Raw genomic sequence first — 57671 nt, forward strand, 5'->3', positions numbered from 1 at the left:
GTCGTCGCCCTAGTCAGAGTCACATCGCCGGCGACAGGTCGCGCGAGAACCTACACCACGAGCGGGAAACCTCCGAGTCTGGGGAGAGGTGGTCGATGTCGACGAGGTCAGCACCCTGACTCTGCGACTGCCGGGGGGCCATATCCTGCTGCTCGAGACGATCGGAGAAGTGCCTCTCCATAGTGTTGGAGTGTTCGTATCGGTCCACCTGCAGCATGTGACGGCATATCCGACGAATATCTAGGTCAGGTCGTCGACGAGATCGACATCTGGCCCGATCGAGATCGGAATCTGATCGGAGTGACACCACGGTGACGACGAGCTACGACCAGTCAGCGCTGCGGAGCAGGCTGGAGGCACTGTCCCGGCGGCAGCGGGCGGCTTTCGCCGCCGCTTGTGCTGAGCTGCTCGCACCCGCCTGGGCTCACTACGGGCAACTCAGCGGGCTGGACGACGCGACCCTGGTGGCGGATGCGCTGGGTGAGTTGTGGTCGAGCTTGCAGGCGGGGGACAGAGACCTGGCCGCCCCGCTGGCCCTTCTCGAGGCTGGTATGCCTGACGAGGACGACGATCCTTGGTTCCTCGAGTCTGGGTACGCACAGAACGCCGCGTCGAGCACGGCCTACGCGATCCAGGCCTGGCTCGGAGGCGGCGTGCAGCAGGCGGAGTGGGCCGCGCGGCAAGTGTGGGAGGCAGCCGATCTGAGCGCTGAGAACCTGGGCCGGCTGCAGGCCTTTCGATCTCCGGCAGTCGGCGGCTCGGTTGCTGCGTCTGGCGATGTCGTGGCTACTGCTGTCCTGCTCATCGAGGAGCAGCTGGAAGCGGTCGCGGCCGCGGATCTTGACCCGCAGACGGTTCGACGTGCGGCCCGAGCGGCGGCAACGGCCTGGTGGCAGGGGACGTCCGGGTGACAGGCTGTGCCGAGGCCATGGCTGAGATCCAGGCGAACGCGACGAGGATGGCCCCAGTGACCTACTACCCCGACCCGACGCCCTACGCCTACAGCCAGAGTCCTGATGAGGACATGATCAACGTCGGTTGGCTCGGTCGCGGTCACGACCTGATGCGCGGATACCACGAGTGCGAGTTCTGCCCGCAGTCCGACGATCCGCCGATCCGCCGATCGAGCTTGCCTCCCCGGTCGAGGGAGGTCGGGTCTACCTGGGGATGTCCGAGATTCATCTGCAGGGTCTGGACGGACGCTTGTACAGCGCCCCGACGCTGGTCGTCCACTACATCCAGGCACACCAGTACCTTCCTCCGGACGAGTTCCTCGAAGCCCTACGTCGTTCCGCTCAGGTCGAGGGGTGAAGCCGGTCAGGTCGATGTGGCGCCGGTGACGGCGGCGAGAGCGGCAGTCAGCGGGTAGGGCCGTTCGACGGGCAGGGCCGTCCGCTCGGCCGGCGCGAGGGCGGCCAGCCGTCGCACTTCGGTGGTGATGTCCCGCAGGTCGACGACCCAGTCGTCGACGTACCGGGCGACGGTGCGGCCGCCGATGCCGATCTGCAGCGACCGCCAGGGCAACGGGTTGAGGGCGACGTCGCGCTCGCGATCCCACTGGATCCTCACCGGCGAGGTCTCCTTGCGTCGTTGCCAGGTCTCGTGGTCGGGGTAGACGGCTGGGTCGAAGTGGCTGAGGCAGGCGGCCGCAAGCGCTTCCTCGAAGCCCGAGCGGCTGATCCGGACGGCGAGGACGCGTTCCTGGCCGGGCTTGGTGGCCCAGCCCGAGCGGTACATCATCCACAGGAACGACGGCTTGATCCACGTCATCCGATCGCGGCTGAAGGGCGGGACGAAGCGCCGGCGGCGAGCGCCGCGTCAGCGATCGGGGCCGCGTAGGCCTGGTAGACCGTGATCGTGTCATCGTCGAAGTCGGCGCGGATCTGGCGTAGCGGAACGAACATGGTGACCCTCAGCCTAAGTCCGGCCGGCCGAGACCCGGCTCAGCTCAGCTCAGCTCAGCTCATTGCACCGGCACCGGCACCGGCGCCGGCGACCGCCACCTCGGGCGACGGGCTCATCGCCTGCAGGAACTCACATGTGCCGCCGGAGATGAGGTAGCCGCGGCCGGGCGTGACGGCCACGGGTGCCCGGCGGGGCAGGGTGACCCCGAGGAGGTCACCGTCGAAGTCGACGTTCGGTTGCAGGAGCACCCCGCAGCGGGACTTGCGGATCGTCTTGGTCCAGTGCGAGTAGAGGCTGCGCAGATCGTCCGACCGCCCGCCGGCGATCACCAGCAGGTCCGAGGTGCGGGACGACAGCAGGCCCGCGATGGCCTGGTCGGCGTCGTCGAACTGCTCGGCGTCGTCGATCAGCAGCACGAGCGGTCCGCGGTGGACCCGGGCCAACGCCAGCACGGCGGCCACCTGCTCCGCGCCGACTGCGCACTGGTCCAGCCCTGCCTCCGGCAACGGGGAGCGCCGGCCGCAGGCTCCCCAGACCGTGACGCCGGCGGCCCGCAACGACTCGGCCAGGGCCAGCAGCAACGTCGACTTGCCCGACCGGGCCGGACCCGAGACCAGCAGGTGCTCGCCCTCGTACACCTCGAGCACGCCGGGGCCGAGGTCGGACTCCCGGATCCCGACGGCTAGTCGCCACGGCTCGGCGCCGACCTCGGCGGACTGCCCCAGCTCGGCGACGGTGACCTCGGTCGGCAGCTGGCCGACTACCGGGGGCTTGCGGGCCACGTCGCCCCAGCGCCCGGTGACGTGCGCGACGGCCTCGACCAGGGTTCCGGATGGCGTGGCCACGTGGGCCTGCAGCTTGGTCTCGGCGAGCACGCAACGGCCAGGGATCGGCGGCGGTGCGAGCCGGCTCGGCACCCCGGCGGCGCTGTAGTCGTAGGCGTCGGCCAGCCGGAAGAGCCAGCGCTGGGTGGTGACCTCTTCCATGGCGGTGGGCACCACCTTGGACCGCGAGGTCGCGACGGCGACCCACATCGAGGCCTCGGGGCCGTCGGCGTAGACCCGGTAGAGGCCCTCCAGCAGCTTCAGGCCCTCGAAGTCGTCGTACTCGTCCCTGAGCACCCCGAGCCCGTCGACCAGGATGACGGTGCGGCGGTGCGGTCCGGCGGCCGAGCGTCGACGATCCAGCTCGGCACGGATGTGCTTGAGGAAACGCACCTGCTGCTCACGGGCGCCCGAACCCGAGCCGACGTAGGCCGCGGTGTGCGGCAGGTCGGCCAGCGGGGCGAGGTCGCGGGTACCGAGGTCCAGGATCAGCAGGTCCAGCTCGTCGGGGCCGAACTTCTCGGCGAGGGTCAGGGCCACGGTGGCCAACGTGGTGCTGGTGCCGCTGCCGGGGATGCCCAGCAGCATCAGGTTGCCCCGGTCGAGGTCCCAGCCCACCGGGATCTGGCGCTGCCGGACCGGCTCGTCGGCCAGCGCGAACTGCAGCACCGACCCGTGCAGCCCACCCACGGTCGGCAGGCCTTCGTCCTCGGCTTCGGAGGCGGTCGCCGCCAGCGCGACCCGGGTGCCCAACGGCTCCGGCCACACCGGCCGGGGCGGCGCGTAGCCCAGCTCGGCGTTCGCCTCGACGACGGCGTCGATTAGCATGTCCAGGTCGCTCGGCGCGTCCTCGTCTGGTTCGCCGTCCCCGCCGCCGGGCTGCTCGTCGCTGGCGAACCGGGTCGGGTGCACGTCGACGAGGTTGGACGTCTCGGCCTCGGCGCGGCCGGTGACCAGCGCGGTCTGGATCGGGGTGATGTCGTCCTGTCCGAGCTTGACGTAGGCGCGACCCCACTGGGTGCGGCCGATGGAGGCGGCCGCCGGCACCCCGATCACGTTCACCGAGTCGTCCCGGCTCTGCACCCGCAGGGCCACCCGCAGGTTGGTGTTGGCCAGGATGTCGTCGTTCACCACACCCGCCGGGCGCTGGGTGGCCAGGATCATGTGCACCCCGAGGGTACGGCCGACCGCGGCCACGCTGACCAGCGACTTGAGGACGTCGGGGTAGTCCTTGGCCAGCATCGCGAACTCGTCGACCACCAGCAGCAGCCGGGGCATCGGCTCGGCGGGGTTGGTGGCCAGGTAGGTGTCCAGGTTGTCGATGCCGTCGCCCGCCCGGGCGAAGACCTCCTGCCGGTACCGGAGCTCAGCCTCCAGCGCCGTCAGAGCCCGGTCGGCCAGCTGCTCGTCCAGGTTGCTCACCGTGCCGATGGTGTGCGGCAGCCGCTCGCAGGTCTTGAAGGCCGCGCCGCCCTTGAAGTCGATCAGGATGAAGGTGAGCCGGGTGGGGTCGCTGCGGGCGGCGAGCCCCGCGACCATCGAGCGGAGGAACTCGCTCTTGCCCGAGCCGGTCGTGCCGCCGACCAGGCCGTGCGGGCCGTCGCGGACCAGGTCGATCTCGAACACCCCGGTCTCGGTCATCCCCAGCGGCGTGGAAATCCGCGACGACGAGGACCAGCTCTGCCGGACCGAAGCCGCGCTGACCTCGTCGATCTCGAGCAGCGGGGGCAGTCTGACCAGGCTCGGCAGCGAACCGCCGGGCACCGACAGCTCGGGGTCGTCGAACCGGGCGAGGTCCGCGGCACACTGCTGCGCCGTCTCCACGCTGATCCCCGCCAGCACCACGTCGGGCACCTTGGCCCGCTCACCGGGCCGGGTCACCGTGCCGGCGGCGTCCCGGTCGACGTGGATCACCGTGGTGCAGGCGGCGGGCAGCTGTTCCTCCGTCGCCGCGATGACGATGCCCGAGACCTGGGTGGTGGGTCGTTCGGCCAGAGAGCTCCCGAGAGGCCGGCCGTGACCCAGCAGGCTGCGGGCCGGGGCGTCTCGTCCCTCGGTGAGCACGTCGGAGTCCAGCAGCAGCAGCACGGCCGGCGTCGGGTTGGCGTCGAGCCCGTCGCGCAGGGCACGCAGCATGGCCTCACTCCGGCCACGCTGGGTCGAGACCCACTGCCCGCCGGAGCCGTCGCCGAGCCGGCGGACGTGCGGCAGCCAACCAGTCCAGGACCAGTCGTCCTCTCGCCCCGGGTCGCAGCAGACGCCGACGGTCAGGTCCGCGGGTCCGCAGTGGGTGACGGCCTGGCAGAGCAGGTCGCGGGCGACGGCCAGGGCACCCTCCCGGTCCCCGACCACCCCGACGACCCCGGCACCGGTCAGCTCGACCTCGACCGGGGCGGCCGGCAGCACGGAGGAGTCGAGGACCTCCTGCACCGCGTCGTCCTGCCGCCGACCGACGGAGGAGTCCAGCTCCGGCCGCCAGGGCACGTTGCCCACGCCGGCGTGCAGGGTCAAGAAGTCGCGGGCGGCGGCGCGGCGCTGCCAGAGCCGGGTGGTGGGCAGCGCGGCCCGGCGGAGCGTGGCCGCCGGGTCGGGTGCCAGGTCCCGGCGCCGCTCCCGCTCGACCGCGGCAGCCTCGGCCACCTGGACCTGGAACTCCTCGAGCTCGGTGGCGAAGGTCGCGTCCGCCTCCCGCATGTCCTTGGTCCGGCGGCGCTTCTGCTCGAGCGTGGAGCCGATGCCCAGGACGGGGCTGAGCGCGGCCAGCAGGGCGAAGCGGGCATCCCCCATCACCAGCACCAGGACGCCGGCCATCAGCAGCGGGGCGATGATCGTGGCCAACCCGAAGCGGGTCGGCGGCGGCGGGGGTTTGCGCACCGGGGGGATGAGGGGCGTGGGTCCGGTCAGCTCACCGGGCCGGGGCGGCCGGTTGAACGGGGCGGTGGCAGCCCGGGTGAGGTTCTGCAGCGCTCCAGGGGCGGGCGCCAGCGCCTCGTCCGAGCCGCGCCACAAGGTGATGGCCGAGCCGCCGACGATCACGACGCTGGTGCCCTCCACGAGGACGCCGTCCTCACCGACCTCGAGCCCGTCGACCAGCGTGCCGTTCGTCGACCCGGCGTCGCGTACCCGCAGTCCGTCCTCGTCGTGCTCCACGGTCGCATGGCTCCAGGACACGCTGCCCGAATCGATCGCCAGGTCCGCCTGGGGCGAGCGTCCGATCACCAGCGGGCGTCCGTTGGGCACGGCGACGGTGTACCCGACGTCCAGCCCGGCCGAGATGGACGCCGCCCAGCCGTTGATGGGCTGCGGACGTTCGTGCGGGGACCGCGCCAACCGGCTGCCCTCGAGCAGACCGGCGCTGCTCACCAGGTCTCCCGCCTCGTGCCGCCGGCCGTCGACCCACAGGGTCTCCCCGGCGGGGACCGCGATGCCGCAGGCGTGCTCGACCAGGTCCGCCAGCGTGGCGTGGCCCGCCGCCTGGGCCAGCTCGACCTCGTGCCGCGGGCCGTCGACCTCGATCACCAGGCGCACGGGTGTCTCCTCGTCCCCGACGAGGAGACAGCGGCCGCGTCGGGCTGCATCACGTCGGTGCTCATCACGTCGGTGCTCATCACGTCGGCACTCATCACATCGGCACTCATCACGTCGGCACTGGGAACCAGTAGAGCGTCGGCTTGTCGGCTGCTGTGGTCGGCCGCAGCCCAGGGGACTGGTCGGTGGAGCCGAGGGCGACCACCGCGTCGTCGGCCACCGCCACCGGGGTACCGAAGGCCAGCGTAGGGCCAGCGATCCCGTCGGCTGCCCCGAGGGTCAGACCCGAAAGCGCTGCCGCCACGGCCGCGGGATCGGTGCTGTGCGCGGCGGCGGCGGCGCGCACCAGCGCGACCACCGCGTCGTGGCTCCGGACGTCGGCCACGCCCGCTACCGCAGTGAACGGCCGCTCACCGGAGAAGTCCTTCGTGGTCGGGTCGGCTGCGGTCAGCTGCAGAGCCGAGAAGTACGCCGCCAGGGAACGGCCGCGGGCCGAGGGCTGCAGGGCGGTGGAGTCACCCTCGTCGAGGCCGGTCGAGAGCAGCGGGTCCGACAGCGAGCCGTCGGCCTCGTGGAGGGTCGCCGGGAACGTCGGGCTCAGGGCCTCGGGAGTGAGCGCGAGCGGGACGTCGAGCCGAGCTCCCCGCAGCGCCCGGACCATGATGGCCTGCAGCTCGGCCGGTCCGGAGACGACGACGGAGTCGAACGCCTTGGGTTGGGCGGCCAGCCGACGCCGCAGGGCGTCGGCGATCGCGGTGGGGTCCGACCCCGCCCGGAAGATGCGGGTGCCGATCGGGTCCAGCCCGGTTACCGACCCGCCGCCGGCGTTGACCAGGAACGGCTTCGTCGCCCCGCGCTTGGCCAGGACCTGGACCAGCCGGGCGTCCGTGGTCTTGGCGTCGGGTCCGGTGAGCCAGCTGTGGTCGGGCAGAGTGGCGGCGGAGTCGGCGTAGGGCAGCAGCACCGGCACGCCGCGTGCGCTTGCCTCGGCCAGCCCGGCCGCCTGATGTTTCCCGGTACTGGCCAGCACGATGCCGGCGACGCCGCGGTCGAGCAGGGTCTGTACGGCCGTGGTCGCGCCCTGGGCCGTCCCCTTGTCGTTGAGCACGGTGAGGTCGACCTGGCTGCCGCCCAGGACGAAGCGGCGGACGGCGACCTCGGCTCCCTCGGCGGCGTCCCGCCACTCCGCACCCTCGCCCGGCGGCGCGGACAGGCTGACCACCACCCCGATCGTGAGCGGGGCCGGGAGGTCGGCGCTGAGGGCGACCGTGTCGGCCGGCGCGGGGGACGGCGGCGGGGCGGCCTGGTCGTCGTTGTCGCGGCAGCCCGGCAGCCCGACCAGGAGCAGCCCCGCCGCGAGGACGGTCAGGCTCCGCCGCCATCCCCTCATCGGGTGCCGGTGAGGTGGAACACGTAGACCGTGCGGTGCTGGACCGTCGTCGGCAGCGGGAGCTCGAAGGCCGGCAGGTCGGCCTGACGCTGCAGCGCCGCCTGGGCCTGGGCCTGGCGCAGCTGGACCGCTGCGACGTCGCGGGAGCGGACACTGGCGTAGGCGCTGGTCTTGTCCGAGGCGAGGCCCAGCTGGGAGTCCGCCGAGCCGGCCGCCTTCGCGCTGGTGGCCAGCGTGCCGAGCACGCCGGAGCCCTTCACCTTCGGGTTGCCGAGGTCGAGCAGGACGTTGCTGAGGTCGTTCGTCAGCAGGGTGCGGGTCGCGTCGAGGTCCCGGGTGGCTCCGCTGACGTCGGCGGACACCTGGGTGAGCGCCGACTTCGTGCTCTCGGTCAGGCTGCTCTCGGCCTCGGCCTGTGTCGTGGCCAGCGCGCGCCGCTGCTTGTCGACGGTGCTCTTGCCGTCGGTCCGGGCGGAGTCGGCTGCCGTCGACAGCCCGGCGGCCGAGCGGTCGAACATCTCGCCGACCTGGGCGCTGTCGTCCTCGCTCTTCTTGACGACCTGCGGGATCTCGGCCTCGAGGCTCGCCTTCGTCCCGGCCTTCGCGTCCTCCCCCGCCTTCGTCAGCGCCGCGTCGACCGAGGCCTTGACGTCGTCGTAGTTCGTCTGCACGCCACCGACGCCGGTCGCGACCTTCTCCAGGCCCTGCTGGGCGTCGTCGATGCTGGTCTGCAGCGTCGCAACCTTGGTCCGCAGCGACCTGTCACCGGTGGTGAGGGCGTCGACGACCGTGCCGAGCTCTCTGCTCACCGTCTCCAGCTCGGTCCCCAGGTCGGCCAGCGACTTGCCGGCGCCGTGCTCGTCGTCCGCGGTGTCGGTCGCCGCGGCGATCTGGTCCAGCGTGCTGGCCTGGTCGGCCAGCCGCGCGTCCATGGCCGCGCCGTACTGCACCGGCGGCACCAGCGGGACCGTCACGCCGTCCTCGTCAGGACAGGAGCGGGAGGCCAGGTAGGAACGGAGCTGCTCGACCTTGACCGCGCTCAGCGTCCCGGGCTGGATCCCGTCACCCACGAGGGCGCACAGCTGGGTGGCGAGGTCGGTGTTCTGGGTGCTCATCGAGCTGACCTTGGCCCGGCTGGCCACCGCCTTGGTGTGCACGTCGTCGACGGCCTCGACCAGGGTGGACAACGCGGTGCGCGAGGCGTCCAGGTGGTCGTCGACCCGTCCCAGGGTCTCCAGGCTGGTCGGGACGGGGTCGTCGCTGAGCAGGGCGTCAGTGTTGTCGGCCACGGTCTTCAGCTGGGTCGCGAGGTCCTGGACCGACGTGCTGACCGGGTCGAGCTGGTCGCCGCCCAAGACGTCGAGCGCCTTCCTGCTGTCGTCCACGAACGTGTCGGCGATGCCGGCGAAGGTCGTCTCGGCCCCGTACAGCGCGCAGGTGACCGAGGACTCGGCCGGGTCCGCACAGATCTCCGTCGTGGGTTCCGCCGGGCCGATGCTGGCCCGGATGGTCCGCTGCAGCTCGACCTTGCAGGCCTTGGTGGCGCCCGCGTACCCGTCCAGCTGGCTCGAGACCTGGAGCAGGCTGGCGTACACGCTGGCACTGGCGGCCGGCTTCGCCACCTCCTGCGCGCAGCCGGTCCCCTTGACCTTCGCCGGGGTCGGCCTGGCTGAGGTGTCACCGAGCAGCTGGTCCAGCTGGGCGACGGTGTCAGACATCCGGGACAGGGTGGTCGAGTTGGCGGCCGTGACCGAGGACTTCAGCTCCGAGTCCAGCGACTTCAGGTTCTCCCGCGAGGTCTTGACCGACGTGGTCACGTTCTCGGTGCTGGTCTTCAGGGAGCTGAGCGTCTTGGTGCCCAACGTCTTCGACGTGGTGTCGAGGGTCTTGCGCACCGTGGCGATGGTATCGCCGGCCTCGTCCAGGACGCCGTTGACGTCCCCGACCAGCTTCAGCGTGCGGGCCTGGAGCGCGACCTCGTCGGCGCTGGCGGGGTCGAACGCCGCGTCGACCAGCGCGCCCACGGACGGGTCGGTGACCAGCCCGGGCTGGACGGTGAGGTCGAGCCGGGGGAGCGAGAAGTTCTTGGCGTCCACCACCAGGCGCAGGTCGGCGCTGGCGGCCAGCTGCGGCGGGGCGAGGATGGTGGCCCACTGCACCTGGGTGGTGTCGTCGGCGGACCGGCTGAGCACGCCGTTCGTGGTCTCGCCGTCCTCGGACCCGTCCGTGGTCGCGGTGACCACCGCCGCAGGGCTGGTGCCCGGCAGCGCCGCGGAGGCCACGACCGTCAGCGGCGCACCCACCATGGCGGTGCTGGTCCTGGACTTGCCGGCCACGTCGTAGCGGAGTCGCTGGGCCTTCACCGTCAGGTTCTGCACGGTGACGTCGATCGTCACCTTGCCCGTGTAGCCGGTCAGGTCACCGAGGTTGGTACCGGCGCTGGTCTCGGTGCGGTAGCTGGTGAGGACACGGACCGGCAGGTCGTCGACGACCTGGTTGGGGTCGTGCGTGGTGGTCTCGGTGTCGGTGCCGCCGCCCACCGCGCGGGCGATCACGACCGTGGAGCTGACCCCGGTGAGCGACCCGTCGTTCTGTACCGCGACGTCGACCGACTGCAGCAGGCGGTCGCCCTGGGCCGGGTCAGCCATCTCCGGGGGCAGGGGCTGAGGCGTGCCGGGAGCGCGCAGCAGTCCGAACAGGAGAGCGAACACGGCCACTCCAGCCACTCCGATCACCAGCACCAGCCGATGCTGTCGGACCAGATTGACCAGACGAGCCACGAGTACATCCATCCTTGTCGAAACCGAGCCGGACGGCCCGTTGCGCGAGCAATCGTAGGTTGCGCAGGGGTTCTTCGAGGACGAGTCGAGTTATAGGGACAACACTGTGGCCTAAAGAACAACACTCAGAAAGGTCAGCAACCGCGCGTTCAGCAGCCTGCGGGACTCCGCGCGGCGGTACTCATGGCCCTCCCCGTCCAGCTGCAGGTACTCCACCGGACGGCCGAGTGCGGTCAGCGCCGCCACGATCTGGGTCGCCTCCCCGAGGGGGACGTTGGTGTCCAGCTCGCCGTGCACCACCAGCAGGGGGACGGTGATGTTGGCAGCCGCGTGCAGCGGCGAGATGGCCCGCAGCAGCATGTAGTCGCGCTCGGGGTCGCCGTACTTGCTCACTGCGGCCGCGGCGATCCAGGGCTCGGTGTCGCGGTAGAAGGTGTGCAGGTCCGACATGCCGCAGATGTCCACGCCGGCGGCGAAGATGCCGGGGGAGAAGGCGAGCATGGCCAGGGTCAGGTAGCCCCCGTAGGAGCGGCCCGTCACCGCGATCCGGTCGACCGGGGCCACCCCGGTCGCCAGCAGGTGGTCCCGGCAGGCGAGCACGTCGTCGAAGGCGTCGCGGCGGCCGTGCAGGTCGTCGGCGTGCACGAAGCTGCGGCCGAAACCGGACGAGCCGCGGATGTTCGGCGCGAACACCGCGATGCCGGCAGCGGCGAGCACCTGGTGCTGGGGGTTGAAGGTCGGCCGCTCCTGCGCCTCCGGACCACCGTGCAGGCTGAGGATGGCCGGCCCCGGCCCGACCTGGCCGGACGCCCGGTAGAGCCAGCCGGTCAGCGGTAGCCCGTCGCGGCCCGTGAAGGTCTCCAGGGTCGGCCGGACCAGCACGGTCTCCGGCAGTGGCGGGGCGTTGGTGACGCGAGTCCAGGCCAGGGTCGTGGTGTCCAGGCTCCACAGCTCCCGGGGCCGCTCAGGACCCTCGACGCTCATCACGGCCGTGCTGCCGTCCCGGCTGAGCAGGGCTCCGGTGACCACCTGGCCGGGCACGTCCGGCACCGGCCGCGAGGACAGCGTCCCGGTGTCGAGCAGCTGCAGCTCGCTGGCGCCTGACACGTTCCAGACCAGCAAGAGCAGGCGGCCGAAGTCGTCCGCGTCCAGGCCCTCGAGCTCGGCGTCGTCGCGGGCGGCCAGCACGCCGGCCCGGCCGCGCCAGCCCTGCGGACCGAGCGGGACGGCGACGACCTGGCGGCGGGGCAGCCCGGCATCGGTGGAGACGTAGGCGATCAGGTCCTCCCCCCGAGCTTCGCGAGGACCGTCGGGCGCAGCGGCGTCGGGGGCCGGCCTGATGATCGCCCGGTCCGTCGAGCCGAGGGCCGGGTAGGGCAGCAAGGGGTAGTCGGCGTCGGCCACCCGGTCCACGACCACGCAGAACTGCTTGCCGCGCTGACCGTCCTTGACGATGACGAAGTCCTCGTCGGCGCTCAGGTCGAGGACGCTGATCAGCTCGCCGGTGGCCAGCTCGGTGAGCGCCCCGGTGGCCGGGTCGGCGAGGTGGCAGACGGTCGGTCCGCCCGCCTGCTCGGCCGGCAGCGTGACCACCACCCGGTGCCCGCTGCGCGTCCAGGGCCCCAGCTCGGCGTGCTGCTCACGGGAGCCGGCGACGCAGCGCGCTCCGCTGCCGTCCGGCCGGACGACCCACACCTGGGTCCGCACCCCGCCGTCGGTGGCGACACAACAGGCGAGCCAGGCACCGTCGGCGGACCAGTTGACCGAGATCACCGGGTCCTCGGACAGCTCGATCATCGTCGGCGCGGCCGGCTCGCTGCCCGGCGGCAGCTCGTCCACCCAGACCCGGGGCACCCCGCTGCGGTCGCTGACGAAAGCGATCCGGTGGCAGTCCGGGGTCAGGGTGGGTCCCCAGCTGCCCCATGCGTCGACGAGGGAGTCGGAGAGTGCCATGGCGTCCCACACCGGGTGTTCGCCGCTCATCCCTACCCCCGCTGAGTCAGCTGGTCCCTCCGCCAGCCGGCGCTCCTTCATGCGGCACCTCTTTCACCCGGCACCAGCGTCAGCCCACATCGTGGTGCTGCAGCCACATCTCGAGCAGGGCCAGCTGCCACAGCGCGTTCGAGCCGAGGGTGGTCCGGGTTCGGTTCGGGTCGGCGAGCAGCGCGTCCACGGTGCGGGCGTCGAAGAGCCCGCGCTCCTTGGCCCGGGGGTCGGTCAGGGCGTCGCGCACCCGGTCAAGGTAAGGCCCTTCCAGCTGCCGGATGGCCGGCACGGGGAAGTAGCCCTTGGTGCGGTCGATCACCTCGTCCGGCACGACGCCGCGGCTCGCCCGCTTCAGCACGCCTTTGCCGCCGTCGGCCAGCTTGAGCTCGGGCGGGATGCGGCCCGCGAGCTCGACCAGCTCGTGGTCGAGGAAGGGCACCCGGGCCTCCAGGCCCCACGCCATCGTCATGTTGTCGACCCGCTTCACCGGATCGTCCACCAGCATCACGGTGGTGTCGTTGCGCAGGGCAGCGTCGACCGCGGTCTCCGCGCCCGGGCGGCCGAACCCCTCGGTGATGAAGGCGGTCGGGGCGTCGGAGTCGAGCAGCCACTCCCGGTTCAGCACCGACCCCATCGCGGCCCAACGCCGGTCGAAGAAGACCGAGGAGTAGGCCTCGACGGCCCCCTCGCGCGGCACATCGGCCAGCGGCGGGTACCAGTCGTAGCCGCCCAGCACCTCATCGGCCCCCTGGCCGGACTGGACGACCTTGACGCTCTTGGCGACGTCCTCGCTGAGCAGGTAGAAGGCCACGCAGTCGTGGCTGACCATCGGCTCGCTCATCGCCTCGACGCATCTGTCGAGGCCGGGCAGCAGCCGCGAGCTGTCGATCTTGATCCGATGGTGGTCGGTGCCGAAGCGCTGCGCCACCAGGGTGGAGTACTCGAACTCGTCCCCGGACTCCCCGCCCGCGGAGTCGAAGCCGATGCTGAACGTCTTGAGGTCGGTCTGGCCCGCCTCGGCCAGCAGCGCCACGACGAGGGAGGAGTCGATACCGCCCGAGAGCAGCACCCCGACCGGCACGTCGGCCACCATCCGCCGGTCGACGGCGACCCGGAGGCTCTCGAGCAGCGCCTCCTCCCACTCCCGCGAGGTCCACATCGCACGGTCGGGGTCGCGGCTGAAGTCGGGAGACCAGTAGACCCGGTCGACGAAGGTGCCGTCCGGCTCGACCACCCGGACCGTCGCCGGCGGCAGCTTCTTGACCCCGTTCAGGATCGTCCGCGGCGCCGGGACCACGCTGTGGAAGCTCAGGTAGTGGGCCAGCGCCGTCGTGTCGATCGAGGTGTCGGTGCCACCGCCGGCCAGGAGCGCAGGCAGGGTGGAGGCGAACCGCAGCCGGTCGGGCGTCTGGTCCAGGTAGAGCGGCTTGATGCCCAGCCGGTCGCGGCCCAGCACCAGCCGGCCGCTGCGGTGCTCATAGATCGCGAACGCGAACATGCCGAGGAAGTGGTCGACACAGTCCAGGCCCCACTCGGCGTAGCCCTTGGCGATGACCTCGGTGTCGGAGGTGGAGAAGAAGTGGTGGCCGTGACCCTCGAGCTCGGCTCTGAGCTGCTGGTAGTTGTAGATACAGCCGTTGAACACCAGCGTCAGCCCGAGCGCCGGGTCGACCATCGGCTGCGACCCCGCGACGCTGAGGTCGATGATCGAGAGCCGGCGGTGGGCCAACGCGACCGGCCCGTGAGCCCAGATGCCGTCGCCGTCGGGCCCGCGGTGCTGCAGGCAGCCGCCGATCCGCGAGCAGGCAGCGACGTCGGCGCTACGGCCGTCGAACCGGATCTCACCCGCGAGCCCGCACATCATGTACTCCCGTCGTTGGCGTCCGCCACGGCATCGGCGGACGCGATGATCCAGGTGTCCTTGGCGCCACCGCCCCGGGAGGAGTTGACCACCAGACTGCCCTCCGGCGCCATCCGGGTGAGGGCGAGACCGGCGAGCCGGCAGTCGTCCGGGCCGGTGCCGGTGACGTAGACAAAGGCGCGCAGGTCGACGTGCCGCGGTTCGAGCAGACCGTTGTCCAGGGTCGGGTGGGACGAAAGCGCCACGACCTCCTGGGCCACCCAGCCGGCCGGGTTGGCCGCGATCTCGGCCCGCCGCTCGGCCACCGCTGACGCGGCGGCGTCGGGCCCGATCAGCACACCGAGGCCGCCGTGACCGTCCACCGGCTTGGTCACCAGCTCCCCGACCCGGTCGAGGACGATTCGGTACTCGGCCTCGTCGCTGGTCCGGTAGGTCGGGACCGACTCCAGCGTCGGGTGCTCGCCGAGGTAGTAGGCGATCAGCTCGGGAACGTAGCAGTACATCGCCTTGTCGTCGGCGACCCCGTTGCCCGGGGCGTTGGCGAGCCGGACGCCGCCCGCCGCCGCGACCTCGAAGACTTCGGCCCCGACCGGACGCCCGGCGGCGTCAACCAGGTCGACGAGCTCGACGTCGAGCCGCAGGTAGATCCCGACGATCGGGGTTCCGGTGGAGCGCTGACGGACCTCGCCGGCCACCACCTCCAGGTCGTCGGCGACGCACAGCAGCAGGTCCGCCCGCTCGGCGAGCAGCCGGTGCTCGAACCAGGCCGAGCTGGCTGGGCCGCTGGAGAGCAGGGCCGGCGTCCCGGTCGGGTCGAGGCCGGCGAGCAGACAGGCGCGCAGCTCGGCCATCGCCGGGGCCGGGTCGACCAGTCTCTCGGGCCGCGGCAGGTCGGGCAGGACGACGTCCATCAGGTCGCGGATGGCCAGCGCGTAGGCGGCGCCGCTGGGGTTGCGCAGGTTGTCCTCCAGCACCCGCCAGCCGCCGAACTCGTTGCGCACCAGGTCGAAGCCCATGATCGGCGCTCGAACCGTACGGGCCGGCAGCCGCCGCGCCTCGGGCCGCCAGCCGGGCGACCCCTCGACCAGCTCGCGGGTGAGCACGCCGTCGGCCAGCAGCTCCTGCTCGCCGTACACGTCCTGCAGGAACGACTCGATCGCCCGGGCCCGTTGGCCCAGGCCCGCCGCGAGCGCCTGCCACTCGTGCGGGTTGATCACCCGCGGCACCAGGTCGACCTCGAAACGCCGTTGCTCTCCGGCGACGCCGAAGGTCAGTCCCGCCTCGTCGACCCAGTCGTCGCGGCGCCGGCCGCGTTCCGCGAGCTCGCTGTGGTCGAGGGCGCGGTAGTAGTCGATCAGCTCGCGGTAGGCCACCCGGGGTCGCAGGCCCGGGCCCACGGCCTCGTCCCCGGCCCGAGCCCGGTAGCGCCGCAGCGCGGCGACCGCCGGTTCGGGGCCGCCGGAGGGTCCGTGCGTCTCGGCGACCACCATCGCCACCACGTCGCTGAGCCGACCGCGCTCGGCGAAGGCGGCGCGCTGCCGGTCGGCGCTGTTGCCCCGGGCCAGCACGGTCTCGGCGAGCTCGCGCACCTCGTCCCAGTCAGCCAGCTCCTCCAGCTGCGGGCGGAGCCGGTCGACCAGGGCGCGGACGACGAGCCGGGCGGGGTGCGGCTTGGGGTGCCGTAGGTGGTCGAGCAGCTCACCGCTCAGCCCGGCGCGGGCGGCCCGCCAGACCGAGGCCCGGTGCAGGGGAGCCGAGACGGGCACGAACGGCCGACAGTTGGCGATATCGACCTCAGCCGCCCGGACCGCGGCCCGGAAGAGCCCGGCGATCAGGATCGCGTCGTCCACGATCGGGGTCGCGTCGCAGACCCGCAGCTCCAGCGTCGGCGCGTGCGAGGAGGGCCGGACGTCGAAGTAGGCCATCTTCGCGTCGGCGATCACCCCGCTGGTGATCAGGTCCTCCAGCAGGTCGTCGTACTCGGCGGAGGAGTGCAGCGGGCCGGTCGCGCCGGCGCTCGGCCAGCGCTGCCAGATGATCGAGCGGATGCTGGAGTAGCCGGTGTCCTGCTCGTTCCAGTACGGGGAGCTGGCCGAGAGCGCCAGCAGCACAGGCAGGTCCGGCGCCAGCCGCTGCATGATCTGGACGGCGAGGTCGCGGTTGCTCACCCCCACGTGGATCTGCAGCCCGCAGATCAGCTGCTCGTCGACAAGCATCCGGTACTGCTCCTGCATCCGGCCGTAGCGGCCGGTGGTGGTCAGCTCGAAGTCGGCGAACGCGGCCGTCGGCGCGGTGCCCACCGCGGCGATCCCGATGTTGTCCTCGGCGGCTACCTCCACCAGGCCCGACCGTAGCCGGATCAGCTCGGCCCGCAGACCGGCGAGGGAGTCGACCACCTCGGTGTTGGTCTCGACCGTCGTGCGTTGGATCTCGGCCGAGTAGTTCTCCTTCGGCAGCCGGCTCAACAGCTGCGGCGCCCGCGCCGACAGCTTCCAGCTGTCCAGGTCGATCAGATGCAGCTCTTCCTCGGCACCCAGCGTCAGTTCGGCACTCATCTCGCCGCAATCTAGCGAGACCGTGTTACGCCCCGGTGACCCCGCAACCGCCGATCGGTCAGCGGGTCACGCGGGGCCGACGGAAGGCGCGGACCAGGAGCACGATGCCGAGCACCGCGACGACGATGCCGATGTAGAGCCACATCTGCTGACCCGACATGACGCTGCCGCCGATCATGCCGGACCCCTGGCCGGTCCAGACGAGGCCGATCAGCAGGGCCAGGACCCCGACGACGATGCTGACGATCCGACCGGTACGTGAGGCCATCGGGTGCTCCTTGAGGATGTGCGCCTGGATGCAGGTGCATCGCCAGGCTACCCAGAGTCTCGACGCGCGGCCTTGAGCTCGGTGTAGATCTCGTCGAGCAGCGCGGCGGGCCGGCCGAGACCGCGGAAAGAGTCGAGCCGCTGAGTAGCCACCGGGGACCGGCCGGCCACGGCGAGGAACTCCAGCGAGGTCGCTACCTGCAGGGCGTGGTGCTCCAGGATGGTGCCGAGGTCGGCGCTGAGCCGGCTCAGCCGCGGGTCGGTCGGGGTGGGCAGCCGATCGCGAAGGCTGAAGAAGCGGTGCACCAGCGGTCCGCCCCGCGGGGCCACCAGACCCAGGTGCTCGCCGCGGCTGACCGAGACCAGCACCGCTTCGGCCTCGTCCTGCAGGATCACCGCCTCGGTGACGACGTCGAACAGCACCACGGCGGGGTCGGGCGCCGGTGCGGACACCACGTCCACGAGCTCGAAGGGGTCGGGTCGGCGTCGGGACCGACGGATCAGGCCCACGCCCGCCACGGTAGCCGCGGTGTCCACCGATCACTCCGGGCGCCCCCGACCTGGGTGCGATCAATGGGTGGGTGTGCTCCGCCCGGCCGTTGTTTCGCCCGGGCGAGTCCCGGGGTATTCCAGGACCAGCACTTTGTCGGCGCCCCAGGCTCGAGTGCCTCGCCCAGGCTCAGACGTGCAGGTCGGCGCTGGACAAGGTCTCGATCGACTCGGGCTCGCCGACCAGCTTCACCTCGGCGACGGCGCCGCGGCCGTGGGCGTAGAGCATCAGCTCACTCGGCTGGCCGACCAGGGTGACGATGGCGGCGCCGCCGACGGCGCGGATGGTCTCGGGTTCGGCGGCCGGACCGGTCGCCGAACCCAGCCGTTCCAGCACCACACCCACCGGAACGCGGCGGAACCAGGCGCGCGCCAGCAGCTTGAGCCGGCGCCACATCCACTCCTCGACCTCGGCGGCGAGCGGGCGGGACGGCTGCGGGGCGGGGCCGGCCCGGCGGACGTCCTCGTGGTGCACGAAGTACTCGGTCGTGTTCGCGCCCTCGTCCACCCCCGGGATGGCGAAGACCGACAGCCGGGCCGGACCTTTGCGGATCCGCTCCACCAGCTCGCCGTACGGCCATCGGCCGCGGATCTCGACCATCCGACGGTCCAGCAGACCGGACAGGGGCTTGGCCACGATCCCTGGCGCGCCGATCGGGTCGGTCTCGCGGATCCACAGGTGCACGGCGAGATCGTGAGCGTCCCAGCCGCCACAGAGGGTCGGCGCGTCCGGTCCGACCTGCTCCAGCAGGTCGCAGAGCTCGGCGCGCTCGGTCTTGGCGAAGGTCACGAGGCCACATGCTAACGAGAACGCGTTCGCCTCGCTCGGGCCCGCCGGGAACAATGGGCGCGTGACCGACCTGGCCGACGACCCCGCCCGCCCCCCTGCCCCCTCGCGCCCCTCTGCCCCCTCTCGCCTGGCGCCCGAGATCGCCGCCCAGCTCACCCGCGACCCGGCCGGCCTGGTGGCCGCCGTCGTCCAGGAGGAGCAGACTCGCGAGGTGCTGATGGTCGGCTGGATGGACGACGAGGCCCTGCACCGCACGCTCACCACCGGCCGCTCCACCTTCTGGTCCCGCAGCCGGGGGGAGTACTGGGTCAAGGGCGAGACCAGCGGCCACCGGCAGTGGGTCCGCGAGGTGCGGCTCGACTGCGACGGAGACACCCTGCTCGTCACCGTCCGCCAGGACGGGGCCGCCTGCCACACCGGCGACCACACCTGCTTCGACGCCCGGGTGCTGCCAGCACTGGTGGCCCCCGCGCCGGACAACGACGAGGCCGTCCGATGAAGGTCACCCCCGACCTGGAAGGCTTCCGCGCCGCCGCAGTCGATCGCCGGGTCGTTCCGGTGCACACGCGCTTCCTCGCCGACGCCGAGACCGCCGTCGGCCTCTACGCCAAGCTGGCCCGGAACCTTCCCGGCACCTACCTGCTCGAGTCCGCCGAGCAGGGCGTGTGGTCGCGCTACTCCTTCATCGGCGTCCGCTCCGCCGCCATGCTGACCGAGACCGACGGCCTCGCCCGGTGGACCGGCCAGCCGCCGGCCGGAATGCCGAGCGGCGGCGACCCGCTGGACGCGCTCCGCGAGACCCTGTCCCTGCTGCACACGCCAGCCCCGGATCCACCGCAGGGGGACGACCCCCTGGAACCCCCGCCAACGACAGACGGCCTGCCCCCCTTCACCTCCGGCCTGGTCGGCTACCTCGGCTACGACGCGGTCCGTCGGGTGGAGGTGCTGCCGGACAGCAACCCGCGCGACCTCGACATCCCCGAGCTGGCCTTCCTGCTGGTGGCTGACCTCGCCGTGCTCGACCAGCACGACGGTGAGGTCTGGCTCGTCGCCAACGCCATCAACGTCGACGGCACCGACGAACGGGTCGACGAGGCCTACGCCGACGCGGTGCGCCGGCTCGAGACGATGGCCGACCTGCTGGCGGAACCCACCCCGTCCGCGGTCGTCAGTGCCTCCTTCGACGCTCCGCTGCCGGTCCGTCGGCAACGGAGCACCGAAGAGTTCCAGGCCGCCGTCCGGTCCGCGGTCGAGGAGATCCGCGCGGGCGAGGCGTTCCAGGTCGTGGTCAGCCAACGCTTCGAGGTCGACACCACCGCCGACGCGCTCGAGGTGTACCGGGTGCTGCGGCTGACCAACCCCAGCCCGTACATGTACCTGCTCCGGCTGGCCGACGCGGACGGACGGCCGTTCGACATCGTCGGCTCCAGCCCCGAGGCCCTGGTCACCGTCACCGGCAGCACCGCGGTCACCCACCCGATCGCCGGCTCCAAGCCCCGGGGCGCGACGCCGGCGGAGGACGCCGCGCTCGAGGCCGAGCTGCTGGCTGATGAGAAGGAGCGCGCCGAGCACGTGATGCTGGTCGACCTCGGCCGCAACGACCTCGGCCGGGTCTGCGCGCCCGGCTCGGTCGAGGTGGTGGAGTTCATGGAAGTCCGCCGCTACAGCCACATCATGCACCTGGAGTCGACCGTGACCGGGCAGGTCGCGGACGGCCGGACGGCGCTCGACGTCGTCCTCGCCGCCTTCCCCGCCGGCACGCTGTCCGGCGCCCCCAAGGTGCGCGCGATGGAGATCATCGACGGCCTCGAGGTGTCGCGCCGTGGGCTCTACGGCGGGGTCGTCGGCTATCTCGACCTCGCCGGCGACGCCGACGCGGCGATCGCGATCCGGACGGCCCTGCTCAAGGACGGGACGGCCTACGTCCAGGCCGGCGGCGGCATCGTCGCCGACTCCGACCCCGCCACCGAGGACCAGGAGTCCCAGAACAAGGCCGCGGCCGTCGTCCGGGCCATCGCGGTCGCGCAGAGCTTCCGGCCTTTGGGCGCTCCAGGTGGCTGAAGCATCCCGGCTGCGCACCCGCGCCCTCGTCCCTGGGCTGCTCGGGGCGGCGCTGTCCCTGCTGGCCGGCGCGCAGTCTTGGTGGCGCGCCCGCGGCGAGGGCGTCTCGGTGGCGTTCAGCGGCACCGAGACCACGGCCGGGCTCAGCCAGGCACTCGGCGTGGTCGCTCTCGCGGCCTGGCTGCTGGTCCTGGTGCTGCGGACGCGCGGCCGTCGGGTGGTCGGCGTGCTCACCGTCGTCACCGGCGCCGCCATCGCCACGCTGGGCGGGCTGCGTCGGCAGCCGAACGCCGCGACCGTCCGAGCCGGCGTCCGCGAGGTGAGCCTGGCCGACCAGTTCGCGCTGGTCGGGTCGGTCTGGCCGTACGTCTACGCCGTCGCCGGGCTGCTCGTGCTGACCGCCGGGCTGCTGGTCACACTGACCGCGGGCCGCTGGCCCCAGCGGAGCGACCGCTTCACCCGGGCCGCGGCCACCGCGCGCGTCACCGCTGAGGACGACCCGGCGGAGGTGTGGCGGGCCCAGGACGCCGGGCTCGACCCCACCACCGAACCCGATGTGCGGGATGAGGACATCCGAGACACAATGGACGAGGATCACCCCACCAGGCAAGGCCCACCCACCTGATGGGACCCCGCCCCCTCGACACACACCGCTCGGAATGAGGACGCATGGCTGACACCACCCAGACCCGCGACACCACAGGTGACACCGAGTCCCGCTCGGCAGCCGGCCCCGACAAGCACGTGCACCACGGCCGGACGACCGCGGCCTGGACGGGATCGCTGATCGCGATGCTCGCCACGATCATGGGTGGGATCGGCGTGATGATGCAGAACTGGGTGCTGTTCTGGGCCGCCGTCGGCGTCATGGTGATCGGCTTGGTGCTCGCCAAGGTCCTGCAGGCCACCGGGCACGGCGCCCGTTGATCGGCTGAGTCGAGACATGGGTGCGCTGGACGACATCATCGCGGGGGTGCGGGAGGACCTGGCCCTCCGGCAGGAGCAGGTGCCGCTGCACCGGCTCAAGGAGCGGGTGCAACACATCGACCCCGCTCTCGACCCGATGCCCGTCCTGCACGGCCCAGGCGTCTCCGTCATCGCCGAAGTCAAGCGGTCGAGCCCCAGCAAGGGGCCGCTCGCCGAGATCGGCGACCCGGCCTGGCTGGCGGGGGAGTACGCCGCCGGCGGGGCCGCCGCCATCTCGGTCCTCACCGAGACCCGCCGCTTCTCCGGCACCCTGGACGACCTCGTCCGGGTCCGGCTCGCGGTCGACGTGCCGGTGCTGCGCAAGGACTTCATCGTCACCGCCTACCAGCTCTTCGAGGCCCGCGCGGCCGGCGCCGACCTGGTGCTGCTGATCGTGGCGGCGCTGACCGACACCGAGCTGGTCTGCCTCGTCGAGCGCGCCGAGTCCATCGGGCTGACCCCGCTGGTCGAGGTGCACGGGCCCGAGGAGGTCGGACGCGCGGTCGACGCCGGCGCCCGGATCATCGGCGTCAACGCGCGCAACCTGCAGACCCTCGAAGTCGACCCCACCACCTTTGCCCGGACGGCGCCCAGGATCCCGACCGGCATCATCCGGGTCGCCGAGTCCGGTGTCCGCGGCCCGCACGACGTGATCGAGTACGCCCGGGCCGGCGCCGACGTCGTGCTGGTGGGCGAGGCGCTGGTCACCGGCCGCGACCCGCGGAGCGGGGTGGCCGACCTGGTCGCCGCCGGGGCCCACCCGGCCCTGCACCGTTCCTGACTTCCGATCTACCCAGCCCGATCTACCCAGCCCGATCCATCCAGCCCCACGAACAGTCAAAGGACCCGAGTGACCACCGAGACCGCTGCTCCCCTCGACGAGGCGCAGTACGCCACCCCGGACGCGTCGGGACACTTCGAGCAGTTCGGCGGCAAGTTCGTCCCCGAGGCGCTGTACGCGGCGCTGGAGCAGCTCGACCACGAGTTCCGGACCGCCATGGTCGACCCGGCCTTCCTCGCCGAGCTGGCCGGCCTGCTGGCCGACTACACCGGCCGGCCCACCCCGCTCACCGAGGCGACCCGCTTCAACCAGGCCTGCGCGCCCGAGCACGGCCCGGCGCCGCGCGTGCTGCTCAAGCGCGAGGACCTCAACCACACCGGCTCGCACAAGATCAACAACGTCCTCGGCCAGGCCCTGCTGACCCGTCGGATGGGCAAGACCCGCGTCATCGCCGAGACCGGGGCCGGCCAGCACGGCGTGGCCACCGCGACCGCCGCGGCCCTCTTCGGCCTGGAGTGCACCGTCTACATGGGCAAGGTGGACACCGAGCGGCAGGCGCTCAACGTGGCCCGGATGCGGCTGCTGGGCGCCGAGGTGATCGCCGTCGAGTCCGGGACGCAGACGCTCAAGGACGCGATGAACGACGCGATGCGCGACTGGGTCGCCTCCGTCGACCACACCCACTACCTGATCGGCACCGTCGCCGGGCCGCACCCGTTCCCGATGCTCGTCCGTGAGTTCCAGCGCGTGATCAGCACCGAGGCGCGGGCCCAGGTCCTCGACCGTTACGGCCGGCTGCCGGACGCCGTGGCGGCCTGTGTCGGCGGCGGCTCGAACGCCCTCGGCATCTTCGCCGACTTCATCCCCGACGACGGCGTCGCCCTCTACGGCTTCGAGGCCGGCGGCGACGGGGTCGAGACCGGCCGGCACGCCGCGACCATCTCCGCCGGCGAGGTCGGGGTGCTGCACGGCATGCGCACCTACGTGCTGCAGGACGAGGACGGCCAGACGCGGGAGTCGCACTCGATCTCCGCCGGGCTGGACTATCCCGGCGTCGGACCCGAGCACTCCTTCCTCGCCGCCACCGGCCGAGCCCACTACGAGCCGGTGACCGACCGCGAGGCGATGGAGGCCTTCTCGATCCTCTGCCGCACCGAGGGCATCGTGCCCGCCATCGAGTCCGCGCACGGCCTGGCCGGGGCGATGAGGCTCGGTCGTCGACTGCCCCCGCGCGCGGACGGCGAGCCGGCGCTGATCCTGGTCAACCTGTCCGGACGCGGGGACAAGGACGTCGACACCGCCATCCAGTGGTTCGACATCGACACCCGGGGCACCGGGTCGGAGTCCGGCGAGCCGGTGGGCACCGACCTCAGCGCCGAAGCCGACCTCGACCTGTCGCTGCAGCAGGAAGGTCCCGCCAGCACCACCGCGGTCCAGCTGTGAGCTCGTTCCAGCCGGGTCAGACCGGTCGGCTGCTCGCCGATGTCCGGGCCTCCGGCCGGGGCGCGCTGGTCGGCTTCCTGCACGTCGGCTATCCCGACGTGCCGCAGTCGCTGCGGGCGCTGCGGGCCCTGACCGGTGAGGGGGACAGCGAAGGCGTCGACCTGGTCGAGGTCGGGATGCCGTACAGCGACCCGATGATGGACGGCGTCACCATCCAGCAGGCCGGCACCCGCGCGCTCGAGCGGGGCGTCCGTACCCGGGACGCCTTCGCCGCGGTGGAGGCCGTGGCTTCGACCGGCACCCCGGCCGTCGTGATGACCTACTGGAACCTGATCGAGCGGTACGGCCCCGACCGCTTTGCCCGCGACCTCGCCGCCGCCGGCGGGGCTGGCGCGATCACCCCCGACCTGACCCCGGACGAGGCGGCGGAGTGGCTGGACGTCTCCGACGCGCACGGCCTCGACCGGATCTTCCTGGTCTCGCCCTCCTCGACCGATGACCGGCTGGCCGCGACCGTGGCCGCCTGCCGCGGCTGGGTCTACGCCACCTCGGTGATGGGCGTGACCGGGGCCCGCACCTCGACCTCCTCCGCCGCACCCGAGCTGGTCCGACGGATCCGCGACGTCGACGCCGACGCGCTGGTCGGGGTGGGCCTCGGGGTCTCCGACGGCGCGCAGGCCCGCGAGGTGACCGGCTTCGCCGACGCGGTGATCGTCGGGTCGGCCCTGGTCAAGACGCTGCTGGCCGCCGAGGCCGCCGGCACCCCGGACGACCTGAGCGGGCTCCGTCGCGTGGTCGCCGACCTGGCCGACGGCGTCCGCGCGGGCACGTCCGATCCGGGTACCCGGCTGGTCCGAGCGTGACCGCCCGCTGCTGCCGCGACCGTTGAGAGGAGCACCGTGAACGACGTCCAGGCCGCCTACCGGGCGCCCGTGGCGACCGGACCGGCCGCCACCGTCAGCGACGCCGCGCAGAACGCCGGTACCGCCCGGGTCGAGCTCTACCCGATGGCCTTCATCGACGAAGGGACCATGTTCCTGAACGGCCAACCGGTGACGATCGAGGGGCTCACCCCCGCCAAGCTGGCGGCCGTGATCGACTCCGGCTCGACCGCAGGATGACAGGGAGACCCCGACCGTGCTGATGTCCATCCCGAGCCCGAGCTCGAGCGTCTGGCACCTGGGCGCCTTCCCGCTCCGGGCGTACGCGCTCTGCATCATCGCCGGCATCCTGGTGGCGATGGTGATCGGCAACCGCCGCTGGCGGGCCCGCGGCGGCACGGCCGACGGGCTGGAGTCGGTCCTCGTGCTCGCCATCCCGTTCGGCATCGTCGGGGCGCGGCTCTACCACGTGGCCACCGACTACGAGCTCTACTTCGGACCGGGCCGACACCCGGTGGACGCGCTCAAGATCTGGAACGGCGGTCTCGGCATCTGGGGGGCGGTCGCCGGCGGCGCGCTCGGCGCGTACCTGGTGGCGCGGCGACGCGGAATCCGCTTCCCGGCCCTGCTGGACACCGTCGCCCCGGCGTTGCTGGTGGCCCAGGCGATCGGCCGGCTGGGAAACTGGTTCAACCAAGAGCTGTTCGGACGGCCGACCACCCTGCCCTGGGCCCTGGAGATCGCGCCCCAGTTCCGACCGACCGGCTACGCGCAGTACGCGACCTTTCACCCGACGTTCCTCTACGAGCTGCTCTGGAACCTCGCCATGGCCGTCGTGCTCGTGGTGCTGGACCGGCGCTACCGGCTCGGCCACGGCAAGGTCTTCGCCCTGTACGTGATGCTCTACTCGGCGGGGAGGTTCTGGATCGAGGCGCTGCGGATCGACACCGTCAACACCATTGGCGGCTTCCGGCTGAACAACTACACCGCCGCGATCACGTTCGTCGTAGCCGTGGCGGTGCTGCTCTGGCTGGTCCGGCACCGCCCCGGCCGCGAAGAGGTCGTCGAGGGTTCTGCCACCCCCGCCCCTTCGACCAGCTCGGACGACGCCGACGAGGTGTCCAGCACCGCCGGACCGGCCGACGACCACAGCGAGACTGACTAGGCTCATCACAGACTGACTAGGCTCAACACGCGGGCTTCACGTCGGCCGCAACTTTCCGCAGGCAGCGCGCGAACTGTGTGCGTTAGCCTTTCCCCACCCTCGGGCCAGAGTTGTCCCCCACCTGTGTCCCGGCCCTCGTCCAGAGTTGCTGGACGGGACACCCGATGCCGCTTCGCCAGACCCCGGAACCAGCCCTCACGGCCTTCCGGCTTCGACGACTGGAGTCTGAGCCCATGACTTTCGCCCGCGCTGCTGAGGGCCTGTACGACCCCACGTTCGAGCACGACGCGTGCGGCGTGGCCTTCGTCGCGACGCTGACCGGCATCGCGAGCCACACGATCGTTCGCCAAGGCCTGGAGGCGCTGCGCAACCTCGACCACCGCGGCGCCACCGGCTCGGACCCGCTGACCGGCGACGGCGCGGGCATCCTGATGCAGATCCCGGACGCCTTCCTGCGCGACGAGGTCGACTTCGCCCTGCCCGAGGCGGGGACGTACGCGGTCGGCCTGGCCTTCCTGCCCACCGACCCCGAGATCGCTGCGAAGGCCAAGGCGGGCATCGAGCAGATCGCCGCCGAGGAGAACCTGACGGTCCTCGGCTGGCGCGTGGTCCGGACCGACGACTCGTCGCTGAGCGACCTGACCCGCGCGAACATGCCGTACTTCGAGCAGCTGTTCGTCGCCTCTGGCGCAGTGGGTACAGCAGGGGCTGAGGGTCAGGGCGGCCTGCCGCTGGAGCGGATGGTCTACTGCCTGCGCCGCCGGGCCCAGCACGAGACGGGCGTCTACTTCTCCTCGCTCTCGTGCCGCACCCTGGTCTGGAAGGGCATGCTGACCACCGAGCAGCTGGAGCTCGTCTTCCCCGAGCTGCTCGACGAGCGGATGGCCAGCGCCCTGGTCGTGGTGCACTCCCGCTTCTCCACCAACACCTTCCCGGCGTGGGAGCTCGCGCACCCGTTCCGGATGATCGCCCACAACGGCGAGATCAACACCGTCAAGGGCAACCGCAACTGGATGCGGGCCCGCGAGGCGCTGCTGAAGTCCGACCTGATCCCGGGCGACCTGGAGCGGCTGTTCCCGATCTGTACCCCCGACGCCTCCGACTCGGCCTCCTTCGACGAGGTGGTCGAGCTGCTGCACCTCGGCGGTCGCTCACTGCCGCACGCGATGCTGATGATGATCCCGGAGGCTTGGGAGAACAACGCGGTGATGGACCGCGCGCGGCGCGACTTCTACGCCTTCCACTCCTGCCTGATGGAGCCCTGGGACGGGCCGGCGGGCGTCGTCTTCACCGACGGCACCCAGGTCGGCGCCGTGCTGGACCGCAACGGGCTGCGGCCGGGTCGCTACTGGGTCACCGACGACGGTCTCGTCGTGCTCGCGTCCGAGGCCGGCGTGCTCGACATCCCGGCGGACACGATCGTGCAGAAGGGTCGGCTGCAGCCGGGCCGGATGTTCCTCGTCGACCTGGACCAGCACCGGATCATCTCCGACGAAGAGGTCAAGAACGACCTGGCCGCGGCCGCCCCGTACGGGGAGTGGCTGGTGGGTGGGCGGATGCGGCTGAAGGACCTGCCCGACCGCGACCACGTCGTGCACACCCACGCCTCGGTGACCCGGCGCCAGCAGGTCTTCGGCTACACCGAGGAGGAGCTGCGGCTGATCCTTGCGCCGATGGCCTCCGGCGGCGCCGAGGCGATCGGCTCGATGGGCACCGACACCCCGATCGCCGCCTTGAGCGCGAAGCCGCGGCTGCTCTTCGACTACTTCTCCCAGCTGTTCGCCCAGGTGACCAACCCGCCGCTGGACGCGATCCGCGAGGAGCTCGTCACCTCGCTCTACAACACCATCGGCCCGGAGCAGAACCTGCTCGCGCCGAGCCCGGCGTCGTGTCGCCGGCTGGTGCTGCCGTTCCCCGTGCTCGACAACGACTCGCTGAGCAAGATCGTCAAGATCAACCGGGACGGCGACCTGCCCGGCTACTCCACGTACGTGGCCCGCGGCCTGTACGAGGTGAGCGGCGGCGCCGAGGCGCTGACCGCCAAGCTCGACCAGCTCTGCGCCGAGATCTCCGCCGCGATCGCCGGCGGGGCCCGGATCATCCTGCTGTCGGACCGGCACTCCAACGCCGAGCTCGCACCGATCCCGTCGCTGCTGTTCACCGCCGCGGTGCACCACCACCTCGTCCGGGAGAAGAGCCGCACCCAGGTGGGCCTGATCGTGGAGGCCGGGGACGTCCGCGAGGTCCACCACGTCGCCCTGCTGATCGGCTACGGCGCCGCCGGGGTCAACCCGTACCTGGCGATCGAGAGCGTGGAGGACCTCGCCCGCAGCGGCGTCTACACCTCCGTCGAGCCCGAGCGTGCGGTCGCCAACGTGGTCAAGGCGCTCGGCAAGGGCGTGCTCAAGGTGATGAGCAAGATGGGCGTCTCCACCGTCGCCTCCTACACCGGCGCGCAGATCTTTGAAGCGCTCGGGCTGTCCCGCGAGGTCGTCGACCGCTACTTCACCGGCACCACGTCCAAGCTGGGCGGGGTCAGGTTGACCGAGATCGCCGACGAGATCCGGGCCCGGCACCTGCGGGCGTACCCCGCGGACGGCATCCCGCTCGCCCACCGGCTGCTGCCGGTCGGCGGGGAGTACCAGTGGCGGCGCGAGGGCGAGCCGCACCTGTTCGACCCCGAGACCGTGTTCCGGCTGCAGCACTCCACCCGGTCAGGCCGCTACGACATCTTCAAGCAGTACACGGCGCACATCGACTCCCAGGCGGAGCGGCTGATGACGCTGCGCGGGCTGCTGAAGTTCCGCGACCGGGAGCCGATCCCGATCGAGGAGGTGGAGCCGGTCAGCGAGATCGTCAAGCGCTTCTCCACCGGCGCGATGTCCTACGGCTCGATCAGCCTCGAGGCGCACCAGACCCTGGCCATCGCGATGAACCGGCTGGGCGGCAAGTCCAACACCGGCGAGGGCGGTGAGGACACCGACCGGCTGTACGACCCGGAACGGCGCTCGGCGGTCAAGCAGGTCGCGTCCGGCCGGTTCGGGGTCACCTCGGACTACCTGACCAACGCCTCCGACATCCAGATCAAGATGGCCCAGGGCGCCAAGCCCGGGGAGGGCGGTCAGCTGCCCGGCCAGAAGGTCTATCCCTGGGTGGCCAAGACCCGGCACTCCACGCCCGGCGTCGGGCTGATCTCGCCGCCGCCGCACCACGACATCTACTCCATCGAGGACCTCAAGCAGCTCATCCACGACCTGAAGTGCGCCAACCCGTCGGCCCGGGTGCACGTCAAGCTCGTGGCCGAGGTGGGCGTCGGCACGGTGGCCGCCGGGGTCTCCAAGGCCAAGGCCGACGTGGTCCTGATCTCCGGCCACGACGGCGGGACGGGCGCGGCGCCGCTGACATCGCTCAAGCACGCCGGTGGACCCTGGGAGCTCGGCCTGGCCGAGACCCAGCAGACGCTGCTCATCAACGGCCTGCGGGACCGGATCGTCGTCCAGGTCGACGGCCAGCTCAAGACCGGCCGCGACGTGATCATCGGCGCCCTGCTCGGGGCGGAGGAGTTCGGCTTCGCGACGGCGCCGCTGGTGGTGAGCGGCTGCATCATGATGCGGGTCTGCCACCTCGACACCTGTCCGGTGGGGGTGGCGACCCAGAACCAGGCGCTGCGCGAGAAGTTCACCGGCAAACCGGAGTTCGTGGTCAACTTCTTCGAGTTCATCGCCGAGGAGGTACGTGAGCACCTGGCGGCGCTGGGCTTCCGGACCCTCGCCGAGGCCGTCGGTCAGGTCGAGGTGCTCGACACCGTGCCGGCCGAGGAACACTGGAAGGCGCACGGGCTCGACCTGCGGCCGGTGCTGTACTCACCCGAGCTGCCCGAGGGCACGCCGAGACGCAACGTCACCGGGCAGGACCATGCGCTGGAGATGGCGCTGGACCAGATGCTGATCGACCTCTGCCGGCCCGCGCTGGAGTCCGGCGAAGCCGTCCGGGCCGCGCTCAAGATCCGTAACGTGAACCGGGCCGTCGGCACGATCCTCGGCCACGAGGTGACCAAGGCGACCCGGGGCCAGGGCCTGCCCGAGGGCACCATCGACCTCACGTTCACCGGCTCGGCCGGCCAGAGCTTCGGGGCGTTCGTGCCCGCGGGCATCACGCTGCGGCTCGAGGGCGACAGCAACGACTACCTCGGCAAGGGGCTCTCCGGCGGCCGGATCGTGCTGCGGCCCGACCGGGCGGCCACCTTCGCGGCCGCGGACAACATCATCGCCGGCAACGTGATCGGCTACGGCGCGACGTCGGGGGAGATCTTCATCGCCGGATTGGTGGGGGAGCGGTTCTGTGTTCGCAACTCCGGCGCCACCGCGGTGGTCGAGGGCACCGGTGACCACGCCTGTGAGTACATGACCGGCGGTATCGCGGTGATCCTCGGCTCGACCGGGCGCAACGTCGCCGCGGGGATGTCCGGCGGCATCGCGTACGTGCTGGACCTGGACGAGACGCTGCTGAACACCGAGCTGGTCGACGCCCTCGAGGTGGGCGACGCCGACGCCGAGCTGCTGCAGCAGATCGTCACCCGGCACGGCGAAGAGACCGGCTCCGACATCGCCGCCGAGCTGCTCGGAGACTGGGACACCCACCGGGTCCGCTTCCGGAAGGTGCTGCCCCGCGACTACGCCCGCGTGGTCGCCGCCCGCGAGCTCGCCGAGACCGAGGGACTCGACGACGCGACCACCACCATCCGGATGATGGACGCGGCCCAAGGATGAACCCGCGCCTCCCACTCCTGCCACTGAAGGACCACGATCATGGCTGACCCTCGGGGTTTCCTCACCACCGAACGCAAGGTCGCCGAGCGGCGGCCGGTCGCGGAGCGGATCCACGACTGGCAGGAGGTCTATCCCGGTACGCCGGGGCGGGCGCTGCTGCCGATCATCTCCGAGCAGGCCGGGCGCTGCATGGACTGCGGCATCCCGTTCTGCCACACCGGCTGTCCGCTGGGCAACCTGATCCCGGAGTGGAACGACCTGGTCTGGCGCAGCGACTGGGACCAGGCGCTGGAGCGGCTGCACGCGACGAACAACTTCCCGGAGTTCACCGGCCGGCTGTGCCCGGCACCGTGCGAGACGGCCTGCGTGGTCGGCATCAACCGCGACCCGGTGACCATCAAGAACGTCGAGGTCGCCATCATCGACAAGGCGTGGGACGAGCACCGGGTGCTGCCGCAGCCGCCGGAGTGGCACACCGGCCGGACGGTCGCGGTGATCGGCTCCGGCCCCGCCGGACTGGCCGTCGCCCAGCAGCTCACCCGCGCGGGGCACACCGTCGCGGTGTTCGAACGGGCGGAGGAGCCGGGCGGGCTGATGCGGTTCGGCATCCCCGAGTTCAAGATGGAGAAGGCCGTCCTCGACCGCCGGATCCGGCAGATGAAGGACGAGGGCACCAACTTCCGTTGCGGCGTGGAGGTCGGGGTCAAGATCACCGGCCCCCAGCTGAAGGAACGCTACGACGCGGTCGTGCTGGCCGTCGGCTCCACCATCGGCCGCGACCTGCCCGTGCCGGGCCGCGAGCTGACCGGGATCCACCAGGCGATGGAGTTCCTGCCCGGGGCCAACCGGTACGCCCGCGGCAAGGTCGACGCGCCGACCATCACCGCCAAGGACAAGCACGTGGTGATCATCGGGGGCGGCGACACCGGTGCCGACTGCCTCGGCACCGCCATCCGCGAGGGCGCGGCCTCGATCCGCCAGCTCGAGATCATGCCCACCCCGCCGGAGGAGCGGCCGGCGCACCAGCCGTGGCCGACGTACCCGATGACCTACCGCGTCTCTTCCGCACACGAGGAGGCCGGCGAGCGCGTCTACTCGGTGTCCACCTCGCGCTTCAACGGTGACGAGAACGGCCAGGTGACCTCGCTGACCCTGTCCGAGGTCGTCTTCGAGGGCGGCAAGCTGACTCCCGTCGAGGGCACCGAGCAGGAGATCCCGGCCGACCTGGTGCTGCTGGCGATGGGCTTCACCGGCCCCGAGAAGGACACGGTCGTCGCCCAGCTCGGCGTCGGGCTCGACGAGCGCGGCAACATCAAGCGCGACCTCAACTACGCCACCGACGTCGACGGGGTGTTCGCGGCCGGTGACGCCGGTCGCGGCCAGTCCCTGATCGTCTGGGCCATCGCCGAGGGGCGGGCCTGCGCGGCCGGCGTCGATGAGTACCTCTCTGGTTCGACCAAGCTGCCCAAGCCGATCCCGCCGACCGCCCGGCAGATGATGGTCTGACCCCGTGCAGGATCGCGACGTCCCCCGGCTGCGGCAGGTGGTGCTCGACACCACCGACGCCCGCAGCCTGGCCGAGTTCTACCGGCAGCTGCTGGGCTTGGCGTACCGGCCGGGCGACGAGGCGCCGCCGGCGGGGGAGGACGACCCGAACGGGCGTGACTGGCTCGTGCTGCGAGGCGGGGACGAGGTGAGCGTGGCCTTCCAGCAGGTCGCGGTGCTACCGCCGGCCACCTGGCCCGAAGGTCAGCACCCGCAGATGTTGCACCTCGACCTGACGGTCCCCGACGCCGAGACGTTGACCCGCCAGCGCGCCCGCGCCACCGAGCTCGGCGCCCGGCTGCTCTGGGACCGGTTCGACGACCCGGACGAGCCGCTGTACGTGTTCGCCGACCCTGCCGGGCACCCGTTCTGCATCTTCGTCGCCTGAGGTCGCCGACGGGGACCCTGACTTTCGACCCCGAGACGGACGATCTTGGGTCCTGAAGCCAGACTTAGGCCTTCTCGGGGTCGATCATCAGGGCACCGGTAGCGTGAAGCAGCTCCGCTGCGGCCAAGGTCCCCGCGATCACCGTTGACGGCACGGCCGCCGATCCCGCGGCGTCCCACCGGGTGTCGGTGAACAACTTTCTCGCCGCCGGCCGAGCGGATCACGTTGGTCAGCTCACCCTTTCGACAGGCCAGTGAACGGCACGCCCTACGCCGATGCCCCGGTGTACCGGCGTAGGGCGACCCGCCAGAACAGCCGGGAGGCGAGCAGGAACAACGCCGCCAGCCCGACCGAGGCCACGGCGCCGCCGACCGACAGCTGACCGGTCAGGGCCTGGGCCGGCACGGTGACGGCGAACGCGATCGGCACCACGAACGTCAGGACCGGACGCATCCAGCCGGGGAAGATCGGCACGGGCCACCGGCCGGCGTTACCGAACAGCGCCTGGAAGACGACCAGGATGTTGTCGAGCTTGACGAACCAGAACGCCATCGTCGACAGGATCAGCAGGAAGCTGTAGACGATGGCGAAACCCGCGACGAGCGTGACGGCGAAGAGAGCGACCCCGAGGACGGTCACCCCCGCCCCGATCCGGGTCAGCCCGTAGCCGATCACGCCTACCCCGACCACGACGTCGATCAGGGCCTGCGGCGCCATCACCCGGGCACTGGCCAGCAGCTGCGCGTCGACGGGCTTGGTGAGCACGAAGTCGAACGTGCCCAGCCGGATGCCCTCCATCATCGCCTCCATCGACGGCCGGATGACCAGGCCCACCACGCCGCTGATCAGGCCGTGGATCCCGATCAGCACGATCAGGTCGTCGGCGGTCCAGCCGTGCAGGTCGCTGGTGAGCCCGAAGATCACCGACAGGCCGAGCAAGGACGTGACCAGGGTGACGACGGCGTTGACCAGCGAGATGGCGAAGTCGGAGCGGTACTGGACGATGTTCGCCACCCCGACGGCCAGGAAGGCGCGGAGCACCCGCAGCGCGTGCACGTCAGGCCCCGACCGCGCTGTAGCGCCGGGTCGCGCGTGCCCAGAGCACGCGCAGCACGAGCAGCGCGACCACGATCCAGACCAGCTGGGCCCCGTACCCGAGGAGCAGCTCACCGCCCGGACGTCGACCGAGCAGCACCTCGACCGGGAACGCGAGCGTCCAGGGGAACGGCGTCCACGAGGCGAGGGTCTGCATCCAGCCGGGCAGGACGGCCAGCGGCGCGAACTGGCCGCCCAGGAAGGTGAAGAGGGAGAAGAAGACGGTGTTCAGCGCCGACACCTTGGTCAGCCAGAACGCGGCCAGGGCCACGCACCACTCGACCACGAAGCGCAGCACCATCGCGAGCACCAGGGCGGGCAGGAAGGCGAGCACCGAGGCGACGGTCGTCCCCGACAGGTCGGCCCGGAAGACCGCGCCGAGCACCACCGCGGCGGGCAGGATGCCGACTAGCCCGACCAGCTTGTAGCTGACGTTCTCGCAGACGTCGTGGTGGATGGGGTGCACGGGCCGCAGCAGCAGCGGGGAGAACGTACCGTTACGGATCCGGTACTCGAACTCCCACATGTGCCAGATGAAGGTGAGGTGGTCCACGACCATCATGACCAGGAAGTACGCGACGAACTGGTTGGCGTCGTAGCCGCCGGTGCTGCCGGACCCGGCGACGGTGCGCCAGACCACGATGAAGACCAACGGCGAGATGATGCTGGTCAGCACCCAGATCGCCACCGCACCCCGGTAGGCCAGGTTGGCGGCGAGCGCGGAGGCGAACTGGCGGCGGTAGTAGGTGAGCAGCACCGCACTCACGACACCTCCTCCGCGGGGGAGGAGGCGAAGACGTCCTCGATCACCCGTTCGATCGGCGGGTCGGTGATCGTGAGGTCGACCACGGCCAACCGGTCGAGCAGCCGGGCGGCCGCGGCCGGGGCCGTCGCCTTCGCCACCTTGAGCGTGGCGCTGGTCGACGTCTGCTCCACGACCTCCCCGTCGACCAGCGCGGCGAGGTCGACGCCGGCCAGGTCGGTGCCGTCGGCGACCTCGACGGCCAGCAGCTTGTGGGCGGCGAAACGGGTGACCAGCGCCGCCAGCTCGCCGTCGAAGAGCAGCCGGCCCCGGTGGATGACCACCACCCGTCGGCAGAGGGCTTCGACGTCGGCCATGTAGTGGCTGGTCAGCATCACCACAGCGCCCGTCCGCTGGTTGTACTCGGCCACGAAGGACCTGATCCGACGCTGCATGGCCACGTCGAGCCCGATGGTGGGCTCGTCGAGGAAGAGCACGTCGGGGTGGTGCAGCAGCGAACCGGCGATCTCGCACTTCATCCGCTCACCCAGGCTGAGGTTGCGGACGGGCACCCGCAGCAGGTCGCCGAGCTCGAGCAGCTCGGTGAGCTCGGCCAGCCGGCGGGTGAAGTCGGCCGACCCGATCCGGAAGATGGCCTGGTAGAGCCGGTAGGAGTCCAGCACCGGGATGTCCCACTGCAGCTGGTTACGGTTGCCCATCACCAGCGCCATCCGGCCGAGGTAGTCGCGGTCGCGCTGCCACGGGGTGAAGCCGAGGACGTCCGCCGTCCCCGCCGTCGGGTGCAGCAGCCCGGCGAGCATTTTCAGCGTCGTGGTCTTGCCCGCCCCGTTCGGACCGAGGAAGCCGACGACCTCCCCGCGCTCGACCGTGAAGCTCACATCGGCGACGGCCCGGACGCTCCGGGTGCGCCGGTGCGCCAGCGAGGCCAGCGCCGCCTTGACCCCGCCCTCGCGTTCGGGCACCACGTAGGTCTTGCCGAGCCCACGCACCGTGATGTCCGCCACCCGCCAGATCTTGCCCTACGCCGCTGACACTTTCCCGGCCCAGCCGGGTGGAGCGGCTCAGCTCTCGCGGACCGCGTTGAGCCGGTAGCCGCGGCGGACCACGGTGGTGATCAGACCGGGCGTGTCCAGTGTCCGGCGTAACCGGCTGATCGCCACCTCGAGCGCGTGGTCGTCGAGCACCTCGGGCAGCGCGGAGCTGAGCCCGGCCCGGGAGACCACGGCCTCGGAGCGGGCGAGGGTCCTCAGGATGGCCAGGGCGTTCGGACCGAGGACGACCGTCCGGCCGCCGACGGTGACGCTGCGGCCGCGTAGCTCGATCAGCACGTCACCGCTGCGGAACGACTCCACGTGGTGGTGGCTCAGCTGCTGACAGATCTCGCGGATCAACGCCCCGAGACGGTACCGGTCGGGCACGACCGGGGTGATGCCCGCGATGCGCAACGGCTCGGCGGTCACGGGCCCGACGGCGGCGGCCATCACCTCGTTGCGGAGGGCGGCCACGAACGCCGGCCCGAGCCCGGCGGCCTCGGCCGCGTCGAGCGTGGCGACCGCTCCCGGGGCGCTGGTGAAGACGACCGCGTCGAGGTGGTGCCGGGTCGCCGCCTCGATCAGCCGCAGCAGCCGGTCGGCCGAGGTCGGCCGCACCCAGCGGTACGGGGTGACGGTGAGGACGCTGGCGCTGACCCCACGCAGCCGGGCCAGCTGCACCTCGTCGGTGCAGCCGTGCAGCTGGATCGCGACCCGGCGGCCGGTCAGGCCGTGGGCCGAGACGGCGTCCACCAGCGAGGCCGTCGTGTTCAGCTCGGTGGTCTGGGCGTCCTCGAGCCCGGCAGCGCGGACCGCGGCGACCGCCTTCGGACCACGGGCATAGATCGTGGCCTGTTCCAGCACGGCGGTCAGCTCGGCGCCCAGCCCGGCGGCGTCGGCCACCTCGAACCAGCGCTGGATGCCGTAGCCGGTGGTGACCAGCACGACGTCGGGTCGGGCGAGGATGAGGTCTTGGGTCTGCCGCACCAGCGGGCCGTCGGAGTCGTTCGGAGCGATCTTGAGCGCAGGCGCGTGCAGCACCTGCGCTCCCCGGCGTTCCAGCGCCGCGATCAGGTCCGTCGACCGCCGGTCGGAGGTCACCCCGATCCGGAATCCGTTCAGCTCGTCCGCTCGACCTGCGACTGCCCCCGAGCCGACGGTCACCGCCGGGGCGCTTCTTCGACGTCGGCAAACGGGTCGGCGGCCTCCAGGTCGATGGCGCCGGGTGCGGAGGTGGCCACCGTGACCACCTCGCCGATCACGACGACCGCTGGTGAGCGGAGGTCGAGCCGGCGTACCTCCGCCGGCAGCCGGCCGACGGTGGTGAAGGTGCTCCGTTGGGAGGGGGAGTAGCCGCGCTCGACGACGGCGGCGGGGACGGAGGCGTCCATCCCGGCCGCGCAGAGGCCGGCCACGATCTGCTCGAGGGTGGCGATCCCCATCAGCACGACGATGGTGCCCCCGAGCCGTACCAGCGCGTCGAGCTCGGCGGCGCGCGGCGGCACGTGCCCGGAGATGACGGTGACCGCGTGGCTCACGCCGCGGTGGGTGACCGGGATGCCGCTGGCGGCGGGGACGGCGAGCGCGGAGGAGACGCCAGGCACGACCCGGACGTCGACGCCGGCCGCGAGGCAGGCGAGCAGCTCCTCACCGCCGCGCCCGAAGACGAACGGGTCGCCGCCCTTCAGCCGGACGACCGACTGGCCAGCCTGCGCGCGGGCGATCATCAGCTCCTCGATCGACCGCTGGGTGACCGGGTGGTGGTAGGGGGACTTACCCACGTCGACCAGCTCGGCGCCCGGGGCCAGCTGGGCCAGGGCGGCCGTGGGCGCGAGCCGGTCGAAGAAGACGACGTCAGCCTCCCCCAGGGCCCGGCAGGCTTCGACGGTGAGCAGCCCGGGATCGCCCGGCCCGCCGCCGACGAGGACGACCTGGCCCTCGGTCGGGGCTGGGCTCTCGCGCTGCACCAGCACCCGGAGGCGTCCGCAGAGCTCGACCAGACGGTCGCGGACCGCAGGATCGACGTCGACCACGACCACCGACCAGGCCGGTCCGACGAGCCGGAGCAGCGCGGAGGTGTCATCACCGGCGGGTTGGCTGGCGTACCGTACGCCGTCCTGGCGCTGCTCGGCCGGCGGCACCGCACCGGGCAGGACCAGCGTCACCCGGGCCCCGGACTGGACGAACCGGGTGACCGCGCGGCGGGCGGCGCTCGGGGAGCCGAACACGACGACCTTGCGTCCGCTGACGTCCACGTCGATCTGCACGGCGTCTCACCACCCTTGTCCTCGGGCGCCGTCCCGGGAGTTGGGGGCCTCCCGGCGCTCGGCGCCCCGACGCAATCTATGCAGTCGGCGTTACTCCGGGGTTTCCCCCACGTAACTCCCGCGCACCAGACGTCGGCGTCAACGTGAGGTGGGTGTGGGACGACCGTAACAACTCACGACCGGTCGCGACGGTCTCGTCCGGGAAGAAGGCGCGCGCCTGCCAGGATGCCCCGAGACCCCGGTGGCCAAGGCCGCACCGGAAACTACACCTATGACCCGTTACGTCACCCTGCTCCGGGGGATCAACGTCGGCACGGCCAAGCGGGTGGCCATGCCGGCGTTACGCGCGTTGGCGACCGGGCTCGGCTACGCCGACGTGGCCAGCCACATCAACAGCGGCAACCTGCTGCTGACCAGCGACGAGGACGCCGACACGGTCCGTCGCCGGCTGGAACAGGGGATCGAGGACACGTTCGGGCTGCACGCCGACGTGATCGTCCGGACCGCCGAGCAGCTGCAGCGAGCCCTTGCGGCGAACCCGTTCCCTGAGTGCGACCCGAGCCGGGTCACCATCGCGTTCCTGGCCGGGCCGGCCGCCGCCGACGCCGAGGAGAAGGTCGCGGCCCTCGCCGCGGTCGACGAGCCGTACCTCTTCGCCGGGCTCGAGGTGTACGTGCACTACGGCCGCGGCCAGGCGATGAGCAAGCTGGCGGCAAAGTTCGCGGCCGTCCTGGGCGTGAGCGCCACGGTGCGCAACCAGCGTACGGTGGCCAAGCTCGTCGAGCTCTCCGCCAGCTGAGCCAGTCACCCGCGGAGAACGTCACTGTTCAGTTACCTGAGCGGAACCTGAAGCAGGGTTGAGATCTTTAACGTAGGCCTATCCGCGCCCCTCCCCCTTCGCCGCGGCCCGCCCACGGGAGATACCTATGACTGACACCACTAGGTCGGTGGGTTCACACCACGACGTCGTCGACGAGCCGGGCCATCCGGCCGGCGACGGACTGATCAAGCCGGGGTACGACGACCGGCTCGCCAACACCGACCTCGCCCCGCTGAAGAAGCAGACCTGGTCGAGCTACAACATCTTCGCCTTCTGGATGTCCGACGTGCACAGCGTCGGCGGCTACGTGACAGCCGGGGCGCTGTTCTCCCTCGGCATCGCCAGCTGGCAGGTGCTGGTGTCGCTGGTGATCGGCATCTTGATCGTCATGTTCTTCTGCAACCTGGTGGCCAAACCGAGCCAGGTCAGCGGGGTGCCGTACCCGGTGATCAACCGGGCCATCTTCGGCGTCCGCGGCGCGAACATCCCGGCGATCATCCGCGGCTGCATCGCGATCGCCTGGTACGGCGTCCAGACCTACCTGGCCGCGACGTCGCTGATGATCATCTTCCTCAAGTTCTTCCCCGGATTCTCAGCCGGCTTGACGTCCACGACGTTCCTCGGCCTGTCGCCGCTCGGCTACCTCTGCTACGCCATCTTGTGGGTCGCCCAGGCGGCTGTCTTCTGGCGCGGCATGGAGGCCATCCGCAAGTTCATCGACTTCGCCGGGCCCGCGGTGTACGTGGTCATGATCGCCCTCTGCGTCTACCTCGTCGCCAAGGCCGGCATCGGCAACATCAGCCTCAACCTGAGCACCAAGCAGCTGAGCTTCGCGGCGTCCATCCCGGTGATGATCGCAGCCATCGCCTCGGTCGTGTCCTACTTCTCCGGGCCGATGCTCAACTTCGGCGACTTCTCCCGCTACGCTCGCTCGTTCACGGCCGTCCGCAAGGGCAACCTGCTCGGGCTGCCGGTCAACTTCTTGTTCTTCTCGATCCTGACCGTGGTCACCGCCTCGGCCACGGTGCCGGTCTTCGGTGAGATGATCACCGACCCGATCAAGACCGTGGAGCGGATCGACTCGGCCTTCGCCATCCTGCTGGGCGGTCTGACCTTCGTGATCGCCACGATCGGCATCAACATCGTCGCCAACTTCATCTCCCCGGCGTTCGACTTCTCCAACGTCAACCCGAAGAAGATCAGCTGGCGGATGGGCGGCATGATCGCCGCCATCGGCTCCGTGCTGCTCACGCCGTGGAACTGGTACAGCAGCGACCAGGGGATCCTGTTCACCCTCGGCATCCTGGGCGCGCTGATCGGCCCGCTGTTCGGCATCCTGATCGCCGGCTACTACCTGATCAGCAAGCAGCGGGTCTGGGTCGACGAGCTGTACACGATGGAGCCCACCGCGCGGTACTGGTTCCGCAACGGCTACAACCCGAACGCGGTCGTCGCGGTGCTGATCGGCGGCATCCCGGCCATCAGCGTGGTGCTGATCGGTGGGGTCGTGTGGAAGGGCTCCGGCAACGTGATCCTGTCCCACGCTGGTGACTTCAGCTGGTTCATCGGCTGCGGGCTCGGCTTCCTCGCCTTCTGGCTGCTCGAACGCAGCAACCCGCGGATCCGCGACCTCGAGGGCGACCGCGAGCTGGCCACCGACGGGGTCGGACAGTAGCCATGACGTCGGTGCGGCGGATCGCGGTGGTCAATCCCAACACCACGGTGGCGATGACCGAGAAGATGCTGTCCTGCGCCCTGCCGCTGGTCGACCCCGGCACCGAGCTGGTCGGGGTCACCAACACGACGGGTCCCGCGTCGATCGAGAGTCACGTGGACGAAGCCCTGGCGGTTCCCGGGCTGCTCCGCGAGGTCATCGCGGGCGAGGCCGCGGGGATCTCGGGCTACGTGATCGCTTGCTTCGGCGACCCCGGCCTGGACGCGTGCCGCGAGCTCGCGTCCGGGCCGGTGGTCGGCATCGCCGAGGCGGGGATGCACCTGGCCACCATGCTGGGGCGGTCGTTCAGCATCGTGACCACCCTCGGCCGGACGATGGGCCAGGCCGAGCACCTCGTGCAGCGCTACGGCTACGCGGGCAAGTGCCGCAGCATCTACGCCTGCGAGGTGGCGGTGCTCGAGCTCGACGAACCGGGGTCGGAGGCGCGCAAGCTCGTCGTCGACCACTGCCGCCGGGCCGTCGAGTACGACGAGGCCGACAGCATCGTGCTCGGCTGCGCCGGGATGGCCGACTTCTGCGCGGACGTGTCCGAGCAGGTCGGCGTCCCGGTGATCGACGGGGTGACCGCGGGCGTCCTGCTGGTGGAGTCGATGATCAAGCTCGGGCTGCGCACCAGCACCCGCTCGGAGTACGCGGCACCCCTGCCCAAGACGTACCGCTGAGCCAGGGCCTCCTGCTGCGTCAACGCCGGCGTACCGGCTGTTGCAGCTCGGTCACCCACTCGGACTGGTCCTCCGGCGGCCAGGCCCGCAGGTACACCTCCCGCCCCGGCCCTGCAGGAGACCAGCCCTGGGTCTCCAGCCAGCGGATCAACGCCTGCCAGGAGTCGCCGATCGTCTCCATCGTGCCGAGGTGCACCGCACAGACGCACTGGTCGACCGCAGGCAGCGCGACGACCTCGAAGCCCGGGGCGGGAGCCCCGGCGTAGTCGTAGCCGACGATGATCCGCAGCCCGTCCTCGGGGGAGGTGCCGTCGATCTCGTAGACAGCCACCCCGGTCTCGGGACAGCCTCCGGCGGCTCCGATCGCCGCGGCGACACCCCCGAACAGCGGTTCGACGACACCGGGGATCTCAGCCTGGCTCTCGACCGACGCCCGGCGGGCCGCGAGGCTCCGGGTGGGCAGGGTCTTGACGACGTACTCGGTCTCGGACATCTCGTTCTCCTTGTCGATGATCCGGTCGTAGTGCCGCAGCATCCGGACCGACACCTGGCCGAGCCGAGCGAAGTCTCCGATGGACATCATGAGGACGTTCTGGTCTATGACACCGTGTCAGGGTCAAGGCCGGCAGCCGGCGGTATCGGCTCGACCGACCAGTTCGACACGAGGTGGGTCACGCCGAAGTTCCGCAACGTCCGGTCCCCAAGGGTGCCGGGGTCGAACCGGGCGCCGCCGCGCCAGGCGCCCAGCCGCGGCAACCGGCCTGCGACCCGGGTGAGCCGGTGCAGCGGTTCCACCACCTCCGCCTCGAGGTCGTCCTCGGTCACCTCGGCGGCTGCGCGGTGGGTTGCGGTGTGGAAGCACAGCTCGTGGTCGGCAGCCACGGTGGCGAGCTCGTCGTCAGTCAGCCGCGGTCCGGCCTCGAGCAGCGTGTGCCGGAGCGGGAAGTAGTACGCCCGCACGCCGAGCCGGCGGCAGAGCTCGGCTGCCCAGAGGCCGGTCGAGCGGTCACCGTCGTAGATCGCGACCATCACCCGTGGCCCGTCCGTCCCAGTCTCCGGGTCGTAGGCCTCGCCCAGGTCGAGCACCCGGCGGATCCGCTCCTCGGCGGTCCGTCGGAACTCCGGCGGCACGGCGTGGAAGTTGAGGCTGAGCAGCTGGGCTGTGGTCTCCTCACCCGGGTCGCCGTCCTCCAGCCACCGCCGGCCCAACGAGGCCTGGTGCAGGTAGGCCGCGGTGCTGAACCGCTCACCGTGCTCGGGGCCGGGCAAGGTGTCCGCGGTGTGCAGCAGCATCGGCACGCCGACGTCACGCTGGTCGTCGGTCAGGACCGCTCGGGAGAGGCCGGCTGTCGACCCGCCGATCTCGTCCGGGTCGAGCTCGTCGAATCCCTCACTCGCCGCTGCCTCTGCGTCCACGAGGCTCAGTCCACCACGACGGGCCCACCGGCGCGGCCGTCCCGGGCGGCCGCGCGGCTGCGGAACCGCTGGACCAGCGCGGCGGCCGCGGCGAACGGCAGCAGCAGGACGCCGAGGTAGAGCGGGAGGAAGAGCAGCAGCAGGACGGCGGTGGAGCTCTCGTCGGTGATCATCTCGATCAGCGAGTAGCCCAGCGCGGCCGTGTAGACGCCGCAGCCGGCGGTCACGACCCCCATCGCCCGCGGCGTCAGCCGGGAGCCGATCGAGACCAGGGCAGCCAGCGCCAGCGGCCCGAGCAGGTTGTACGCCGTCAGGACGACGATGAACAACCCTCCACCCAGGGTCAACGCGTCCGCCCAGGCCTCGACCGCGGTCGCCGGGTCGAAGAGGCCCTGGAGGTACATCAGGATCACCACCGTGAAGACCGCGCACGCCGCCGGGAACACCAGCAGCAGCCGTCCCCAGCGACCCACCGGCGCCAGCCGGGCCCAGCTCACCGGCGTCATCGGGTGCCCCCAGCGGACGCGTGAGCGTCGAGGCTTCGTGACGTTGCGCGGCTGCACATCCGGATCACGGCTCCGAGCCCGAGCCCGACCGCGGCGGGGACCGCGACGAACAACGCGAAAAACACGAACGTGCCGAGCAGGTCGGCTCGCTCGATCGTCCAGGCGATCTCCAGGCTGGGGTAGGAGCCCGGACCGTGGGTCGAGCGCCACAGGTCGGCGGCGATCTCGTAGAGACTGACGACCGAGGCCACCACGGCCCAGAGCAGGCACAGCCGCAGCCGGTCGCGCTGACGGATCCCGTCGAGCAGCGCGACCACGAGGGCGGCGGTGGCCAGGCTGAACATCGCCATCAGGCCGCCGGCGAGAGCGTCGTCGGTGTCCCCGGTGAGGATCGGGGCGACCTCCGCCACGGCGAGGAGGGCGGCGGCTCGGAGGGTGGTGTCGAGCACCGCTCGGGCGGCTCGGCGGGCGGGAGAGACGGCTCGTGGTGGGGTCATACCTCGACTGTGCCGGGGCGGCCGGCCGGGCACGTCCCCCCACGGGATCGATGCGGTCATCCCGCAGGGGGAACCTCAGCCGGAGGTGTCCCCTCCGGAGGCTGACCCGACCAGTCCGCTCGCGTAGGCCAGGATCACCAGGGCGACCCGGTCCCGGCGGCCGGCGCGAGCCAGGATCCGGCCGACGTGGGTCTTCACGGTCGCCTCGGCGAGGTACAGCTCGGTGGCGATCTCAGGGTTCGTCCGGCCGCGCGCGATGGCGGTCAGGATCTCGCGTTCCCGCTCGGTCAGCGACGCGACCACCCGGACGGCTTCGGGGTCGCGCGCCGTCTGAGACCCGTAGCGCTCGACCAGCCGGCGGGTGGTGCTGGGGGCGAGGACGGTCTCGCCCAGGGCGACGCTGCGGATGCCGGCGAGCAGGTCGGCCGGCGGGCTGTCCTTGAGCAGAAAGCCGGACGCCCCGGCCCGCAGAGCCCGGTAGGCGTACTCGTCGAGGTCGAAGGTGGTCAGCATCAACACGCGCGGCGCGCCCGGGACGGCCAGGATGCGCTCCGTCGCGGCGACGCCGTCCAGCCGCGGCATCCGTACGTCCATCAGCACGACGTCGCACCGGGTGTGCCGCAGCTGAGCCACCGCGTCCTCGCCGTCGCCGGCCTGGCCGACCACCTGCAGGTCGGGCTGGGAGTCGATCACCATCGCGAACCCGGCTCGGACCAGCTGCTGGTCGTCGACCACGAAGACCGAGATCATCGGGCGCCTTCGCGTCCCGGCTCAGCGTCCTGCTCCGCCGCGGAGACGGGCATCCAGGCGGCGACGGAAAAGCCACCACCCTCGACGGGACCGACCCGGGTCCGGCCGCCGGTGGCCGTGACGCGCTCCCGCAGTCCGGTCAGCCCGACCCCGGGAGGGCCGGCCGCGTTCCGGTCGGCGTGGTCCCGGCCGGAGTCCTGCACCGTCACCGCCAGCTCGTCGCGGAGCCGGCTCACGGTGACGGTGACCAGCGGCCCGCCGTGCCGCCGGGCGTTCGTCAGGGCCTCCTGGATCACCCGGTAGGCGGTGAGCGAGGTGAGGTCGGACAGGTCGCCCAGCTCACCCTCGGTCTCGAGCGTGACCTCGGCACCGGCCGCTCGCGCCTCAGCCACGAGGTCGTCGAGCCGCCGCAGGCTGGGGGCGGGAGCGACCGAGGCTCGTCCGGCGGCCTCGGTGTCCTCGGCCCGCAACAGCCCGAGCAGCTGACGCATCTCCTGCAGGGCCGACCGGCCGGTCCGCGCGATCTCGAGCAGGGCCGACCGGGGGGCGTCGGCGTCGGGCGGCAGCGCGTAGGAGGCGCCGTCGGCCTGGACGATCATCACCGTCAGTCCGTGGGCGACGACGTCGTGCATCTCGCGGGCGATCCGGGTCCGCTCCGCCGCCGCGCTCAGCTCGGCGAGCTGGCTGCGCTCGCGCTCGAGCTGCTCGGCCCGTTCGCGGACGGCCAGGTCGCCCTCGCGGGCCCGTCGGGCCTGTTCGCCGAACGCCCACGCGGCGCCGACCAGGACCACCGCGCCCACCGTGCTCAGGGCCTGGGCCAGCGGCAGGTCGGGGCCGAGGCGGCCGTTGAGGTAGCCCCACCACTCGCGCCACACTCCGACCGCGACCAGGACGAGTGCGCCGCCGAGGCCGACCAGCCCGGTGCGCCGGTCCGTCCAGCCGCCGAGCGTGGCCAGCCCGAGCAGCACCGCCGCGTCGTGGAACCCGATCGGTACGCCAAGCAGGGCCTGGACCAGGGCGGCCGCGCCGATCAAGGCGGCGCTGGCGCGCGGCCGGGAACGACGCAGCGCGAGCGGCAGGACGACGAGGGGGACGAACAGCCAGTCCGCGAGCTCCAGCCGACCCGACAGCACCTTGAGCAGCACCGCGGCCAGGCCGGCCAACAGCACGGCCAGGACCAGGTCCGACACCTGCGCCGCTCGGGGAAGAGCCGTCACCCGCCGGTCCGGACGGGAGCTGTCGGAGCGCACGGGCGCACCCTACTTCGGCGTCTCGGTCAACGGAACTGTCAGTCCACCTGGGTAGCGTCGGCGACATCAGAACAGGTGTTCGAAGGGGGCTGGTGTGGTGGTGTCACAGGTGTCGCAGGTGCAGGGTGGTCCGACGCCGCAACAGGTAGCAGTCGCGGAGGAGCGGGCGGTCGCAGAGGTCTTGGCGGGTCGGATCTGCGCGGCGGCGGCGATGGTGGCGCGGTCGCAGTCCCAGCTGTTGGAGCTGGTCGGGGAGTTCGACGCGGTCGGCGCCGTTCGCTGGTGGTCGGGGGTGAAGTCGTTGGCGCACTGGCTGTCCTGGATGTGTTCGATGTCCCCGGGAACCGCGCGGGAGCACGTCCGGGTCGCCCGAGCCTTGCGGCGGATGCCGACCGTCCAGGCGGCGTTCGCGGACGGCCGGTTGTCGTACGCCAAGGTCCGGGAGATCACCCGGGTCGTCGACGTCGTCGCCGAGGCCGAGCTGTGCACCCTCGCGTTGACCGCGACCGCGTCGCAGCTGGCCCGCAGCATCGCCGGCTACCGCACCGCCGACGGGATGCGGCTGCCGGCGGAGGTGAAGCGGACGGTCCGCTGGCGGAGCCGTGACGATGGCATGGTCGAGCTGACCGCCCGGCTCCCCGCCGAGGAAGCCGCGGTGGTCCAGGCCGCGCTGACGGCAGCAAAGGACCAGTACGGCGCCCCGCCGGCCGCCCCCAGCCCCGATGTCAACAGCGACGCCGAGCAGCACGGCGGCCAGGTGGACACCCAACCCCGCTACACGAACGCCGACGCGCTGCTGGACGTCGCGCGGAGGTTTGTCCACAGCGCGCCGACCGACCAGTCCGGGGAGGACCGGACTCTGGTCGTCGTCCACGTCGCCGCCGACCAGCTCGGCACCCAGCTCGCTCCGACCGAGGAGGAAAACGTTCCCGCGGGAACGTTTTCGGTCCCGGCCGAGGCTGAGGGATCGGGTCGGCAGGCGGTCTGCCACGTCGAAGGGGTGGGTCCGGTGGAACCGGAGACCGCCCGCCGGTTGGCCTGTGACGCGACCCTGCTCGGTGCCCTCGTCGACCGGCACGGCGACGTCCTGGCCCTCGGCCGGACCCGCCGGCTGGTGTCGAAAGCCCAGCGCCGGGCGCTGATGATCCGGGACCGGATGTGCCAGTTCGACGGCTGCGCCCAGACCCGGCACCTTCAGGCCCACCACCGGATCTCCTGGGCCGACGGCGGCCCCACCGACCTGGACAACCTGATCCTGCTCTGCCAGTTCCACCAGACGTGCGTCCACGAAGGCGGGATCACCGTCGCCCGACGCGCAGACGGTGAAGCGCGGCCGTGGGAGTTCCGGATGCCCGACGGCACCGCCCACCGTCCCTGGTACACCGCCGAGAGGCTGCCGGCGACCCTGACTGCCCAGCTACAGCGCCGACAGCACGAACAAGCCACCCAGCTCGCCGGCGTGAACGGTCTGGACCACCCCGACGCCCGGACCATCCGGCCCGGCTGGGCCGGCGAACGCTTCGACCTCCACGCCACCGTGCACGCCCTCTTCGGCTTGCGCCTCCCTGAACCGGCCGAGACGGCGGCCCAACCGCAGGCGGCGGCCGCCTGATCTGCCGGGCCAGACGTTCACAGACCACGGCTCCGGTGTCGGAACCAGGTCGGCCGGGTGCTGGGCAGGGTGGCGGGCAGGAGACGGCTGATGCCGACGAGGAGCGTGTCCAGCACGGGGACGTCCATCGAGAGCATGTGCGCGATGACGACTGAACCGGCGATGCGGTTCCAACGCTCGATGTCGGTAGCGGACACAGCCCTCCGAACCACGTGCTGGCAGACGACACCAACCGTCGGCGTGTCGGAGGTCCATCTTCAGCACGTCGTCGGGGGACGGCGGAGGCAAGCGGACACGCGTTCCCGCGGGAACGTCTTCGGCGGATCGGCCGGGCAGAAGTCGTAGCGCCTAGAGTCGCGGGGTGGCTACTGCACTGACCGCCTACACCGACGTGCTCAGCCGTTCCGGTGAGGTCGTCGACGCCGACATCTCCGCCCTGGACCGGCTCGGGATACCGGTCACCAGCTGCTCCCTGCTCGCGGACGGGCACGTCGTCGCTCACGGCAACGGGTACGGCGCCGACGCCGAGGCGGCGCACCTGAGCGGGCTGGGTGAGCTGGCCGAGGGGGTGCTGGCGGCCCAGGCGGTGGACGGGTTACGACCACGGGCGCGGAGGGCCTCGTACGCCGAGCTGCTGGCGGCCGAGGGCGCGGACCGGGTCGCCGACCCGCGCTCGCTCTGCCTGCCGGCCGGGTCGCCGTACGCCGAGACGATGCCCCGTACCTGGGTTCCCTTGACGCGGCTGCGGACCGGCGACGAGGTGTGGGTGCCGGTCGACCTGGTGGTCAGCGAGTCCAGCGAGCTGCCCACCGGCTACACCCCGCTCGTCCCGCCCATCACCAACGGCCTCGGCGCCGGTCTCGACCCGGGACGACCGCTGACCCACGCGCTGCTGGAGATCCTGCAGCGGCACACCAACGGCTTACGCTTCCGAGCGCTGGACCGGCGCTCGCCCGAGATCGAGCGGGCCGGGCTGCCGACCGCCGTGCAGGAGCTGGTGGCCCGGGTCGAGGCCGCCGGCGTCGAGCTGGTGCTCAAGCACGCCCGGACCGAGCTCGGGGTCTGTTCAACCTACGTGATGGGCGTTGACCTAGCTCCGGGCTCCAAGATCCAGGTGACGGCCTGCGGCGAGGCCGCCCACCCCTCGGCCGAGGTCAGCCTGACCAAGGCCATCCTTGAGTACGCCAACTCCCGCGCGCGCAAGACCTTCATGTTCGGCCCCGCCGACCACTCCCGACCGCTGCTGCCCGAGCAGTACTGGGCCGCGCTCAACGGGCCGGGCGAGGCGCGGGCCACCGCCGCGATGCGGGCCTGGCGCGACCTCGGCACCGACGAGCTCCGCGAGCTGACCGCGCCCGACCGCAGCCGGACGGTCTCTTACGAGGCCATCACCACCGGGGCGCCGAATCCCGGCAGCAGCGCCGAGCTGCTCAACCAGCTGCTGGCTGGGCTGGCCGACCACGACGTGCTCGCCGCGACGATCACCCAGGGGGCGGTCTCCGTCGCCAAGGTCGTCGTTCCCGGGCTGGAGGTGGAGACGTTGTCCTACGGCCGGATCGGTGAGGCGAACGCCGCCGACCTGCTGGCCACCGACCTGGACCTGGTGCGGCGCCAGGACGGGCCGAGCGACACCCATCCCGACCGGGTGGTCCTGACCGAGGCCGCCGAGGAGCGTCTCGGCGGCCCGGTCTGGTACTCCTACGCCGCCGCCGACCGCGTCGTCGGACCGCTGTACCCGCTCTATCGCGAACCGGTCCGGCACACCGTCACGCTGCCGGACCGCTGAGGTCGTTCAGGTGGGCGCCGACGGCGACTCGGCCCCGTCGGCGAGCTCGACGGGTGAGCCGGAGCCGTCGGCAGGCACTGACCAGACGCTGACCCGGCCGTTCGCCGGGTCGAGCCGGCCGTAGCCGATGGTGTGGTCGTCCAGCCAGACACCCTGGTCGTCCACGTCGGCGGTCTCGGCCAGGGGGGTCCGGCGGGTGCTGCCGAGGTCGTAGACCTCGAGCCGCCAGGTGGAGTCGGGCAGCCGTCGCTTGTAGACCAGCCGGGTGCCGTCGGGGGAGAGCGAGGGGCACTCGATGCCGTCGCCGATCACCGACACCGTCTCCGCGGCCGCGTCACCCTGCACCAGGTAGAAGTGCTTGCCGGTGGCCATCGTGGCGTAGAAGGTGTTGTCGTCGGCGGCGAAGCTGACGCCCCAGAAGTTGGCGTCTGTCGGTGGTTTCCCGCCCTTGCCGGCGGCGTCGACGAGCCGGAAGTCCTCGAGGCTGGAGGTCAGCACCCCGGTAGCCAGGTCGAGCAGACCCGAGCGGGTGGAGAAGCCGGCGCTGGTGTAGGAGTCGCCGGAGACGAACATGGTCCAGGCCACCATTCGGCCATCGGCCGACAGCCGGGCGCGGGTCGGCACCCCGTTCACCGGCAGGGTCCGCTCCACCGACAGGTCCGAGGCCAGCACGTCCAGCACGAACGTGCCCGGCGAGGCCTCGTCCGGTCGCAGGCAGACGGCACGGCCACCGGCGGCGTAGACCCGCGCGCAGGTGGCGGCGGTCTGCGCCCGCGACCCGTCCGCACGGACCAGCGCCAGCCGGCCGGTCGTGGTGTCGCGGACCAGCATCCCCGGGCTCCGGAGGCTCACCGTGGGGTCGACCTCCACCTGAGGGTCAGGGCGGGTCAGAGCCCAGACCACCGCGACGGAGGCGAGCAGCAGGGCGGTCAGGACGGTGATGCCCACCTTGGCCCGGGTGGTGAGCGCGTTCACCGCACGCGCCTCGGACTTCGCAGCAAGCCGGCGCACAGCGGCAGCAGCAGGGCCGCGACCGCTGCCGCGGCCAGGCAGGCGGTCTGGACACCGACGCCCTGCCAGAGCAGCCCGAAGACCACCGACGAAGCGACGTACGCCAGGGCCTGCCCGGTCGACAGCAGGGCCAGCCCGGTGGTCCGCAGCGCCTCCGGGATCAGCGGCACGGCGAGCGCGACGAGCACGCCGTCGGTCGCGGCGTAGAAGGCGCCGTACAGGGCCAGGATCAGCCAGACCGGCCCGGTCCCGGCGGCGAGCAGCAGGTAGACCGCGAGCAGGCAGCCGTACCCGGCGACCACCACCGGCCAGCGGCCGAGCCGGTCCGCGGCCCGGCCGAGCGGCACGGCCAGCAGCAGGAACGCCAGGCTGGTGCCCACCGCGAGCAGCGGGAACGCGCGGACGGGCAGGTCGTCACGGTCGGCCAGCACCAGGTAGACGAACCCGTCGCCCACCGTGGCCAGCCCGAGCAGGGCCGCCACCCCGCACAGCCGACGGAACCTCCCGGCCCGCAGCAGGTCGCGGGCGCGCTGGGCCGTTGGACGCTGCGGTCGTGGCCCCTTCGCCGAGCCCAGCGAGATCGGGGACCCCAGCGGGTCCGCCTCGCGGACGAAGAGGGCCAGTACGAGCAGCCCGATCAAGGCGGCGGCGAGACTGCCCACGAAGACCGAGCTGTAGCCCTGCGACCCGGCCAGCAGCAGCAGGGCGAGGGCGGCGAGCGGACCGAGGAAGGCGCCGACGCTGTCCATCGCCCGGTGCACCCCGAACGCGCTGCCGAGGTCGGCCTCGGCCACCGACGAGGCGATCAGGGCGTCGCGCGGGGCCGTCCGGACGCCCTTGCCGGTCCGGTCGACGACGATCACCGCACCGACGGCCGAGGGGACGTTCGCGGTGCCGAGCAGGCCGATCTTGGCGACCGCGGACAGCCCGTACCCGACCAGGGCGACGAGCTTGCGGCGGGAGAAGCGGTCGGCCAGGTAGCCGCCGAGCAGCCGGGTCAGCGCCGTCGCCCCGGTGTAGAGGCCGTCGAGGACGCCGTACTGGGCCACGCTCAGGTGCAGGCCGAGGACGAGGTAGGCCGGCAGCACGGCGCTGACCATCTCCGCGGAGATGTCGGTGAACAGGCTCACGACCCCGAGGGCGAGGACGTTGCCGCCCGCCACCCGGCGCAAGGTGCCACCACTCAGCCGGGCGCTCCTGACCCCCTCAGCGAGATACAGCGCTGACTCAGCTCAGCCGGACGTGGTCGAAGTAGGTCCGGTTCGGCGTCGAGGCCCGGCCGTCGTCGTGGTTGACCAACGAGACGGTGTAGGAGTGGCCCGGCGTCACCTTCATCTTCACTTTCTTCCACTTCCCCTTGGTCACACAGGTACGCGGCAGCAGGGTGGAGGTCTTGGACGAGGTGTTGCGCCGGACCAGGATGGTCGCCCAGGCCTTCGACTTCTTGTCCGAGCACCGGCCGGACCACCACACGCTCAGGGTGTGCTTGCCACTCGGCACGGTCACGGTCTGGCTGACGATCGAGTCGCCCGTGGTCGCGGCGGTCGCACCGGCCAGGGCGGAGCGGCGGCCCTGGTGGTGGTACGTCGAGGACGCCGTGGTGCCCGAGGTGGCCCAGCGGCTCAGCGTGGACTCGAAGCCGCCGTTGCTGAGCCCGGTGGTGGCCTTCGGTGAGGTGGTCCAGATGGTGCGCAGCGGGGTGGCGTTGGCGGCGTGGCCGATCGGGGGCAGCCCGTACGCGTCCTCGATGGTCCGCAGTAGCGTGTAGTGGTTCATCCACTCCCCGTAGGTGCCGAGGCGCACCTGCTCACCCACCAGCAGGGTCGTGATCTGGTTGACCGTGCCGCCGGCGTTCTCGTCGAAGGTCACCACCAGCAGGCTGTTGTGGGTCTTCGCCCAGCGCGCGTAGCCGTCCAGGTTCTTCTTCAGCCACGCGTCGCCGGTCTTCACCGAGCAGTCGTGCATGTCGTGGCACATGTTGGGGGTGATGAAGCTGACGGTCGGCAGCTTGGCGTAGTCCTTCGGCATCGTCGTCAGCGGCTGGTTCTGCGCGACCGTGGTGGTGGAGAAGTCGACCCACGGGTTGTGCTTGCGCCGGTACTTGCCGCTCTTGCAGCCGGTGTAGCCGGCCGAGGGCAGCGACTCGGAGTAGCCGGTGAAGGTCAGCCCGGCGTCGGTCAGCTGGCGGGCCAGGTTGGCCTTGGCGCCGAGCTTCATCGGACAGTCGTCGTTGGTCACCCCGTGCTGGCTGCCCGAGAACAGCGCCACGTAGTTGCCCTGGCTGGGGTGGGTGACGCCGTAGGACTGGCTCATGTTGGCGCCGCGCTTGGCCAGGGCGTTCAGGTACGGGGCCTTGCTGCTGCCGATCACGCTGTGCCGGTTCTTGTTCTCCAGCACCACGACCACGGTGTGGTCGGGCCGGGGCACGCCGCTGGTGGCCTTCGCCGCCGTGACTGCCGCCACCGGGGCCGCCGCGCCGGCGTCGCTCGTGCTCACCGCACCAGCCAGCATCACGCACAGTCCGAGGCCGACACCGAGGCGGCGCAGGACCGACGGGCGCGCCCGTACGGGTCGGGACTCCGCGAACTCGGTCATCTCAGCTGCTCCCAGGTCGGGCCCCCGCCTCGGGTGGAGGTCCAAACCCTACGCAACCTCGCGAGAGCCGGTCAAAACCTCGACGAACTGGTGGGTGAGCCCTCGCCAGACCGGGATCAGCTCGGCGTCGTGGACCGCCACCTCCGCGACCCGCTCCGCCCCGACCTCGGGGTCGATCAGACCGGCCGCGGCGTCGGCGTCGGCCCAGGTGCCGAGGGTCTCGGGGTCGACCTCGGGATGGAACTGCACGCCCCAGGCGCAGTGGCCCAGCCGGAGCGCCTGGGTGGTGCCGCCCGAGGTGGTCAGCACCACCGCGCCCGGCGGCAGCTCGGTCACCAGGTCGAAGTTCCAGTGCACGGCGGCGGTGAGGTCCAGGCCGGCCAGCAGGGGGTCCGCGACCGACGCGGCGGTCCGGCTGACCGGGTGCACGCCGAGCTGCGGTCCGGTGGCCGAGCGGGCCACCCGGCCGCCCGCCGCGACCGCGAGCAGCTGCAGCCCGAGGCAGATCGCGAGGGTGGGGACGCCGTCGGCCACCGCCCGGGCGAGCAGCTGCTTGGTCGGGGTCAGCCACGGGTACGCGGCGTCGTCCAGCGCCCCCATCCCGCCCCCGAGCACCAGCAGTCCCGCGTACGGGTCGAGTGAGAACGGCGGCTCCTCACCCGTGTGGCAGGCGAAGACCTCGAGCACGCAGCCCGCCTCGACCAGCCACTCACCGACCCGTCCGGGCGGGCAGTCGGCGGTGTGCTGGATCACCGCAACGCAGGGCGGGTCCACACTCGTCATCGTTCTCCTCCGCTCGCGCGCCACCTCGGAAGTGTCGGACTGAGCGGCTACTGTTTTACCTTGCAGACGCCGAGGCGCTTGCTGGGTGGCGAGTGGAGGGATCAGGTTTTGGTGTCGGACAGTTCCTCCGGTCGTGGCGATTTTGTCCACCTGCACGTGCACTCGGAGTACTCGATGCTCGACGGGGCGGCTCGGGTGGCCGACCTCTTCGAGGGTGCGGCTGAGATGGGTATGCCGGCCCTGGCGATGACCGACCACGGCAACCTGTTCGGCGCCTACGACTTCTACGCCAAGGCCAAGAAGGCCGGCGTCAAGCCGATCATCGGGCTGGAGTCCTACGTCACGCCCAAGACCCACCGCAGCGAGCGGAAGCGGGTCCGGTGGGGCGATGCCGGCAACGGCGCCAAGGTGGCCGGCTCGAGCGGCGACGACGTCTCCGGCGGCGGCGCGTTCACCCACATGACGCTCTGGTCGGAGACGAACGAGGGCATGCACAACCTGTTCCGGTTGAGCTCGAGGAGCTCCCTCGAGGGCTACTTCTACAAGCCCCGCGCGGACCGCGAGCTGCTCCAGACCTACGGCAAGGGCCTGATCGCGACCACCGGCTGCCCCTCGGGTGAGGTGCAGACCTACCTGCGGCTGGGCAAGTACGACGAGGCGCGAGCCAGTGCGGCGGAGTTCCGGGACCTGTTCGGGGCCGGCAACTACTACGTCGAGCTGATGGACCACGGCCTCAGCATCGAGACCCGGGTCCGCGCCGACCTGCTGAAGATCGCGAAAGACCTGCACCTGCCGTTGGTCGCGACCAACGACCTGCACTACGCCTCCCAGGCCGACGCGGCGGCGCACGAGGTGCTGCTCTGCGTGCAGACCGGGTCGACGATGGCCGACACGAACCGCTTCAGGCTCGACGGTGACAGCTACTACCTGAAGTCACCGGCGGAGATGCGGGCGCTCTTCGCCGAGCTGCCTGAGGCCTGCGACAACACCCTGGCCATCGCCGAGCGCTGCGACATCTCCTTCACCGAGGGCAGCGGCACGTACATGCCGCGCTACCCCTGCCCGCCCGGGGAGGACGAGTCGTCGTGGTTCGTGCGTGAGGTCGAGGCGGGACTGCGCCGGCGCTACCCCGGCGGGGTGCCCGACGCGAGCCGCAAGCAGGCCGAGTTCGAGACCGGCGTCATCCTCTCGATGGGCTTCGCCGGCTACTTCCTCGTCGTCGCCGACTTCATCAACTGGGCCAAGGAGAACGGCATCCGGGTCGGCCCGGGCCGCGGCTCGGGCGCCGGGTCGATGGCCGCGTACGCGATGCGGATCACCGACCTCGACCCGCTCAAGCACGGCCTGATCTTCGAGCGCTTCCTGAACCCCGACCGGGTCTCGATGCCCGACTTCGACATCGACTTCGACGAGCGTCGGCGTGGTGAGGTGATCCGCTACGTCACCGAGAAGTACGGCGACGACCGGGTCAGCCAGATCGTCACGTACGGCACGATCAAGGCCAAGCAGGCGGTCAAGGACGCCTCCCGGGTGCTCGGCTACCCGTTCGGGGTCGGGGAGCGGATCACCAAGGCGATGCCGCCGCCGGTGATGGGCAAGGACGTGCCGCTGGCCAAGCTCTTCGACCGTGAGCACCCCCGCTACGGCGAGGGCGGTGAGTTCCGCGCGCTGTACGAGAACGACACCGACGTGGCCAAGGTGGTCGACACCGCCCGCGGTCTGGAGGGCCTGAAGCGCCAGTGGGGCGTGCACGCGGCCGGGGTGATCATGTCGAGCGAGCCGCTGATCGACATCATCCCGATCATGCGCCGCGAGCAGGACGGCGCGATCATCACCCAGCTGGACTACCCGACGTGCGAGGCGTTGGGGCTGATCAAGATGGACTTCCTGGGGCTGCGCAACCTCACCGTCCTCGACGACGCGGTGGCCAACATCACCCTGAACCGCGGCTTCGACCTGGTGCTGGAGGACCTGGAGCTGGACGACCCGGCCTCCTACGCGCTGCTCGGCCGCGGCGACACGCTCGGGGTGTTCCAGCTCGACGGCGGGCCGATGCGCTCGCTGCTGCGGCTGATGCGACCGGACAACTTCGAGGACATCTCGGCGGTGCTGGCGCTCTACCGGCCCGGGCCGATGGGGGCGGACAGCCACACCAACTACGCGCTGCGCAAGAACGGTCGCCAGGACATCACCCCGATCCACCCCGAGCTCGAGGAGCCGCTCGCGGAGATCCTGGGCACCACGCACGGCTTGATCGTCTACCAGGAGCAGGTGATGGCGATCGCGCAGAAGGTCGCCGGCTACACCCTTGGCCAGGCTGACCTGCTGCGGCGGGCGATGGGCAAGAAGAAGAAGGAGATCCTCGACGCCGAGTTCGTGCCGTTCTCGGGCGGGATGCGGGCGGGCGGGTACTCCGACGCGGCGATCAAGGCGCTGTGGGACATCCTGGTCCCGTTCTCGGACTACGCCTTCAACAAGGCGCACACGGCCGCGTACGGGCTGGTCTCGTACTGGACGGCTTACCTCAAGGCAAACTTTCCGGCCGAGTTCATGGCGGCGCTGCTCACCTCGGTGGGCGACGACAAGGACAAGATGGCCATCTACCTCGGCGAGTGCCGGCGGATGGGGATCTCCGTGCTGGCCCCCGACGTCAACGAGTCGGCGGCCAACTTCACCCCCGTCGGGACCGACATCCGGTTCGGCCTGACCGCCATCCGCAACGTCGGCTCGAACGTGGTCGACGGCATCGTGGCCGCCCGGACCGAGCACGGCAAGGCGGCGAGCTTCCACGGCTTCCTCGCTGCCGTGCCGCTGGTGGTCTGCAACAAGCGGGTGATCGAGTCCCTGATCAAGGCCGGCGCCTTCGAGTCGATGGGGCACACCCGGCGGGCGCTGATGAGCGTCTACGAGTCGGCCGTGGACGGCGTGCTGGACCTGAAGCGGAACGAGGCCCACGGCCAGGACGACCTCTTCGGCGACTGGTCGTTCGGTGAGGGAGGTCCTGACGGCGGCGAGACCGACCCGGTGCTGACGGGCAGCGTGCCGGACCTGGCCGACTGGGACAAGCGGACCAAGCTCGCGTTCGAGCGCGAGATGCTCGGCCTCTACGTCAGCGACCACCCGCTGCAGGGGCTCGAGCACATCCTGCTCGCCGAGCGGGACACCGGTATCGCCGAGCTGATCGGCGACGACGGGCCGGCCGAGGGCATGGTGACGATCGCGGGGATGATCACCAGCGTCACCCGCAAGACCACCAAGCGCGGCGACATCTGGGCGGTGATCACGGTCGAGGACCTCGAAGCCTCGGTGGAGGTGCTGCTGTTCCCCAAGGCCTACGACCTGGTCTCGACCGTGCTGGCCACCGACGTGGTGGTCAAGGTCAAGGGCCGGGTCAAGCGCGACGACGACAGCGTCTCACTCAGTGCCCAGGAGCTGACCCTGCCCGACATCAGCGACGCGCCGAGCGGGCCGGTGGTCATCTCGTTGCCCGCCGTCCGCTGCACCCAGCCGGTGGTCCAGCAGCTGCGGTCGGTGCTGGCCGCCCACCCGGGGATGACGGAGGTGCGGCTGCGGCTGCAGTCCTCGGGACGGACGACGGTGATGAAGCTCGACGCCCAGCTGCGGGTCACGCCCTCCCAGCCGTTGATGGCCGACCTGAAGGCGCTGCTGGGTCCTTCGTGTCTGGTGTCGTGACGTCGTGTCCGGGGCGGTAGCACCCGAACCGGCTGAGACCGTCGAGAAGCCGCCGCGTCCCCCCAGGCGGCGGACCGCGGTGACCAGCACGTGCCTGCTGGTGCTCGGACTCGGGCTCGGCGCGCTCGGCGGCGTGGTGTGGGAGGCGGTGACCGATCTGCCGACGTACCTCATCGGTCCCGACGGCAAGGCCACCACCACCGAGCGTGGGCTGGCCGACATGATCGGCCTGGACGCCTGGTTCGCGGTGATCGGCGCGGTCGTCGGCCTCGCCCTCGGGATCATCAGCTGGCGCCGGCTGCGCGACGTCGGCTGGCCGGTGGTGCTGGTGGGCACGGCCGCCGCGGTGCTCGCCGCGCTGCTGTGCTGGGCGGTCGGCAAGGAGCTGGGGCCGGGGGAGTTCACCCACCGGCTGCAGGTGGCCCGGCCCGGCGACCGGGTGCCGGTCGAGCTGACCCTGCAGGCGCGGGCCTCGCTGCTGGTCTGGCCGTTCTTCGCCGTGATCCCGATCCTGCTCGGCTCCTCGCTCGGCCGCGACGAGGAGGACCCGCGGCCCTCGGGGCGCTCCCCTTTGGACCGCGACCGGGGATCAGCCGCCGACTCCTGAGTCGAGCTGCCCGTTCACGGCAGCGGGCTGATGCGGCCGGTGGCGTCGTGCCGTGGGCTCGACCTGCCAGCCGGCCCGAGAAGACGAGGAAGCGGTCCTGCTCGCCGAGCCGGGCGCGCACGGTGTTCTGCTGCGAGAAGCGGACCCGCTGGGTCAGCCGGCCACCTGCGCGGTGACCGCGTCGGTGACCCGGACCAGGTCGGCGGGCGCGAGCTCCAGCTGCAGGCCACGCTTGCCGGCCGAGACGTAGACGGCGGCGAAGTCCGACGCCGACGCGTCGACTACCGTCCGCAGCCGGGTCCGCTGACCGATCGGGGAGATGCCGCCCAGCACGTACCCCGTGCTGCGGGTCGCCGCG

Annotated in this window: 48 protein-coding genes and 1 pseudogene (1 of these 49 running past the window's edge); 21 read left to right on the top strand and 28 right to left on the bottom strand. The window is 71.6% G+C overall.

Going from position 1 to position 57671, the window contains the following annotated elements; translation table 11 throughout:
• The first annotated feature begins 311 nt into the window (after nt 1-311).
• Complete coding sequence (locus ACFE76_RS10555) at nt 312-911, top strand: DUF416 family protein (protein ID WP_375431713.1); 600 nt, start codon at nt 312-314, stop codon at nt 909-911.
• A gap of 256 nt (nt 912-1167) precedes the next feature.
• On the top strand, nt 1168-1311 hold the full coding sequence (locus tag ACFE76_RS10560) for a hypothetical protein (protein ID WP_375431714.1): 144 nt from the start codon (nt 1168-1170) through the stop codon (nt 1309-1311).
• 6 nt (nt 1312-1317) lie between these two features.
• Here ACFE76_RS10560 and ACFE76_RS10565 read toward each other — a convergent pair.
• From ACFE76_RS10565 to ACFE76_RS10615, 11 genes and pseudogenes are all read right to left on the bottom strand, one after another.
• Nucleotides 1318-1904, bottom strand: a pseudogene (locus ACFE76_RS10565) (DUF4291 domain-containing protein).
• Between the two features lie 54 nt (nt 1905-1958).
• Entirely contained in the window at nt 1959-6257 is a 4299-nt protein-coding gene (locus ACFE76_RS10570) for an FtsK/SpoIIIE domain-containing protein (RefSeq protein ID WP_375431715.1), read from the bottom strand.
• Nucleotides 6245-6370 (bottom strand): hypothetical protein, encoded by a 126-nt coding sequence (locus ACFE76_RS10575; RefSeq protein WP_375431716.1) that lies wholly within the window; start codon nt 6368-6370, stop codon nt 6245-6247. Before ACFE76_RS10575 ends, ACFE76_RS10570 begins: the two co-directional genes overlap by 13 nt.
• A complete protein-coding gene (locus ACFE76_RS10580) occupies nt 6367-7647 on the bottom strand; it encodes an ABC transporter substrate-binding protein (protein WP_375431717.1) in 1281 nt (426 codons plus the stop codon). The genes ACFE76_RS10575 and ACFE76_RS10580 overlap by 4 nt, the downstream gene beginning before the upstream one ends.
• A complete protein-coding gene (locus ACFE76_RS10585; protein WP_375431718.1) occupies nt 7644-10388 on the bottom strand; it encodes a hypothetical protein in 2745 nt (914 codons plus the stop codon). The genes ACFE76_RS10580 and ACFE76_RS10585 overlap by 4 nt, the downstream gene beginning before the upstream one ends.
• A gap of 150 nt (nt 10389-10538) precedes the next feature.
• Nucleotides 10539-12410 carry a S9 family peptidase gene (locus ACFE76_RS10590; protein WP_375431719.1) on the bottom strand — a complete coding sequence of 624 codons (1872 nt, stop codon included), beginning with the start codon at nt 12408-12410 and terminating at the stop codon, nt 10539-10541.
• 79 nt (nt 12411-12489) lie between these two features.
• A complete protein-coding gene (locus ACFE76_RS10595) occupies nt 12490-14274 on the bottom strand; it encodes an N-acetylglutaminylglutamine amidotransferase (protein ID WP_375431720.1) in 1785 nt (594 codons plus the stop codon).
• Complete coding sequence (locus ACFE76_RS10600) at nt 14274-16829, bottom strand: glutamate--cysteine ligase (protein ID WP_375431721.1); 2556 nt, start codon at nt 16827-16829, stop codon at nt 14274-14276. Before ACFE76_RS10600 ends, ACFE76_RS10595 begins: the two co-directional genes overlap by 1 nt.
• Nucleotides 16830-16887: 58 nt before the next feature.
• A complete protein-coding gene (locus ACFE76_RS10605; RefSeq protein ID WP_375431722.1) occupies nt 16888-17097 on the bottom strand; it encodes a hypothetical protein in 210 nt (69 codons plus the stop codon).
• Between the two features lie 47 nt (nt 17098-17144).
• Nucleotides 17145-17633, bottom strand: coding sequence for a hypothetical protein (locus ACFE76_RS10610; protein WP_375431723.1), 489 nt, complete (start codon nt 17631-17633; stop codon nt 17145-17147).
• Nucleotides 17634-17775: 142 nt separating this feature from the next.
• On the bottom strand, nt 17776-18435 hold the full coding sequence (locus ACFE76_RS10615) for a TIGR03085 family metal-binding protein (protein ID WP_375431724.1): 660 nt from the start codon (nt 18433-18435) through the stop codon (nt 17776-17778).
• A 70-nt stretch (nt 18436-18505) separates the two neighbouring features.
• On the opposite strand from ACFE76_RS10615, the gene hisI reads away from it, so the two are divergent.
• The 12 genes from hisI to ACFE76_RS10675 all read left to right on the top strand — a co-directional run bounded on the left by hisI (nt 18506) and on the right by ACFE76_RS10675 (nt 32434).
• Nucleotides 18506-18934 carry a phosphoribosyl-AMP cyclohydrolase gene (gene hisI, locus ACFE76_RS10620; RefSeq protein WP_375431806.1) on the top strand — a complete coding sequence of 143 codons (429 nt, stop codon included), beginning with the start codon at nt 18506-18508 and terminating at the stop codon, nt 18932-18934.
• The gene (locus tag ACFE76_RS10625) at nt 18931-20496 is read left to right on the top strand and encodes an anthranilate synthase component I (RefSeq protein WP_375431725.1); all 1566 of its coding nucleotides are present in this window, start codon (nt 18931-18933) and stop codon (nt 20494-20496) included. Before hisI ends, ACFE76_RS10625 begins: the two co-directional genes overlap by 4 nt.
• Nucleotides 20489-21121, top strand: a complete 633-nt coding sequence (locus ACFE76_RS10630; protein WP_375431726.1) for a Trp biosynthesis-associated membrane protein — start codon at nt 20489-20491, stop codon at nt 21119-21121. Before ACFE76_RS10625 ends, ACFE76_RS10630 begins: the two co-directional genes overlap by 8 nt.
• 44 nt (nt 21122-21165) lie before the next feature.
• Entirely contained in the window at nt 21166-21423 is a 258-nt protein-coding gene (locus tag ACFE76_RS10635) for an HGxxPAAW family protein (RefSeq protein ID WP_375431727.1), read from the top strand.
• A gap of 16 nt (nt 21424-21439) precedes the next feature.
• Nucleotides 21440-22243, top strand: coding sequence for an indole-3-glycerol phosphate synthase TrpC (trpC, locus tag ACFE76_RS10640; RefSeq protein WP_375431728.1), 804 nt, complete (start codon nt 21440-21442; stop codon nt 22241-22243).
• 69 nt (nt 22244-22312) lie between these two features.
• Nucleotides 22313-23686: a tryptophan synthase subunit beta gene (trpB, locus tag ACFE76_RS10645; RefSeq protein ID WP_375431729.1), complete on the top strand. Its 1374-nt coding sequence runs from the start codon at nt 22313-22315 to the stop codon at nt 23684-23686.
• Nucleotides 23683-24549: a tryptophan synthase subunit alpha gene (trpA, locus tag ACFE76_RS10650; RefSeq protein WP_375431730.1), complete on the top strand. Its 867-nt coding sequence runs from the start codon at nt 23683-23685 to the stop codon at nt 24547-24549. Before trpB ends, trpA begins: the two co-directional genes overlap by 4 nt.
• Before the next feature lie 36 nt (nt 24550-24585).
• A complete protein-coding gene (locus ACFE76_RS10655; RefSeq protein WP_375431731.1) occupies nt 24586-24807 on the top strand; it encodes a hypothetical protein in 222 nt (73 codons plus the stop codon).
• Between the two features lie 22 nt (nt 24808-24829).
• Nucleotides 24830-25732 (top strand): prolipoprotein diacylglyceryl transferase, encoded by a 903-nt coding sequence (gene lgt, locus ACFE76_RS10660; protein WP_375431732.1) that lies wholly within the window; start codon nt 24830-24832, stop codon nt 25730-25732.
• Between the two features lie 233 nt (nt 25733-25965).
• Nucleotides 25966-30501 carry a glutamate synthase large subunit gene (gltB, locus tag ACFE76_RS10665; RefSeq protein ID WP_375431733.1) on the top strand — a complete coding sequence of 1512 codons (4536 nt, stop codon included), beginning with the start codon at nt 25966-25968 and terminating at the stop codon, nt 30499-30501.
• Nucleotides 30502-30540: 39 nt separating this feature from the next.
• Nucleotides 30541-32007: a glutamate synthase subunit beta gene (locus tag ACFE76_RS10670; RefSeq protein WP_375431734.1), complete on the top strand. Its 1467-nt coding sequence runs from the start codon at nt 30541-30543 to the stop codon at nt 32005-32007.
• A 4-nt stretch (nt 32008-32011) separates the two neighbouring features.
• Nucleotides 32012-32434: a VOC family protein gene (locus ACFE76_RS10675; protein WP_375431735.1), complete on the top strand. Its 423-nt coding sequence runs from the start codon at nt 32012-32014 to the stop codon at nt 32432-32434.
• A gap of 267 nt (nt 32435-32701) precedes the next feature.
• Here the strand turns inward: ACFE76_RS10675 and ACFE76_RS10680 are convergent, their stop codons facing one another.
• The 5 genes from ACFE76_RS10680 to cobA are packed head-to-tail and all read right to left on the bottom strand — an operon-like array spanning nt 32702 to nt 37590.
• On the bottom strand, nt 32702-33490 hold the full coding sequence (locus ACFE76_RS10680; RefSeq protein ID WP_375431736.1) for an ABC transporter permease: 789 nt from the start codon (nt 33488-33490) through the stop codon (nt 32702-32704).
• Nucleotide 33491: 1 nt separating this feature from the next.
• Nucleotides 33492-34295 carry an ABC transporter permease gene (locus ACFE76_RS10685; RefSeq protein ID WP_375431737.1) on the bottom strand — a complete coding sequence of 268 codons (804 nt, stop codon included), beginning with the start codon at nt 34293-34295 and terminating at the stop codon, nt 33492-33494.
• Nucleotides 34292-35296 (bottom strand): ATP-binding cassette domain-containing protein, encoded by a 1005-nt coding sequence (locus tag ACFE76_RS10690; protein ID WP_375431738.1) that lies wholly within the window; start codon nt 35294-35296, stop codon nt 34292-34294. Before ACFE76_RS10690 ends, ACFE76_RS10685 begins: the two co-directional genes overlap by 4 nt.
• Before the next feature lie 57 nt (nt 35297-35353).
• Nucleotides 35354-36487, bottom strand: coding sequence for a uroporphyrinogen-III synthase (locus ACFE76_RS10695; RefSeq protein WP_375431739.1), 1134 nt, complete (start codon nt 36485-36487; stop codon nt 35354-35356).
• Nucleotides 36484-37590, bottom strand: coding sequence for a uroporphyrinogen-III C-methyltransferase (cobA, locus tag ACFE76_RS10700; protein WP_375431740.1), 1107 nt, complete (start codon nt 37588-37590; stop codon nt 36484-36486). The genes ACFE76_RS10695 and cobA overlap by 4 nt, the downstream gene beginning before the upstream one ends.
• A 271-nt stretch (nt 37591-37861) precedes the next feature.
• Between cobA and ACFE76_RS10705 the strand changes: the two genes are divergently transcribed.
• From ACFE76_RS10705 to ACFE76_RS10715, 3 genes are all read left to right on the top strand, one after another.
• Nucleotides 37862-38389: a DUF1697 domain-containing protein gene (locus tag ACFE76_RS10705; RefSeq protein WP_375431741.1), complete on the top strand. Its 528-nt coding sequence runs from the start codon at nt 37862-37864 to the stop codon at nt 38387-38389.
• Nucleotides 38390-38537: 148 nt separating this feature from the next.
• Nucleotides 38538-40085, top strand: coding sequence for an NCS1 family nucleobase:cation symporter-1 (locus ACFE76_RS10710; protein ID WP_375431742.1), 1548 nt, complete (start codon nt 38538-38540; stop codon nt 40083-40085).
• Nucleotides 40086-40087: 2 nt separating this feature from the next.
• Nucleotides 40088-40807: an aspartate/glutamate racemase family protein gene (locus ACFE76_RS10715; RefSeq protein WP_375431743.1), complete on the top strand. Its 720-nt coding sequence runs from the start codon at nt 40088-40090 to the stop codon at nt 40805-40807.
• A 19-nt stretch (nt 40808-40826) separates the two neighbouring features.
• On the opposite strand, the gene ACFE76_RS10720 is transcribed toward ACFE76_RS10715, so the two are convergent.
• From ACFE76_RS10720 to ACFE76_RS10745, 6 genes are all read right to left on the bottom strand, one after another.
• A complete protein-coding gene (locus ACFE76_RS10720) occupies nt 40827-41390 on the bottom strand; it encodes a GyrI-like domain-containing protein (protein WP_375431744.1) in 564 nt (187 codons plus the stop codon).
• Nucleotides 41391-41404: 14 nt separating this feature from the next.
• Entirely contained in the window at nt 41405-42223 is an 819-nt protein-coding gene (locus ACFE76_RS10725; RefSeq protein WP_375431745.1) for a hypothetical protein, read from the bottom strand.
• Between the two features lie 5 nt (nt 42224-42228).
• Nucleotides 42229-42729, bottom strand: coding sequence for a hypothetical protein (locus tag ACFE76_RS10730; RefSeq protein WP_375431746.1), 501 nt, complete (start codon nt 42727-42729; stop codon nt 42229-42231).
• Nucleotides 42726-43226, bottom strand: coding sequence for a hypothetical protein (locus ACFE76_RS10735; protein ID WP_375431747.1), 501 nt, complete (start codon nt 43224-43226; stop codon nt 42726-42728). Before ACFE76_RS10735 ends, ACFE76_RS10730 begins: the two co-directional genes overlap by 4 nt.
• 75 nt (nt 43227-43301) lie before the next feature.
• Nucleotides 43302-43976: a response regulator gene (locus tag ACFE76_RS10740; RefSeq protein WP_375431748.1), complete on the bottom strand. Its 675-nt coding sequence runs from the start codon at nt 43974-43976 to the stop codon at nt 43302-43304.
• Nucleotides 43973-45226: a sensor histidine kinase gene (locus tag ACFE76_RS10745; protein ID WP_375431749.1), complete on the bottom strand. Its 1254-nt coding sequence runs from the start codon at nt 45224-45226 to the stop codon at nt 43973-43975. The genes ACFE76_RS10740 and ACFE76_RS10745 overlap by 4 nt, the downstream gene beginning before the upstream one ends.
• A 118-nt stretch (nt 45227-45344) precedes the next feature.
• On the opposite strand from ACFE76_RS10745, the gene ACFE76_RS10750 reads away from it, so the two are divergent.
• Entirely contained in the window at nt 45345-46838 is a 1494-nt protein-coding gene (locus tag ACFE76_RS10750; protein ID WP_375431750.1) for a DUF222 domain-containing protein, read from the top strand.
• A gap of 17 nt (nt 46839-46855) precedes the next feature.
• On the opposite strand, the gene ACFE76_RS10755 is transcribed toward ACFE76_RS10750, so the two are convergent.
• Nucleotides 46856-47035 (bottom strand): hypothetical protein, encoded by a 180-nt coding sequence (locus tag ACFE76_RS10755; RefSeq protein WP_375431751.1) that lies wholly within the window; start codon nt 47033-47035, stop codon nt 46856-46858.
• Between the two features lie 164 nt (nt 47036-47199).
• Here ACFE76_RS10755 and ACFE76_RS10760 point away from each other — a divergent pair, with 164 nt between their 5' ends.
• Nucleotides 47200-48624, top strand: coding sequence for a YcaO-like family protein (locus ACFE76_RS10760; protein WP_375431752.1), 1425 nt, complete (start codon nt 47200-47202; stop codon nt 48622-48624).
• 6 nt (nt 48625-48630) lie between these two features.
• Here ACFE76_RS10760 and ACFE76_RS10765 read toward each other — a convergent pair whose 3' ends face one another.
• From ACFE76_RS10765 to ACFE76_RS10780, 4 genes are all read right to left on the bottom strand, one after another.
• On the bottom strand, nt 48631-49599 hold the full coding sequence (locus ACFE76_RS10765) for a hypothetical protein (RefSeq protein WP_375431753.1): 969 nt from the start codon (nt 49597-49599) through the stop codon (nt 48631-48633).
• Nucleotides 49596-50798, bottom strand: coding sequence for an MFS transporter (locus ACFE76_RS10770; protein WP_375431754.1), 1203 nt, complete (start codon nt 50796-50798; stop codon nt 49596-49598). The genes ACFE76_RS10765 and ACFE76_RS10770 overlap by 4 nt, the downstream gene beginning before the upstream one ends.
• 64 nt (nt 50799-50862) lie before the next feature.
• The gene (locus ACFE76_RS10775; protein ID WP_375431755.1) at nt 50863-52230 is read right to left on the bottom strand and encodes an alkaline phosphatase family protein; all 1368 of its coding nucleotides are present in this window, start codon (nt 52228-52230) and stop codon (nt 50863-50865) included.
• Nucleotides 52231-52278: 48 nt separating this feature from the next.
• Complete coding sequence (locus ACFE76_RS10780) at nt 52279-53013, bottom strand: type 1 glutamine amidotransferase (RefSeq protein WP_375431756.1); 735 nt, start codon at nt 53011-53013, stop codon at nt 52279-52281.
• Between the two features lie 111 nt (nt 53014-53124).
• On the opposite strand from ACFE76_RS10780, the gene dnaE reads away from it, so the two are divergent.
• Entirely contained in the window at nt 53125-56706 is a 3582-nt protein-coding gene (dnaE, locus tag ACFE76_RS10785) for a DNA polymerase III subunit alpha (protein WP_375431757.1), read from the top strand.
• Nucleotides 56707-56785: 79 nt separating this feature from the next.
• Nucleotides 56786-57313, top strand: a complete 528-nt coding sequence (locus ACFE76_RS10790; RefSeq protein WP_375431758.1) for a hypothetical protein — start codon at nt 56786-56788, stop codon at nt 57311-57313.
• A gap of 153 nt (nt 57314-57466) precedes the next feature.
• Here the strand turns inward: ACFE76_RS10790 and ybaK are convergent, their stop codons facing one another.
• Nucleotides 57467-57671, bottom strand: partial view of a Cys-tRNA(Pro) deacylase gene (ybaK, locus tag ACFE76_RS10795; protein ID WP_375431759.1) — the 3' portion only. Its footprint extends 278 nt past the window's final position; only the last 205 of its 483 coding nucleotides appear in the window; its start codon lies off the right edge, out of view; the stop codon is at nt 57467-57469.

This window comes from uncultured Friedmanniella sp. (assembly GCF_964244005.1).
Taxonomy (GTDB): Bacteria; Actinomycetota; Actinomycetes; order Propionibacteriales; family Propionibacteriaceae; genus Microlunatus.

Coding starts and splice junctions, on each gene's coding strand:
- ACFE76_RS10560 (WP_375431714.1), top strand. CDS start 1,168: ATGTCCGAGATTCATCTGCAGGGTCTGGACGGACGCTTGTACAGCGCC.
- ACFE76_RS10580 (WP_375431717.1), bottom strand. CDS start 7,647: ATGAGGGGATGGCGGCGGAGCCTGACCGTCCTCGCGGCGGGGCTGCTC.
- ACFE76_RS10590 (WP_375431719.1), bottom strand. CDS start 12,410: ATGAGCGGCGAACACCCGGTGTGGGACGCCATGGCACTCTCCGACTCC.
- ACFE76_RS10595 (WP_375431720.1), bottom strand. CDS start 14,274: ATGTGCGGGCTCGCGGGTGAGATCCGGTTCGACGGCCGTAGCGCCGAC.
- ACFE76_RS10600 (WP_375431721.1), bottom strand. CDS start 16,829: ATGAGTGCCGAACTGACGCTGGGTGCCGAGGAAGAGCTGCATCTGATC.
- ACFE76_RS10605 (WP_375431722.1), bottom strand. CDS start 17,097: ATGGCCTCACGTACCGGTCGGATCGTCAGCATCGTCGTCGGGGTCCTG.
- ACFE76_RS10625 (WP_375431725.1), top strand. CDS start 18,931: ATGAAGGTCACCCCCGACCTGGAAGGCTTCCGCGCCGCCGCAGTCGAT.
- ACFE76_RS10635 (WP_375431727.1), top strand. CDS start 21,166: ATGGCTGACACCACCCAGACCCGCGACACCACAGGTGACACCGAGTCC.
- trpC (WP_375431728.1), top strand. CDS start 21,440: ATGGGTGCGCTGGACGACATCATCGCGGGGGTGCGGGAGGACCTGGCC.
- lgt (WP_375431732.1), top strand. CDS start 24,830: ATGTCCATCCCGAGCCCGAGCTCGAGCGTCTGGCACCTGGGCGCCTTC.
- gltB (WP_375431733.1), top strand. CDS start 25,966: ATGACTTTCGCCCGCGCTGCTGAGGGCCTGTACGACCCCACGTTCGAG.
- ACFE76_RS10670 (WP_375431734.1), top strand. CDS start 30,541: ATGGCTGACCCTCGGGGTTTCCTCACCACCGAACGCAAGGTCGCCGAG.
- ACFE76_RS10705 (WP_375431741.1), top strand. CDS start 37,862: ATGACCCGTTACGTCACCCTGCTCCGGGGGATCAACGTCGGCACGGCC.
- ACFE76_RS10715 (WP_375431743.1), top strand. CDS start 40,088: ATGACGTCGGTGCGGCGGATCGCGGTGGTCAATCCCAACACCACGGTG.
- ACFE76_RS10720 (WP_375431744.1), bottom strand. CDS start 41,390: ATGATGTCCATCGGAGACTTCGCTCGGCTCGGCCAGGTGTCGGTCCGG.
- ACFE76_RS10730 (WP_375431746.1), bottom strand. CDS start 42,729: ATGACGCCGGTGAGCTGGGCCCGGCTGGCGCCGGTGGGTCGCTGGGGA.
- ACFE76_RS10735 (WP_375431747.1), bottom strand. CDS start 43,226: ATGACCCCACCACGAGCCGTCTCTCCCGCCCGCCGAGCCGCCCGAGCG.
- ACFE76_RS10740 (WP_375431748.1), bottom strand. CDS start 43,976: ATGATCTCGGTCTTCGTGGTCGACGACCAGCAGCTGGTCCGAGCCGGG.
- ACFE76_RS10775 (WP_375431755.1), bottom strand. CDS start 52,230: ATGACCGAGTTCGCGGAGTCCCGACCCGTACGGGCGCGCCCGTCGGTC.
- ACFE76_RS10780 (WP_375431756.1), bottom strand. CDS start 53,013: ATGACGAGTGTGGACCCGCCCTGCGTTGCGGTGATCCAGCACACCGCC.